The sequence below is a fragment of the Pseudomonas sp. PIC25 genome (assembly GCF_002286785.1).
In the GTDB taxonomy this organism is placed as follows: domain Bacteria; phylum Pseudomonadota; class Gammaproteobacteria; order Pseudomonadales; family Pseudomonadaceae; genus Pseudomonas_M.
This window is the reverse complement of record NZ_MUJY01000078.1, coordinates 1-47,456: the sequence shown is the minus strand read 5'-3', so window position 1 is coordinate 47,456 and position 47,456 is coordinate 1. Positions and strand designations below refer to the sequence as shown.

General features: G+C 65.2%; 45 protein-coding genes and 1 pseudogene. 21 read left to right on the top strand and 25 right to left on the bottom strand.

Going from position 1 to position 47,456, the window contains the following annotated elements; genetic code table 11:
* From rsxC to rsxA, 3 genes are all read right to left on the bottom strand, one after another.
* The coding region (gene rsxC, locus BZL41_RS09665; protein WP_095599095.1) for an electron transport complex subunit RsxC at positions 1–1,875 on the bottom strand (1,875 nt) is incomplete at its 3' end.
* On the bottom strand, positions 1,872–2,444 hold the full coding sequence (gene rsxB, locus BZL41_RS09660; protein ID WP_095599094.1) for an electron transport complex subunit RsxB: 573 nt from the start codon (positions 2,442–2,444) through the stop codon (positions 1,872–1,874). The genes rsxC and rsxB, both read right to left, overlap by 4 nt.
* Entirely contained in the window at positions 2,441–3,025 is a 585-nt protein-coding gene (rsxA, locus tag BZL41_RS09655) for an electron transport complex subunit RsxA (RefSeq protein ID WP_084338229.1), read from the bottom strand. The genes rsxB and rsxA overlap by 4 nt, the downstream gene beginning before the upstream one ends.
* 181 nt (positions 3,026–3,206) lie before the next feature.
* Between rsxA and BZL41_RS09650 the strand changes: the two genes are divergently transcribed.
* The 6 genes from BZL41_RS09650 to BZL41_RS09625 are packed head-to-tail and all read left to right on the top strand — an operon-like array spanning position 3,207 to position 9,387.
* Positions 3,207–3,674 carry a type IV pilin protein gene (locus tag BZL41_RS09650; protein ID WP_095599093.1) on the top strand — a complete coding sequence of 156 codons (468 nt, stop codon included), beginning with the start codon at positions 3,207–3,209 and terminating at the stop codon, positions 3,672–3,674.
* 5 nt (positions 3,675–3,679) lie between these two features.
* Complete coding sequence (gene pilV, locus BZL41_RS09645; RefSeq protein WP_095599092.1) at positions 3,680–4,231, top strand: type IV pilus modification protein PilV; 552 nt, start codon at positions 3,680–3,682, stop codon at positions 4,229–4,231.
* Positions 4,228–5,328: a PilW family protein gene (locus BZL41_RS09640; RefSeq protein ID WP_095599091.1), complete on the top strand. Its 1,101-nt coding sequence runs from the start codon at positions 4,228–4,230 to the stop codon at positions 5,326–5,328. Before pilV ends, BZL41_RS09640 begins: the two co-directional genes overlap by 4 nt.
* Positions 5,325–5,807, top strand: coding sequence for a PilX N-terminal domain-containing pilus assembly protein (locus tag BZL41_RS09635; protein ID WP_095599090.1), 483 nt, complete (start codon positions 5,325–5,327; stop codon positions 5,805–5,807). The genes BZL41_RS09640 and BZL41_RS09635 overlap by 4 nt, the downstream gene beginning before the upstream one ends.
* A 23-nt stretch (positions 5,808–5,830) precedes the next feature.
* Positions 5,831–8,863: a pilus assembly protein gene (locus tag BZL41_RS09630; RefSeq protein WP_095599097.1), complete on the top strand. Its 3,033-nt coding sequence runs from the start codon at positions 5,831–5,833 to the stop codon at positions 8,861–8,863.
* An 11-nt stretch (positions 8,864–8,874) separates the two neighbouring features.
* Positions 8,875–9,387, top strand: a complete 513-nt coding sequence (locus tag BZL41_RS09625; protein WP_095599089.1) for a GspH/FimT family pseudopilin — start codon at positions 8,875–8,877, stop codon at positions 9,385–9,387.
* A gap of 5 nt (positions 9,388–9,392) precedes the next feature.
* On the opposite strand, the gene BZL41_RS09620 is transcribed toward BZL41_RS09625, so the two are convergent.
* The 4 genes from BZL41_RS09620 to metG all read right to left on the bottom strand — a co-directional run bounded on the left by BZL41_RS09620 (position 9,393) and on the right by metG (position 13,441).
* Positions 9,393–9,791, bottom strand: coding sequence for a DUF350 domain-containing protein (locus BZL41_RS09620; RefSeq protein ID WP_095599088.1), 399 nt, complete (start codon positions 9,789–9,791; stop codon positions 9,393–9,395).
* A gap of 30 nt (positions 9,792–9,821) precedes the next feature.
* A complete protein-coding gene (locus BZL41_RS09615) occupies positions 9,822–10,940 on the bottom strand; it encodes a glutathionylspermidine synthase family protein (RefSeq protein WP_095599087.1) in 1,119 nt (372 codons plus the stop codon).
* Positions 10,940–11,260: a hypothetical protein gene (locus BZL41_RS09610; RefSeq protein ID WP_095599086.1), complete on the bottom strand. Its 321-nt coding sequence runs from the start codon at positions 11,258–11,260 to the stop codon at positions 10,940–10,942. Before BZL41_RS09610 ends, BZL41_RS09615 begins: the two co-directional genes overlap by 1 nt.
* Before the next feature lie 138 nt (positions 11,261–11,398).
* Positions 11,399–13,441, bottom strand: coding sequence for a methionine--tRNA ligase (metG, locus tag BZL41_RS09605; protein WP_095599096.1), 2,043 nt, complete (start codon positions 13,439–13,441; stop codon positions 11,399–11,401).
* A gap of 190 nt (positions 13,442–13,631) precedes the next feature.
* Between metG and apbC the strand changes: the two genes are divergently transcribed.
* The 6 genes from apbC (at position 13,632) to BZL41_RS09575 (ending at position 19,531) form a co-directional block, all read left to right on the top strand.
* On the top strand, positions 13,632–14,726 hold the full coding sequence (gene apbC / locus BZL41_RS09600; protein WP_095599085.1) for an iron-sulfur cluster carrier protein ApbC: 1,095 nt from the start codon (positions 13,632–13,634) through the stop codon (positions 14,724–14,726).
* Between the two features lie 370 nt (positions 14,727–15,096).
* Positions 15,097–16,089 carry an SDR family oxidoreductase gene (locus tag BZL41_RS09595; protein WP_095599084.1) on the top strand — a complete coding sequence of 331 codons (993 nt, stop codon included), beginning with the start codon at positions 15,097–15,099 and terminating at the stop codon, positions 16,087–16,089.
* A 106-nt stretch (positions 16,090–16,195) separates the two neighbouring features.
* Positions 16,196–16,762 (top strand): dCTP deaminase, encoded by a 567-nt coding sequence (gene dcd, locus BZL41_RS09590; RefSeq protein ID WP_084338211.1) that lies wholly within the window; start codon positions 16,196–16,198, stop codon positions 16,760–16,762.
* Between the two features lie 195 nt (positions 16,763–16,957).
* Positions 16,958–17,194, top strand: coding sequence for a hypothetical protein (locus BZL41_RS09585; RefSeq protein ID WP_095599083.1), 237 nt, complete (start codon positions 16,958–16,960; stop codon positions 17,192–17,194).
* Positions 17,195–17,355: 161 nt separating this feature from the next.
* Entirely contained in the window at positions 17,356–18,183 is an 828-nt protein-coding gene (locus tag BZL41_RS09580; RefSeq protein WP_095599082.1) for a transporter substrate-binding domain-containing protein, read from the top strand.
* A 211-nt stretch (positions 18,184–18,394) separates the two neighbouring features.
* A complete protein-coding gene (locus BZL41_RS09575) occupies positions 18,395–19,531 on the top strand; it encodes a sterol desaturase family protein (RefSeq protein WP_095599081.1) in 1,137 nt (378 codons plus the stop codon).
* A gap of 23 nt (positions 19,532–19,554) precedes the next feature.
* On the opposite strand, the gene BZL41_RS09570 is transcribed toward BZL41_RS09575, so the two are convergent.
* Positions 19,555–20,223 (bottom strand): phosphoribosyltransferase, encoded by a 669-nt coding sequence (locus tag BZL41_RS09570; RefSeq protein ID WP_095599080.1) that lies wholly within the window; start codon positions 20,221–20,223, stop codon positions 19,555–19,557.
* A 3-nt stretch (positions 20,224–20,226) separates the two neighbouring features.
* Positions 20,227–21,579: an erythromycin esterase family protein gene (locus BZL41_RS09565; protein WP_095599079.1), complete on the bottom strand. Its 1,353-nt coding sequence runs from the start codon at positions 21,577–21,579 to the stop codon at positions 20,227–20,229.
* A 194-nt stretch (positions 21,580–21,773) separates the two neighbouring features.
* Between BZL41_RS09565 and BZL41_RS09560 the strand changes: the two genes are divergently transcribed.
* Entirely contained in the window at positions 21,774–22,007 is a 234-nt protein-coding gene (locus BZL41_RS09560) for a hypothetical protein (RefSeq protein WP_095599078.1), read from the top strand.
* A 15-nt stretch (positions 22,008–22,022) separates the two neighbouring features.
* Here the strand turns inward: BZL41_RS09560 and pdeM are convergent, their stop codons facing one another.
* The 8 genes from pdeM to BZL41_RS09520 all read right to left on the bottom strand — a co-directional run bounded on the left by pdeM (position 22,023) and on the right by BZL41_RS09520 (position 32,099).
* The gene (pdeM, locus tag BZL41_RS09555) at positions 22,023–22,676 is read right to left on the bottom strand and encodes a ligase-associated DNA damage response endonuclease PdeM (RefSeq protein ID WP_095599077.1); all 654 of its coding nucleotides are present in this window, start codon (positions 22,674–22,676) and stop codon (positions 22,023–22,025) included.
* Complete coding sequence (locus tag BZL41_RS09550) at positions 22,673–25,264, bottom strand: ligase-associated DNA damage response DEXH box helicase (RefSeq protein WP_095599076.1); 2,592 nt, start codon at positions 25,262–25,264, stop codon at positions 22,673–22,675. Before BZL41_RS09550 ends, pdeM begins: the two co-directional genes overlap by 4 nt.
* The gene (locus tag BZL41_RS09545) at positions 25,261–26,955 is read right to left on the bottom strand and encodes an ATP-dependent DNA ligase (protein WP_095599075.1); all 1,695 of its coding nucleotides are present in this window, start codon (positions 26,953–26,955) and stop codon (positions 25,261–25,263) included. The genes BZL41_RS09550 and BZL41_RS09545 overlap by 4 nt, the downstream gene beginning before the upstream one ends.
* Complete coding sequence (locus BZL41_RS09540; RefSeq protein ID WP_095599074.1) at positions 26,952–27,989, bottom strand: ligase-associated DNA damage response exonuclease; 1,038 nt, start codon at positions 27,987–27,989, stop codon at positions 26,952–26,954. The genes BZL41_RS09545 and BZL41_RS09540 overlap by 4 nt, the downstream gene beginning before the upstream one ends.
* Positions 27,990–28,260: 271 nt before the next feature.
* Entirely contained in the window at positions 28,261–30,813 is a 2,553-nt protein-coding gene (locus BZL41_RS09535) for a penicillin acylase family protein (protein ID WP_095599073.1), read from the bottom strand.
* 120 nt (positions 30,814–30,933) lie between these two features.
* Complete coding sequence (locus BZL41_RS09530; RefSeq protein ID WP_095599072.1) at positions 30,934–31,398, bottom strand: DUF2489 domain-containing protein; 465 nt, start codon at positions 31,396–31,398, stop codon at positions 30,934–30,936.
* A gap of 7 nt (positions 31,399–31,405) precedes the next feature.
* Positions 31,406–31,594, bottom strand: coding sequence for an SEC-C metal-binding domain-containing protein (locus BZL41_RS09525; protein ID WP_084338186.1), 189 nt, complete (start codon positions 31,592–31,594; stop codon positions 31,406–31,408).
* Positions 31,595–31,601: 7 nt separating this feature from the next.
* Entirely contained in the window at positions 31,602–32,099 is a 498-nt protein-coding gene (locus BZL41_RS09520; protein WP_084338184.1) for an LEA type 2 family protein, read from the bottom strand.
* Positions 32,100–32,214: 115 nt separating this feature from the next.
* On the opposite strand from BZL41_RS09520, the gene BZL41_RS09515 reads away from it, so the two are divergent.
* Positions 32,215–32,760: a hypothetical protein gene (locus BZL41_RS09515; RefSeq protein WP_095599071.1), complete on the top strand. Its 546-nt coding sequence runs from the start codon at positions 32,215–32,217 to the stop codon at positions 32,758–32,760.
* Positions 32,761–32,796: 36 nt separating this feature from the next.
* On the opposite strand, the gene BZL41_RS09510 is transcribed toward BZL41_RS09515, so the two are convergent.
* The 3 genes from BZL41_RS09510 to BZL41_RS09500 form a co-directional block, all read right to left on the bottom strand.
* Positions 32,797–33,903 carry a hypothetical protein gene (locus BZL41_RS09510; RefSeq protein WP_371916509.1) on the bottom strand — a complete coding sequence of 369 codons (1,107 nt, stop codon included), beginning with the start codon at positions 33,901–33,903 and terminating at the stop codon, positions 32,797–32,799.
* A 67-nt stretch (positions 33,904–33,970) separates the two neighbouring features.
* On the bottom strand, positions 33,971–34,459 hold the full coding sequence (locus tag BZL41_RS09505; RefSeq protein WP_095599069.1) for a YchJ family protein: 489 nt from the start codon (positions 34,457–34,459) through the stop codon (positions 33,971–33,973).
* 2 nt (positions 34,460–34,461) lie between these two features.
* Positions 34,462–34,959, bottom strand: coding sequence for a DUF6231 family protein (locus BZL41_RS09500; protein ID WP_095599068.1), 498 nt, complete (start codon positions 34,957–34,959; stop codon positions 34,462–34,464).
* A 405-nt stretch (positions 34,960–35,364) separates the two neighbouring features.
* On the opposite strand from BZL41_RS09500, the pseudogene BZL41_RS29040 reads away from it, so the two are divergent.
* From BZL41_RS29040 to BZL41_RS09480, 4 genes and pseudogenes are all read left to right on the top strand, one after another.
* Positions 35,365–35,727, top strand: a pseudogene (locus tag BZL41_RS29040) (OmpA family protein); the annotation flags it as partial.
* A 178-nt stretch (positions 35,728–35,905) separates the two neighbouring features.
* Positions 35,906–36,643: an OmpA family protein gene (locus BZL41_RS09490; RefSeq protein WP_095599066.1), complete on the top strand. Its 738-nt coding sequence runs from the start codon at positions 35,906–35,908 to the stop codon at positions 36,641–36,643.
* Positions 36,644–36,761: 118 nt separating this feature from the next.
* Complete coding sequence (locus BZL41_RS09485; RefSeq protein WP_095599065.1) at positions 36,762–37,037, top strand: DUF1145 domain-containing protein; 276 nt, start codon at positions 36,762–36,764, stop codon at positions 37,035–37,037.
* Positions 37,030–37,794 carry a hypothetical protein gene (locus BZL41_RS09480; RefSeq protein ID WP_095599064.1) on the top strand — a complete coding sequence of 255 codons (765 nt, stop codon included), beginning with the start codon at positions 37,030–37,032 and terminating at the stop codon, positions 37,792–37,794. The genes BZL41_RS09485 and BZL41_RS09480 overlap by 8 nt, the downstream gene beginning before the upstream one ends.
* A 122-nt stretch (positions 37,795–37,916) precedes the next feature.
* Here BZL41_RS09480 and BZL41_RS09475 read toward each other — a convergent pair whose 3' ends face one another.
* A complete protein-coding gene (locus BZL41_RS09475; protein WP_095599063.1) occupies positions 37,917–38,381 on the bottom strand; it encodes a CopD family protein in 465 nt (154 codons plus the stop codon).
* A 90-nt stretch (positions 38,382–38,471) separates the two neighbouring features.
* Here BZL41_RS09475 and dinG point away from each other — a divergent pair, with 90 nt between their 5' ends.
* The 3 genes from dinG (at position 38,472) to BZL41_RS09460 (ending at position 44,529) form a co-directional block, all read left to right on the top strand.
* The gene (gene dinG / locus BZL41_RS09470; protein WP_095599062.1) at positions 38,472–40,616 is read left to right on the top strand and encodes an ATP-dependent DNA helicase DinG; all 2,145 of its coding nucleotides are present in this window, start codon (positions 38,472–38,474) and stop codon (positions 40,614–40,616) included.
* A gap of 76 nt (positions 40,617–40,692) precedes the next feature.
* Positions 40,693–43,077 carry a beta-agarase gene (locus BZL41_RS09465; protein ID WP_174706153.1) on the top strand — a complete coding sequence of 795 codons (2,385 nt, stop codon included), beginning with the start codon at positions 40,693–40,695 and terminating at the stop codon, positions 43,075–43,077.
* 306 nt (positions 43,078–43,383) lie between these two features.
* Positions 43,384–44,529, top strand: a complete 1,146-nt coding sequence (locus BZL41_RS09460; RefSeq protein WP_095599061.1) for a serine hydrolase domain-containing protein — start codon at positions 43,384–43,386, stop codon at positions 44,527–44,529.
* Between the two features lie 184 nt (positions 44,530–44,713).
* On the opposite strand, the gene BZL41_RS09455 is transcribed toward BZL41_RS09460, so the two are convergent.
* The 4 genes from BZL41_RS09455 to BZL41_RS28830 all read right to left on the bottom strand — a co-directional run.
* Positions 44,714–46,054: a type II toxin-antitoxin system HipA family toxin gene (locus BZL41_RS09455; RefSeq protein ID WP_095599060.1), complete on the bottom strand. Its 1,341-nt coding sequence runs from the start codon at positions 46,052–46,054 to the stop codon at positions 44,714–44,716.
* On the bottom strand, positions 46,044–46,385 hold the full coding sequence (locus BZL41_RS09450; RefSeq protein WP_095599059.1) for a helix-turn-helix domain-containing protein: 342 nt from the start codon (positions 46,383–46,385) through the stop codon (positions 46,044–46,046). The genes BZL41_RS09455 and BZL41_RS09450 overlap by 11 nt, the downstream gene beginning before the upstream one ends.
* Before the next feature lie 221 nt (positions 46,386–46,606).
* Complete coding sequence (locus BZL41_RS09445; protein WP_095599058.1) at positions 46,607–47,110, bottom strand: BRO family protein; 504 nt, start codon at positions 47,108–47,110, stop codon at positions 46,607–46,609.
* Positions 47,110–47,456 (bottom strand): hypothetical protein (locus tag BZL41_RS28830; protein ID WP_218224491.1); only part of this gene is annotated, 347 nt, incomplete at its 5' end. The genes BZL41_RS28830 and BZL41_RS09445, both read right to left, overlap by 1 nt.

Genomic DNA, 47,456 nt, shown 5'->3' with positions numbered 1-47,456 from the left:
GGCGAGTTGGCTGCGCAACTGCTCCAGCTCGGCCTGCTGCTCGGCGCTAGGTGCTTCGATCTTTTCGGCCTTGCGGATCTGCGCCTTGAGCATGGCGGCATCGATCTTGGCCTTCTTCAATGCGGCATCGTCGGCCGACTTGGCGGGCGAAGCCGCTGTGCTGGGTGGTGGTGCGGCGGCGAGGGCGGCATCCAGGGCCTTCTGCGCCGCTTCGGCGGCGGCGCGCAGTTCGGCGACTTGGGCTTGCAGCTCCGGCGTGTCGTGGGTGGCCAGTTGTTTTTCGGCCTTTTTCAGGGCGACCTGGGCCATGCTGGCCTCGATCTTCAGTTTCTTCTGTTCGTCGCTGAGCCCGCCGGCTTTCTGCGCCGGGACGCCCGTGGCCGGGGCTTCCTGGCTGGGCACCGAGGCGCTTTCCGCCTGCAGGGCTTTGGCCCGTGCGGCTTTTTCGGCGCGCGCCTTGCGCTCGGCTTCCTTCTGTTCTTCGGCGCGGCGCAAGCGCTCCTGGCGCAGCTCGAAGCGCTGCTTGGAGTGTTCGGCCTTCTGCTGCTTCTGCTCCAGCTCGCGAATCTCGCCCTTGGCGGCGCGGTAGTACTGCACCAGCGGGATGTTCGATGGGCACACGTAGGCACAGGCGCCGCACTCGATGCAGTCGAACAGGTTGTAGGCCTTGAGCTGCTCGTGATCCTGACCTAGGGCAAAGAAGTGCAATTGCTGGGGCAACAGGCTGGCTGGGCAGGCTTCGGCGCATTCGCCGCAGCGGATGCACGGCAGCGCCGGAGGCGGCGGCGGCAGTTCGGTAGCCGTGCTGGCGAGCAGACAGTTGCTGGTCTTCACCAGCGGTACGTCCATGGATGGCAGAGTGAAGCCCATCATCGGCCCACCCATGATCAGGCGGTTGAGCTTCGACGAATCGAGACCGGCGAACGCCAGCAGCTCGCCCACCGGTGTGCCGATCAGCGCTTCCACGTTCATCGGCCGCGCCAGAGCCTCGCCGGTCAGCGTGGTAATCCGCGAAATCAGTGGTCGGCCGAGCAGGACGGCGTCATGGATGGCGACGCAGGTGCCGACGTTCTGGCAGAGCATGCCGATGTCCGCCGGCAGGCCGCCTGAGGGAACTTCCTTGCCGGTGAGGATCTGGATCAGTTGCTTCTCGCCGCCGGACGGGTACTTGGTCGGGAACACCCGCACGCTGAACGGCCGCTCGCCGATGGCTGCACGCACCGCCGCGATGGCCTCCGGCTTGTTGTCTTCGATGCCGATCAGCACCTCGGCGGGCTGGATCAGGTGGGCGAGAATCTCGATGCCGGCGATCAGTTCGGCAGCCTTCTCGCGCATCAGCAGGTCATCGGCGGTGATGTAGGGTTCGCACTCGGTGCCGTTGATGATCAGCGTGTGGATTTTCTGCTGTGGCCGCGCCGTCAGTTTCACCGCGGTGGGGAAGCCGGCGCCGCCGAGGCCGGCGATGCCCGCCTGGCGGATGCGCTCGAGCAGGGCCGAGGGTTCCAGGCTGCGGTAGTCGGCGCAGGGGGCCAACTCGACCCATTCGTCGAGGCCGTCGCTGTCGATGACAATGGCGGCGGCGGGCATGCCGGATACGTGCGGGTAGGGCTGCGGACCGATGAAGCTGACCACCCCGGAGGTCGGGGCATGCATCGGGGCGCTGACGAAGCTGCTCGCCTCGGCGATCTTCTGGCCCTTGAGGACTCGCTCGCCCAGCGCGACGCAGGGTTCGGCGGGGCTGCCGATGTGCTGGCCGAGCGGCAGGATCAGGCGCTTGGGCAAAGGAGCCGGCTGGATCGGCGTGCGGTTGGAGAGGGTCTTGCGTTCCGCCGGATGGATGCCGCCGTGGATATCCCAGACTTTCAACGACGTCATGCGGCCTGCTCCCGGTCGCTGGCGATCAGTTGTCCCGGGGCCAGCGGCAGGTCCCATTTCCAGCTTTGCACGTTACTGCCCACCTCGATCATGTCGATGCAATCCACCGGGCAGGGCTCCACGCAGAGGTCGCAGCCGGTGCACTCGGAGACGATCACCGTGTGCATCTGCCGTGCCGCGCCGACGATGGCGTCCACCGGGCAGGCCTGAATGCACTTGGTGCAGCCGATACACTCGGCTTCGCGGATGTAGGCCACGCGCGGCGGGACTTCTTCGGCCGCGTCCAGCGGTTCCGGCTCGACATCGAGCAGGTCGGCCAGGGCCTGGATGGTGGCCTCGCCGCCCGGTGGGCACTTGTTGATCTTGTCGCCGTTGGCGATGGCCTCGGCGTAGGGCTTGCAACCCGGATAGCCGCACTGGCCGCACTGGGTCTGCGGCAGCAAGGCGTTGATCTGTTCGGCGATGGGGTCGCCCTCGACGCGGAAGCGCACCGCGGCGAACCCGAGGATCGCCCCGCACACCAGGCACAGTGCGAGCAGGGCGAGGATGGCGACGACGACCAGGCTCATAGCTTGATCAACCCCGTGAAGCCCATGAAGGCCAGCGACATCAGGCCGGCGGTGACCATGCCGATGGCCGCGCCCTGGAACGACTTGGGCACATCGGCGATGGCGATGCGCTCGCGCATGGCGGCGAACAGCACCAGTACCAGGGAAAAGCCCAGGCCGGCGGCGAAACCGTTGGCGGTGGCGGTGATGAAGGTGAATTCGGCCTTGTTGGCGTTCAGCAGCGCGACGCCGAGCACGATGCAGTTGGTGGTGATCAGCGGCAGGAAGATGCCGAGCACGCGGTAGAGCAAGGGACTGGTCTTGTTCACCACCATCTCGGTGAACTGAACGACTACGGCGATGACCAGGATGAAGCTGATGGTACGCAGGAACTCCAGGTCCAGCGGCTTGAGCACGTACTGCTGTACCAGGTAGCTGCACATGGCCGCCAGCGTCAGTACGAAGGTGGTCGCCAGCGACAGGCCGATGGCCGTCTCGATTTTCTTCGAAACGCCCATGAACGGGCAGAGTCCAAGGAACTGAACCAGCACGAAGTTGTTGACCAATATGGCGCTAACCATGATCAGGGCGAGTTCGGTCATGCGTGGAGCACCGTCGCGGCTGGAAAGGCCTGAAAAAAGGGGCGCCTATTATCGGGAACTGCTTGGGTCGCTGCAATTGGAACTATGCTGCGACTAAATGACGCGAAAAGATTGTCCTACAGTCTGACTAGCTAAATCTTAGTTTTAATGGCATTTTGATATTGCCTATACCAGTGATGGTATGCCCGACCTGTCGGCGGGCCTGACCAGCGTGGACGGTGACAACGGCGCAATCAGCCTCCCATGGAGAAAGAGTGTGGCGTATCAACGGACGCGCGGTTTTACCCTCATCGAACTGATGGTGGTGGTCGCCATCATCGGTATTCTGGCTTCCATCGCCTGGCCCAGCTATCGGCAATATGTCATTCGCGGTAACCGGGTCGCGGCCCAGGCGCAGATGATGGACATTGCCAATCGGGAGAAGCAGTTCCTTCTCGCCAACCGGGCCTATGCCGACAAGACTGCGCTCGAGGCCAGCGGTTATCGCCTGCCGTCCGAAGTCAGTCGTAATTACGAGTATGCGATTTCCGTCGGCACCGGCACGGTGCCCTCGTTCACCATCACCTTCACTGCCATCGGCAGCCAGGCCAGCGACGGCAATCTCACCCTGAACAGCGAAGGGGTGAAGACGCCCGCGGATAAGTGGTGACGCCCATGAACGGTCGGCAAACGGGCGTCAGCCTCGTCGAGGTGCTGGTCACCATGGTGATCCTGGCCATCGGCCTGCTCGGGGTGATGGGGTTGCAGACCCGCCTGCAGCAATCCGAGATGGAAGCCTACCAGCGTTCGCAGGCGTTGCTCCTGCTCGACGACATGGCCAACCGGCTCGCCGCCAATCGCAACGCGGCGGCCAGCTATGTAACCGGCAGCGCCAACCCCCTCGGTGCGGGCATGACCTGTCCCACCGCCACGGCCACCCAGCATCAACGCGATGCCAAGGAGTGGTGCGAAGCCTTGCAGGGGGCCGCGGAGAGCAGCGGGACCAGCCGGGTCGGCGCGATGATCGGCGGGCGCGGTTGCGTGGAATCGCTCGGTAGCGGCCAGTACCTGATCACGGTGGCCTGGCAGGGGATGGCGCCGCTGAGCGCTCCGGTAGCCGGCACCACCTGCGGACGGAACCTCTACGACGGCGGCACTGGCAGCCAATGCACCGATGACCGCTGCCGACGCGTGGTCACCACCCTTGTCCGGATCGCCCCGCTATGAGCCCGTCGAATCGAGTGCAGCGTGGTTTCGGCCTGATCGAGCTGATGGTGGCCATGACTATCGCCCTGATCCTGACCGCCGCGATTCTGACGCTGTACCTGGACATGAGCCGTACCAATACGGAAATGGCCAAGACCAACACGCAAATGGAAAACGGCCGGCTGGCGATCAAGGTGCTGCGTGACGACCTGATGCATGCCGGCTTTTGGAATGGCTATATCCCCGAGTTCGACGACTTGGTTGCGACCGGTATCCCGGGCGACTATCCGACGGCCATTCCTGCGCCCTGCGCCGACTACGCTTCCTGGGACACGGCGCATCGCACCAACCTGATCGGCGTGCCTGTGCAACTCTATGCCAGCGTGCCGTCCGGCTGCACCGCGCAGCTTCCCGACAAGGTACCCAACAGCGACGTGCTGGTGGTCCGACATGTGCAAACCTGCGTGGCGGGCGTGGGCAACTGCGAGGCGGATACCGCCGGCAAGCTCTACTGGCAGACCTCCGGCTGCGAAGGCGAAAGCCGCTACCGGCTCGATACCACGGGCTTTTCCCTGCACAAGCGCGATTGCTCGACGCTGGCGGAGAAGCGCCAGTACGTCAACCACATCTATTACCTGCGCACCTATGCGGTGACGCCGGGCGACGGCATCCCGACCTTGATGCGCTCTCGCTTCGACCTGCAAGGCGGGGTACTCGTCCAGCAGGCGGCGGAGCCGTTGATCGAAGGGGTCGAGGCCATGCGCTTCGAGTTCGGCGTCGACAACCTCAGCGATTCCGGCGCGGCGGTGAACTACGCGGCGGCAATCGCTTGGGCGGATACCGAGAACAAGGTCTCCGCCACCAACCGGGGCGACGGCGCCGCCGACACTACGTGCCGCTCGGCCACCCCGTGCAGCCTCGCCCAACTGGTGGACACGGTGGTGGTCAAGGTCTATCTGCTGGTGCGCAACCTGCAATCCACTCCGGGCTACAGCAGCACCAAGACCTACTCGTTGGCGGGGGAAACCTTCGGTGCGTTCACCGATGGTTTCCAGCGCCACGTCTATTCCAGCACCGTCCGCCTGGTAAACGTCTCCGGCAGGAGGGAAACCCCATGAACGCCAAGGCACCCCCCAAGCAGCAAGGGATGGCGCTGATCATTGCGCTGATCATGTTGCTGCTGCTGACCCTGATGGTGTCGTCCGCCTTCACCCAGAGCACCACCAACCTGGAGGTGGTGGGCAACCAGCAGTGGCGCAGCGAAGCGCTGTCGGCTGCCGACGTGGCGATCGAGCAGGTGGTGGGCTCGGCGTTCACTACGGCGCCGGTGGCGCAGGCCGTCAATGTTGACCTGAACCGGGACGACCGGACGGACTACGTCGTGCAGGTGTCCCGGCCGGAATGCGTCCGGGCCAGCCTGGCGAGTGCCACGGCACCGAGCAGCCTGACCCTGGTGGGTATGTCCAACTCCACCTGGAACACCATCTGGGAGATGGTCGCGACGGTGGACGATCCAGCCAGCGGGGCTTCGGTACGAGTGCGCTCCGGCGTTCGCGTCTTGCTCTCCGACGCCCAGAAAAATGCGGTATGCCCCTGAATGGGCTCGATGAGGTGCGTGTTATGAGGTCGTACATTCGCATGGTGCTATTGGCCATGGCAGCCGGGTTATCCGGATTGTCGCAGGCGGAGGACATCGACCTGTTCCTGGGCACTCCGCCCAACGCGACGGGCGCGCCCAACGTGCTGATCATCCTCGACAACACGGCGAACTGGAGCACCCCGTTCGACAACGAGATCGCCGCGCTCGTCTCGGTGGTGGACGCCTTGCCGGCCGACAAGTTTCGCCTGGGACTGATGCTCTTCACCGAGAGCGGCGGCGCGAACGCGGGTAACGACGGTGCCTACCTGCGGGCGGCGATCCGGCCGCTGACCGCTGCCAACAAAGTGCTGATGCAGAACCTCGTGCGCAGCCTGGACAAGAACGCCGACAAATCCAACGGCGGCAAGATCAGCAAGGCCATGGAAGAGGCCTACCTGTACTTTTCCGGTGGCACGCCGCATGCCGGCAACAACAAGGCGAAGACGGACTTCACCGGCAACCGGGGCATCAGTAGCGCTTCCGACGCCATCTATGCCCTGAGCGGAAACGCACTGTCCAGCAAGACGGCCACCACCTATAACAACCCTATCGTGTCTGGCTGCGCCAAGAACTACGTCATCTACATCAGCAACGGTGCCGCCCAGGACAACTCCAGCGATATCGAGCAGGCGACGGCGGCGCTGGAGCGGCTGGGTGGCTCGACGACCACCATTCCGATTTCGCCCAGCGGCTCGCAGGGTAACGTCGCTGACGAGTGGGCGCGCTTCATGAAGAAGAGCCCCGAGGCGATCACCACCTACACCATCGACATCAATAAGGTCACCTCCGGCCAGGGGCCCGGCTGGACGGCGCTGCTGCAGAGCGTCGCCCGGGTCAGCAGTGGCAAATACTTCGACGTGGCCAGCAGCGGCTCGCAGATCGCCGATGCGCTGGCGACGATTTTTTCCGAGATTCAGTCGACCAACAGTGCCTTCGCCTCGGTGAGCCTGCCAGTCAGCGTCAATACCCAGGGCACCTACCTCAACCAGGTGTTCGTCGGCATGTTCCGTCCGGACGAGGATTCCTTTCCGCGTTGGTTCGGCAACCTGAAGCAGTACAAGCTCGGGCTGGTCAGCGGAGACCTGAGACTGCTGGACGCCGACAACAATCGGGCGATCAATGCCGAACGCGGATTCATCGCCGAGTGTGCGCGCAGTTTCTGGACGCCTACTGCGACGGACAATTACTGGTCGTTCAGCCCCCGAGGCGAATGCCTGGCCGTGGCGGGTTCGGATGCCTCCAACTACCCGGACGGCAACATCGTCGAGAAAGGCGCCCAGGCCTACATGCTGCGCCGCGACAGCTCCCGCACGGTCCATACCTGTTCTCCCACCTTCGGTTCCTGCACTGCGTTGACCTCGTTCAACACTGCCAATACCGCGATTACCCAAAGCCTGTTGGGCGTTGGCAGCGCGACCGAGCGTGACAACCTGATCAACTGGTCGCGGGGACAGGACCTGAAAGACGAGAACGGCAGGGATGGCACCGCCGAGGTACGGCCATCGGTGCACGGCGATGTGGTGCACTCGCGGCCGGTGGCGATCAACTACGGCACCGACAGTTCGCCCCGGGTGGTGGTGTTCTATGGTGGAAACGACGGGGCCCTGCGCGCGGTGAATGGCAATCGTGCGGCGAACTTCGGCAACTACCTTGCCGGGCAGGAGCTCTGGTCGTTCATACCGCCGGAATTCTACGGCTCGCTCAAGCGGCTGTACGACAACACTGTCACCATCAGCTACCCCGGGCACACCACCGGGACGCCAACGCCTCAGGCGAAATCCTATGGCATGGACGGACCCGTCGCGGCCTACAAGGACGGCAATACCGCCTGGATCTACGCCACCATGCGCCGCGGTGGACGGGCGCTGTACGCGTTCAACGTGAGCAACCCCGATTCGCCTTCGCTCAAGTGGAAGAGGGGTTGCCCCTCCAACTTCCCAGCCTCCGGCACGGTCAGCGATACGGGCTGCTCCACCGGTTTCAGCGGAATCGGCCAGACCTGGTCCACACCGAAACTCTTCAAGGCCGCCGGTTATGGTGCGGGCACGGCGCCGATCCTGATGCTGGGCGGCGGCTACGACACCTGCGAGGATGCCGACCCCAACACCTGCACCAGCTCGACCAAGGGCAACAAGATCTACGTGATGGACGCCGATACCGGTGAGCTGCTCAGGACCTTCGACACCGAGCGCAGCGTGGTGGCGGACATGACCATCGTGCCCGGCAGCAATGGCCTGGCGCTCTATGCCTACACCGCCGATTTGGGCGGCAATGTCTATCGCATTACCATGGGGACGAACGCGCCGGCCAACTGGACCATCACCCGTATCGCCGCACTGGGTTGCGGTAGCGGGGCGAGCTGCACGGCCAACCGCAAGTTCATGTTCGCTCCGGATGTGGTGGCGGATACCTCGGGCTATATCCTGCTGCTTGGCTCGGGGGATCGCGAGAAGCCGGTGTCCAACTACACCAGCGCGACCAGCGTCACCAATTACTTCTTCATGCTGAAAGATCGTCCGGGCGATGCCAGTTGGCTCACCAGCGAGGCCACCAACTGCGGTGCCTCGCGCCTGTGCCTGAATTCCCTCCTGGCCATCAGCGGCAGTGCCACCCCGACGAACACCCAGTTGTCGCAGAAGAAGGGCTGGTACCTGGCGCTGAGCCCCACCGAGCAGGTGGTCACCTCGGCCATCACCGTGTTCGGCCAGGTGACCTTCAGCACCCACCAGCCCTCGGTACCTACCTCCGGGGTCTGTGCCAGCTTGGGCGAAGCGCGGGTCTACAACGTCAACTACCTCACCGCCGAAGGCGTGGATGGCCAGCGTTATCTGGATCTTGCTGGGGACGGGCTGCCGCCGTCGCCAGTGGCGGGCATGGTGACCCTGGACGATGGGACCACGCGGCCGTTCATCATCGGCGCCAATCCGGAATCGGCGCTGGAGGGTAGCCCCGACGTCAAGCAGCTCTCGGTCATACAGCCGACGGCGCGGGTCTACTGGAACGTCGAGGAATGAGGAAAAGCGCCATGGGCACGCACCAGCCTGCGATCCGAGTCGCGAATTGCCGGGGCTTCACCCTCGTCGAACTGCTGGTGGCAATGGCGGTGTTGGCCATCCTGGCGGGCATCGCCGTGCCGGCGTTCGACAGTTTCGTCCTGAGCAACCGCCTGCGCACCTACAGCAACAGCCTTGTCGTGAGTGCCCAACTGGCCAAGAGCGAAGCCATGAAGCGCAGAACCACCGTCACCCTGTGCAAATCCGCCAACGGCACCAGTTGCACCACCAGCGGCGGTTGGGAACAGGGCTGGATCGTCCTCGCCGGCACTACCGTCATCCGTCGCGAACAATCGGCTGCGTCCGGCTATCTGCTGTCCTCCACCACCAATAGCCTCACCTTCCAACCCAGCGGCTTCGGCTCCACTCAGGCAACCATCACCGTATGCCGCTCGTCGCCAACGGGAAGCCAGGAGCGCGTGGTCACCGTCTCGGCGACCGGCCGGACGACTGTCGCCAAGACGAGTGCGGGGAGTTGTTCGTGATCGAATCAGTACACCAGGCAGGCGGCGTTGACGATACCGACGCACAGGGCGCAGCCGCCCAGGAATATTCCGTGGGCGACCTTGCCTTCGACGATTCCCTGCTTCAGTTCCGGTATCAGGCGCGCACTGCCGAGGAAGACGAGCCCCTGCACCAGCATGGCGATGCCGCCCCAGACCAGCATGTCGCGCAGGCTGGCACTATGGGCGATGCTGCTGGCCAGTGGTAGCACGAAGCCCAGGGCGGTCCCCAGCAGAGCGCAGGCAGCGGCGGCGTTACCTTGGCGGATCAGTTCCAGTTCATGGTAGGGCGTCAGCCGGATGTAAAGGCCGATGAACAGGCAGAACAGCGCCAGTGCGCTGGACAGGTAGAGGAAAAAGTTCGGTAGGGTCTGAAGCAGGGTCATGGCGGCGTTCCTTGTCAACGCGATGTGCGGTCATTCGATAAAGAAGTGCGGGATGAAGCGGCTGCTGTCCCGAGTGATCAGGCTGGAGTCCTCACGGATACCGATCCCGGCGGCGGCATCGCCGACGACCCAACTGCCGATTACGGTGTGACTGTCGCCGAAACGCGGGAGCGGAGCGAAGGCCTGGTAGATGCTGGCTTCTTCCCGGTAGGGCCCGTCGCTCCGTTCGTCGATGCCTGGGGCAACAATCTGGATGTTGCTGCCTTCCCGTGAGTAGAGCGGCTTTCGCACATAGGCGCCGTACAGGTTATCGGTGAAGCTGGCGGGTAGCAGATTCGGATGCTCGGGGAACAACTGCCAGAGGATCGGCAGGATCGCCTTGCATGACAGCAGCAGCTTCCAGGCTGGCTCGAGGAAGCGGATCTCGCTGGCCGCGATATGCCGGCCGAACTCTTCCTCGATCAACCATTCCCACGGGTAAAGCTTGAAACAGTGCTCGATGGGATGATCGTTTTCATCGACGAAACGCTGCTGCAGGGCGCTGAAGCCGACTCGTTCGATGGGGAGGTAGCGTGTTGTCAGACCGGCCTGGTGCGCGGTATCCAGCAGGTAGAGCAGGTTGCCGGTATCCTCTTCATGGCCTTGCAAGGCGGTGAAGTACATCGGCTGGCGCGGTGCGATCTGCCGCCAGCGCGCGATCAGCTTTTCATGCAGCGAGTTGAACTGGTCGGCGTCCGGTTGGCAATCCTGTAGCCAATACCACTGGATTACGCTGGCTTCGAGCAGGCCGGTTGGTGTATCGGCGTTGTACTCCAGCAGCTTGGGCTCGCCGCTGCCGTTCCAGGAAAAATCGAAACGTCCGTACAGGCTTGGCTCCTTGCGGCGCCAGGAGCGTTGAACCAGTTGGATCGCGCTGGGCGAAAGGCCGAAGGGCGCGAAGTGCTCTTCTCGGATGATCCAGTCGATGGCCTCCAGGCAGCGCTGGTGGACGTCTTCGGTAACGGCTTCCAGATGTTCGATCTGCGCCAGTGTGAAGCGATAGGCCTTGGTTTCGTCCCAGTAGCGTCCATCGATGCTGTGGAAGGTGAAACCCAGGGACTCACACTGTTCGCGCCAGTGCGGCCGTGGTTGGCTGGGCAGGCATCGCATCAGCCGCCTCCGGAAAAGCGTGCGCCGGAACTGCCGAAGCCGCTGCGCTTGACCATCTCACGGAAGGCTACACGCTGCTGCTGCGGTGTAGTCGGCCGGCTTCCCTCTTCGTAAGTGGGGCCGCGGTAGAAGCCGCCACCAGAACCCCCCGCTGTACCAGAGCCGCTGCTCGCCTCGCAGTTGGCTGGATTCTGGTTCCAGTCGGCGAGGCAATCCTCTTGGCTGGCGTAATTGTCGCGGTAAACCGCGTTGTGGTGGAGCAGAGCCGTGAGCACGCCGCCTGTCAGCAACGTGTTGATGACCAGAGTGGATTTCTTCATGACGAAGTGTCGTCCTTGGCGTCGGTGTCCATGCGCGACGGAGCGCCAGCCGTTCAAATCAAGGCTCGGGCTCGAAGAGTCGCCCCGGCCCGCCTAGGCCGGGGAATCTACTGCAGGAGAAGGGCGTGTTTCGGTGTGTTACTTCACACGCTGCCCCGGCTTGGCGCCGCTGTCCGGGCTGAGCAGGTAGATTTCTTCGCCGCCGGGGCCGGCGGCGAGGACCATGCCTTCGGATACGCCGAACTTCATCTTGCGCGCGGCGAGGTTGGCGACGTAGAGGGTCAGGCGGCCCTCCAGCTTGCTCGGGTCGGGGTAGGCGCTCTTGATGCCGGAGAAGACGTTGCGTTTTTCGTCGCCGATGTCCAGCGACAGGCGCAGCAGCTTGTCGGCGCCCTCGACGAATTCGGCCTTCTCGATCAGAGCGATGCGCAGGTCGACTGCGGCGAAGGTGTCGAAGGTGATTTCAGCGGCCAGCGGGTCTTTCGCCAATTCGCCGTTCCCAGCGGGTTTGGCGGTGGCTTCGGTGGCGGCGAGGTCTTCTTTGGAGGCTTCGATCATGGCGTCGATTTTCGCGGGCTCGATACGGGTCATCAGGGGGGTGAAGGCATTCAGCTGGTGGTTGGCCAGCAGGATCGCATGGTCGTCCCAGCGCAGCGGGGCGACGTTGAGGAAGGCTTCCGCGGCCTCCGCCAGTTTCGGCAACACGGGCTTGAGGAAGATCACCAACTGGCGGAACAGGTTGACGCCAAGGGCGCAGATTTCCTGCACCTCGGCCTGCTTGCCGTCCTGCTTGGCCAGGGCCCAAGGCGCCTTGTCGGCGATCCAGGCGTTGGCGCGGTCGGCCAGGGCCATGATCTCGCGCATGGCGCGAGAGAAATCGCGGGCCTCATAGGCTTCGGCAATGCTCGGTGCTGCGGCGAGGAAAGCGTCGGTCAGCTCGGGTGCGACGTTGCCGCCCACCAGCACACCGGCGTTGCCTTTGTGAATGAACCCGGCGCAGCGGCTGGCGATGTTGACCACCTTGCCCACCAGGTCCGAGTTGACCTTCTGCACGAAGTCTTCGAGGTTGAGGTCGAGGTCGTCCACGCCGCGGCCGAGCTTGGCCGCGTAGTAATAGCGCAGGTACTCGGGATTCAGGTGGTCCAGGTAGGTGCGCGCCTTGATGAAAGTGCCGCGCGACTTGGACATCTTCTGCCCGTTGACGGTCAGGTAGCCGTGCACGTTCACGCCGGTCGGCTTGCGGTAGCCGGCGCCTTCGAGCATGGCCGGCCAGAACAGCGCGTGGAAGTTGACGATGTCCTTGCCGATGAAATGGTACAGCTCGGCGCTGGAGTCCTTACCCCAGAAGGCATCGAAGTCCAGATCAGGCGTGCGGTCGCAGAGGTTCTTGAAGCTGGCCATGTAGCCGATCGGCGCGTCCAGCCAGACGTAGAAGTATTTGCCCGGCTCGCCGGGAATCTCGAAGCCGAAGTAGGGGGCGTCGCGGCTGATGTCCCATTCCTGCAGGCCGCTGTCGAGCCATTCGGCGATCTTGTTCGCCACCGCGTCCTGCAGGGTGCCGCTGCGGGTCCAGCTTTTCAGCATGGCCTCGAAATCCGGCAGCTTGAAGAAGAAGTGCTGGGATTCCTTCAACACCGGCGTGGCGCCGGAGATCGCGGACTTGGGATTCTTCAGCTCGGTGGGGGCGTAGGTAGCGCCGCATTTCTCGCAGTTGTCGCCGTACTGGTCCTCGGCGCCACATTTCGGGCAGGTGCCCTTGATGAAGCGATCGGCGAGGAACATGCCCTTCTCGGGGTCGAAATACTGGGTCACGGCACGGGTGGCGATATGGCCGGCGTCGCGCAGCTTCAGGTAGATGGCGCTCGACAGCTCGCGGTTCTCATCCGAATGAGTGGAATGGTAGTTGTCGAAGCCAACCAGGAAGTCGGCGAAGTCGGCGGTGTGCTCGGCCTTGACGTTGGCGATCAGTTGCTCCGGGGTGATGCCTTCCTTTTCGGCGCGCAGCATGATCGCGGAGCCGTGGGCGTCATCGGCGCAGACATAGATGCACTGGTTGCCGCGCAGCTTCTGGAAGCGCACCCACATGTCGGTCTGGATGTATTCCAGCATGTGACCCAGGTGGATCGAACCGTTGGCGTAGGGCAGGGCGCTGGTGACGAGAATCTTGCGGGCTTCGGACATGGTGATCGGCTGCACTGGTAACACGAGGGAAGTCCGCAACTATAAAGGAAGCTGCAAGTATCAAGCTACCAGCGACAGGAAAGAGCAAAACCTGCAGGTCGGAACGCTTGAGCTCGCAGGGGGCGGCCACTCACCTTGTAGCTTTCGGGTAGGATAACCGCCTGTTTCGCTCAACCTTCCGGAGTCAGCCATGAGTTCTGTCACTCGCGAGGCGGTGGAAGCCGCACTGCGCCAGTACATCGACCCGCATCTCAACCAGGACCCCGTCAGCGCCGGCTGCCTGCGGGGGATCGATATCCAGGGCGACCGCGTTTCCGTGCGGCTGGAGCTGGGCTATGCCGCCGGTCTGTTCAAGAACGGCCTTGCCCAATTGCTGCAGATGGCCCTGGAAAACCTCGATGGCGTGAGCCGGGCCGATGTCCAGGTGGATTGCGTGATCGCCCCGCACAAGGCGCAGGCTCAGGTGCCGGCGTTGGCCAATGTGAAGAACGTGATCGCCGTGGCTTCCGGCAAGGGCGGCGTGGGCAAGTCCACCACCGCCGCCAACCTGGCCCTGGCCCTGGCCCGTGAAGGCGCCCGTGTCGGCGTGCTGGATGCGGATATCTATGGGCCCAGCCAGGGCATCATGTTCGGTATTCCGGAGGGCACCCGTCCGCAGGTGAAGGATCAGAAGTGGTTCGTACCCCTGGAGGCCCATGGCGTGCAGGTCATGTCCATGGCCTTCCTCACCGACGACAACACCCCCATGGTCTGGCGCGGGCCGATGGTTTCCGGCGCGCTGATCCAGCTGATCACCCAAACCGCCTGGGACAATCTCGATTACCTGGTAGTGGACATGCCGCCCGGCACCGGCGACATCCAGCTGACCCTGGCGCAAAAAGTGCCGGTGGCCGGCGCTGTGATCGTCACCACGCCGCAGGATTTGGCGCTGCTCGATGCCAAGAAGGGCGTGGAGATGTTCCGCAAGGTCAACATCCCGGTTCTCGGGGTGGTGGAGAACATGGCCATCCACATCTGCTCCAACTGCGGCCATGCCGAGCACCTGTTCGGCGAAGGCGGAGGCGAGAAGCTGGCCGCGCAATACGGCGTCGAACTGTTGGCGTCGCTGCCGCTGTCCATGGCAATCCGCATGCAGGCCGACGCCGGCAAGCCGACCGCCATTGCCGATCCGGAAAGCCAGATCGCCATGATCTACCAGGCCATGGCCCGTAGCGTCGGCGCGCGCATCGCCCAGAGCGAACAGGCGGCGCCTGCGATGCCGAACATCGTGATTTCCGACGACTGAGTCCTGCCCCTGACCCGTGCGGAGCGCCGTTGTCGCGGTGTTTCGCCGGGCCGTCCCGTGCTTTTCCTGGCGATCCCAGCCGGCCCTCACGAATGAATTTCCACCCGGAGAAAGCTCGTAGGGGTGAATTTATTCGCCCCGTGAAGGTGGTTGGGCGAACGAATTCGGCTTAACAACAGGCTCTGCTCACTGAAAGGCTTCGCCAGCAGAGCTGGCTTCCTACGAAGGCCGTCACGCTTCCGCCCCCTGGCTGCCTTGCGAACTCATCCCGAACGCTCTGGTCGGTATTTTTCAGAGCCCTTGCGTCGACCACGGGTGACCGGGGCGTTATCCATAGCTGAACGACCGCAGCGGAAACAGGAGCTGATGCATGGCCAATACCTCGACCGCCGTGATCTGCGGCGCCAGCGCGGGTGTCGGCCGCGCCGCCGCCCATGCCTTTGCCCGCGCCGGTTACCGCGTGGGGCTGATCGCCCGCAGCGAGAAGGGCCTGGCCGATACCGAGGAGGAACTGCGCAAGGCCGGTGCCGCGGCCTTGGCGATTGTCGCCGATGTGGCCGACGCCGAGGCGCTGGAGCGGGCCGCGGAGCGCTTCGAGGCGGAACTGGGGCCGATCGAGGTCTGGGTCAATTCGGCGATGGTCACCGTGTATGCCCCGGTCAGCCAGATGACTGCGGACGAGTATCGGCGGGTCACCGAGGTCACCTATCTGGGCTTCGTGTACGGCACGCTGGCAGCCTTGCGGCACATGCGTCCGCGCGACCGCGGCACCATCATCCAGGTCGGATCGGCGCTGTCTTACCGCGCGATTCCGCTGCAATCGGCCTACTGCGCCGCCAAGTTTGCCATCCGCGGGTTCACCGACGCGCTGCGCTGCGAGCTGATCCATGACAAGAGCCATGTCCGCCTCACCATGGTGCAATTGCCGGCGCACAACACGCCGCAATTCGACTGGGCGCGCAGCCGGATCGCCAAGCGGCCGCAGCCGGTTCCGCCCATCCATACGCCGGAAGTCGCCGCCCGCGCGATCCTGCGGGCGGCCGTCGATGCACCGCGGGAACTCTGGCTGGGCAAGGCCACCATCCAGGCGATCATCGGCAGCCAGCTGATTCCCGGCACCCTGGACCGGATGATGGCCACACAGGCCTACAACGGCCAGTTCAGCCAGGAAGACGCCGAGCCCGGACGCCCCGACAACCTGTTCGACCCGGTCGACGGACTTCACCGCACCGCCGGCCGCTTCGGCGACCAGGCGCTGGACAAGGCGCTGTGTCTGAGTTCGGAAACGGTGGGCAAGTTGATCGCTGCCGGCATTGCCGGTGTGGCGCTGGTGGTCGCGTTGATTCTGCTGGCGCTGGGGTGAGCCGGGGTTTGTCGCGCCGGTCGGCCGATCCCCTTTGAACCGCATCGCCGGCCCCGGTAAGATGCGCGCTTGCTTTTTACCCGCCAGCTGACTCAGGACGCCCGCCATGAGCATTAAATCGGACAAGTGGATTCGCCGCATGGCCCAGGAACACGGCATGATCGAGCCTTTCGTCGAGCGCCAGGTGCGCACCGAAGGCAACGAGCGGCTGATCTCCTACGGCGTGTCCAGCTACGGTTACGACGTGCGTTGCGCCGATGAATTCAAGGTCTTCACCAACATCAACTCGGCCACCGTGGACCCGAAGAACTTCGATGAGAAGAGCTTCGTCGACGTGAAGAGCGACGTCTGCATCATCCCGCCGAACTCCTTCGCCCTGGCGCGTACCGTCGAGTACTTCCGCATCCCGCGCAACGTCCTGACCATCTGCCTCGGCAAGAGCACCTATGCCCGTTGCGGCATCATCGTCAACGTCACACCGCTGGAGCCTGAGTGGGAAGGGCACGTGACCCTGGAGTTCTCCAACACCACCACGCTGCCGGCGAAGATCTACGCCAACGAGGGCGTGGCGCAGATGCTGTTCCTCGAATCCGACGAAGCCTGCGAAGTGTCGTACCGGGATCGGGGCGGTAAGTACCAAGGCCAGACCGGCGTTACCCTGCCGAAGACCTGAGAGCTGTTTTGCGCTGATGAGAGCCGGGCCGATGCCCGGCTCTTTCGTTTAGGGTCACAGTGCGACGGCCGACGATGCGACGGAATTCCTTGCCGTCCCCGGACTCTATCCTCTGACAGGCCGGCCGAGAGAGCGGGGCGTCATGGGACGATCCCCGGGGTGCCGGAGCCGGCCGCGTACCATTGGAGGTCTGCCATGATCAACGCGCCATGTATTTCTCCTGCCGAGCTGCCTTGGGGCGGTCTGCCGGTGGAGTTTCCCTTCGCCGGGATGACCCTGCCCGTCGAAGACTTCAGTGACTTTCTGTGGGCCGGCGGCATTCCCGGCCAGCCGGGCCCGGACACTCCCGAGCCGCCACCTCAGCAACCGCAGCCGGGAGAGCCGGGCGAGCCCACGGTTCCGGACCAGCCGCCGCCCGCCCCGGTGGCCTGAGTGTGACGGCTCGCGGGACCGTAAACAGGTTCTGAAGACAACGACTCCGCCCGGACACCCCGGGCGGCATTCACGAACGGAAGATGCAAGCCAGGTCTCAGGCAAGGCATCCTGTCGGGGTCGATAATGCTCCGGCAAACCCATTTCGGTAAGGACACGTCATGCATCCATTTCGCCTTTTCCGCGCCTCCGTCGCGCAGTTGACCGTCGCTTGTCTGTTTCTGGCCAGCCAGGCGCTGACCGCCGCCCAGGCCGAAACCAACCGCCTCGATCGCATCCTCGAAAGCGGCGTGTTGCGGGTCGGCACCACCGGCGACTACAAACCCTTCAGCTACAAGGACCCGAAGAGCGGCCAGTTCATTGGCCTCGATGTGGAAATGGGCGAGTCCCTGGCCAAGGCCCTGGGTGTGAAGCTGGAGCTGGTGCCCACCAGTTGGCCGACCCTGATGGCGGACCTGGCGGCGGACAAGTACGACGTCGCCATGAGCGGCGTCTCGGTCAGCCTGGAACGGCAGAAGGTGGCGTTCTTCTCCCAGCCCTACATGCGTGACGGCAAAACGCCGATCACCCTGTGCGGCAACAAGGACAAGTTCCAGACCCTGGAGCAGATCGACCGCGCCGGCGTGCGCGCCATCGTCAATCCGGGCGGTACCAATGAGAAATTCGCCCGCGCCAATCTGAAGCAGGCCGAAATCGTGATGCACCCGGACAACGTCACCATCTTCGAGCAGATCGTCCAGGGCAAGGCCGACCTGATGATGACCGATGCCGTCGAGACCCGTCTGCAATCGCGTCTGCACCCCGAACTCTGCGCCCTGCATCCGGACCAGCCGTTCGACTTCTCGGAAAAGGCCTACCTGATACCGAGGGACCTGGTCTTCAAGCAGTTCGTCGACCAATGGCTGCGCCAGGACATCGAAAGCGGTACGTTCGCCAAGCGTTTCGACCAGTGGCTGAACTACCCCTGGCAGGCGGCGAACAAGCCCTGACCGCTCGTTAGGTGCGACTGCAGCCCCGCTTCGCTAGCGAAGCGGGGGTTGCCGGACTCGTAGGGGCGAAGTCATTCGCCCGCAGTGCTGCTGCTCGATCCCGTGAGCGGCTTCTCACTCATGGGTATGACGCGGATAGATCGCGTGGCGCGTCGGTGCCGCGCGGCGTCAATAACAGGAATGGCTTTCCGCCATCGTCAAGGAGGAATCGATGCAAGCGCTCAAAGACTATTTTCAACGCCATGGCCACGCCGCCTTCCGCTGGGGCGACGGCCGTATTAGCGGTTACCTGTCCGCCGCGCTGGGGCTGCTCAGCCTGCTCGCGGTGCTGTGCTTCCTGTTCCCGCAATGGCTAACCACCGCCGAGCTGCGCCAGGTCTATACCGAGCAGTTCGCCCGCAGCGCCCTGTTGCTGGGGCTGGTGGTGTCCTTCTCCCTCGGCACCCTCAACATCCTGCGTAACCGCCGCAAGCGCCTGGGCTTCACCGGGCTGGTGGCATCGGGACTGGCGGTCCTGCTCGGCGGCACCAACATCCAGTTCGAGGAAATCGGCCAGACCCCGTATTCCCTGGGCCTGGACTGGTTCGTGCTGGCCCTGCTGGTCTCGGCGATCGTCTTCATCCCGCTGGAAAAGCTCTACGCCAAGGACCCCGAGCAGAACATCCTGCGTCCGCACTGGCGCACCGATCTGGTCTACTTCTTCGTCAGCCACATGCTGGTGCAGTTCATCCTGATCTTCGCCACCGCATCTTCCACGCTGCTGGTGGGTTGGGCGGTGTCCGGCGGGTTCCAGGCGCAGGTGCAGGCGCTGCCGTGGCTTGTCCAGTTCATCCTCGCCGTATTCGTGGCCGACCTCGGCCAGTACTGGCTGCACCGCCTGTATCACACCACTCCCTGGCTGTGGCGCTTCCATGCCGTGCACCACTCCAGCACGGCGATGGACTGGCTGGCCGGCTCGCGGATTCATTTCGTCGAAATCCTCCTGACCCGTACTGCCGTGCTGGTGCCGCTGCTGCTGATGGGCTTCTCGTCGCAGGCACTGAACGCCTACGTGATCCTGGTTGGCATCCAGGCCGTGCTGGCCCATGCCAACGTGCGCATCGACGGCGGCTGGCTGAACTACCTGCTGGTGCTGCCGCGCTACCACCACTGGCACCACGCCAAGGACCCGGCCTACGCGTACAAGAACTACGCCATCCACCTGCCGCTGGTGGACATGCTGTTCGGCACCTTCAAGCTGCCACCGAAGGAGTGGCCGAGCCGTTACGGCGTCTTGGGCAAGGCGCTGCCGGACGGCATCCTGCGCCAGCACCTGTACGCCTTCCAGCGCCCCGTCAAAAAGGCCTAGTGAGAAGGCCGCAGCCGGACCACTCAGTCGACCCGGCTGCGTGCCAGCAAGGCAATCACTTCGTCGTCGGTGGTCTGGGCGAAGTCGGCGTAATGGTGGCCGACGGCAATGAAAGGCTCCGGCATCGCCAGGCAGACCAGCTCGTCCACCTGACTGCGCAGGTCTTCGATCACGTCCCGCGGGCCCACCGGCACGGCGAGCACCAATTGGCTCGGCCCGGCCTTGGCCAGTCCCTTCAGGACAGCCCGCACCGTGCCGCCGGTGGCGATGCCGTCATCCACCACGATCACCACATGGCCGCCGACGTTCGGCGCGGGGCGGTCTCCGCAGTAAAGACGGCGGCGCCGCTCCAGTTCGACCAATTGGCGTTGCATCTCCGCTTCGAACCAGCCCTCCGGCGGATGCACCTGGCGCATCACTTCCTCGTTGAGCACCCACTGCGGGTCGGCGCCGTCGATCACCGCGCCCAGACCCAGCTCCTCATAGCCCGGCGCGCCGATCTTGCGTACCAGGACCAGATCCAGCGGCGCCTTCAGGATTCGGGCAATCTCATAGGCCACCGGCACGCCACCCCGCGGCAGGGCCAGCACCAAGGGGTGGTCGGCGGCATAGGGCGCCAACGCTTCGGCCAGCTCCAGACCGGCACTGTGCCGGTCGGGGAACAGATGCGGCGATCGGGCCGGGGCACGCATGACTCATTCTCCGAACGGATAGGTTTCCGGGGTGCCGGATTTCGGCTGACGCGGGCCAAGCGGCGTGACGGCGCGGGTCTCCTCGAACCACAGCCAGGCGTCGAATTGCTCGGCCAGCACCGCGTCGAAGTAGTGGCTGGCGCGTTCGCTCTCGGGACGATAGATGACCCCGATGGCCCGCTCCAGGCGCGGTGCGGCGAGGGCATTGCGCAGCTCGTGGCGGTCCGTCTCGCGCCAATCGGTAAGTGATGCCGGCACGCCGGCGAGAAGGAACGCCTGTTCCCAACTGTCGCTGCGCGAGGGGCGGACCTGCTTGATCTGCATCGGGTCGTCCCAGTTGCTGGCGGCCGCCACCAGGCCCCGGTCGGTGCCCATGCCGATCAGCACCGCGTCGCTGCCCCAGGCGGTGCGGCAGAGTTCGCCGATGTTGAATTCGCCGGACCAGCCCATGGCGGTCGCCGCGGCATTGCCGATGTGCGAGTTGTGTGCCCAGACCACGGCCTTGGCGCCGGTGCCCCGGTGCTCCATCAACGCCCGCAGGGTGTCGAACATGTGCCGGTCGCGCAGGTTCCAGGATTCCGTCGAGCCGCGGTACATGATGCGGTAGTACTGCTCGGCGGAGCGCACCACGCGGGCGTTCTGCGCCGCGTCGAAGAAACTTTCGCCATCCTCGCCGAGGTAGTTCAGGCGCTGTTCGAGCAGGGCGTTGAGTTGCTCCACCACCACGTCTTCGCACGGCTCCTTCTGCCCGTAGAGCACGTTGTGGCCGTAGTAGGCCGGCTCTTCCTGCCAGGGTGTCAGGCAGCCATAGCGGCGTCTTGCGGCCTTGGCGGCTTCGGGATCGACGCGGTCGAGGTAGCGCAGCACCGCGCTGATCGAGGCGCCCAGGCTGTAGACGTCGAGACCGCGGAATTCCACACGGTCGCCGGCAGCGCGGACCTGGTTGTACTCGCATAACCAAGCGCAGAACGCGCTGACCTCCTCGTTGCGCCACATCCAGGTGGGAAAGCGCTCGAAGGCGTCGTGGCGCCAGGTCGGCGGCTGCTGGCCGCGTACGTAGCGATCGATCTGCGCGGCGTCCGGCCAGTCTGCCTCGGCGGCGACGATGTTGAAGCCATGCCGCTCGATCAGCCGACGGGTGATGGCGGCGCGGGCGCGATAGAACTCGGAGGTGCCATGGCTGGCTTCGCCGATCAGCACCACCCGGGCGTCGCCGTAGCGGTCGAACAGGCCACCGAAGGCGGGGTCGTCCAGCGCCGGCAGCGGTTCGGCATAGCGTTGCAGCAGGGTGGCCAACTCGGCAGCGGGGCGTTTGGACGGGAGGGCGGAGCGGAGCTTCTCCGAAAGCGTGCCCATGGGATCTCCTCCTCTGCTGTCTTTTCATGGGGGCGTCATAGAAGCTGACCGGGGCTGAATGTCTGGTGTTCCAAAGCCGCGACGGATGGGCCGCCGGCGTGGCGCGAACTGCTCTGGTCCGGCGGGTCTAATGGGAACGCAGCGCGTCCGCGCGGCTGTGGCCTGGATAATCTGGACAGAGAGGTGGCAAGGGCATGGCGAAGTGGATCATCACCTTCAACAAAGACGGCAATACCGCCATGATCACGACGGAATCGGCCGAGAAGCCCGAGATGGAACAAGCGATCGAACTGGTCCGCGAAGAGGCGGCCAAGCGATACGAGCCGCTGGAACCCACCAACCAGGACGAGGGGTTGGAGGGCCCCGCGCAAGAGTTGCTGCAACGCTACGGCGTGACCATCACCGGCATTTCCGAAGCCAGCGATTGAACCCCCGGAGGCCGTCTAGACCGGCCAGATCTCCCCATCGGCAACCACGAATACCCGCCGCCCCGGTGCGGCGGGCAGTTCCATGCCGCCCGTGAAATCGCCGAACGCCGGCAACAGAAGTAGCCCGTCTTCGACGCTGAAGCACGGCAGGCGCAGGCTCTGCTGCCCCTTGCCGGCCAGGCGGAACGCCGGATGCAGATGACCGGCCAGCACCACGTGCCCTGCCTCGCGGATGGGTTCGTGGCGCAGGGCGAACGGTCCCAGGTACGAGGGTTCGCCGAGCACCTCGATGTTCAGCGCGGCGGGCGGGTCCCCGGCGCGGCGGTCATGATTGCCGCGCACCAGGATCATCGGCAGCGCGGCATGGTGCTCTCGCCATTCACCTAGGCGGGCGAGGGTAGCCGGGGCGTGGGATTCCGGTGCATGCAGGAAATCGCCGAGAAACACCAACCGGGAACAGGCGTGACGATCCAGCAAGGCATCCAGCCGGCGCAGATTGTTCGAGGTGGTGCCTTGGGGGACCGGCTGACCGAGGCGTCGATAGGCGGCCGCCTTGCCGAAATGAATGTCGGCGACCAGTAGGGTCCTATGCTCCGGCCAGTAGACCGCCTTCTCGCCAAGCAGCCAGAGTTCGGTGCCGGCGAGGGGGAGGACATGGTGGCTGCTCATCGGCCGGCCGTCTTCCGTTGCCGGGGCAGGCCCGTCTTGCGCTGGCGCGGCGCGCGAGGCCGGCGGGACAGGTCGTCGTCGCGCTCGAACGACGGTTGGCCGATCTCGGAGTTGCTCTCCGGCCCACCGGGGCCGGCTGCTTTCTCCAAGTCGCGGACCATGCGGGCGATGCGGTCGGCCAGTTTTTCCGTACTCATGCCTTCGCGGAATCGTTCGACCAGCAGGGGGAAGGCCAGCGGGGTGGGACGCTTGATCGGGCGGATGTCCAGGCGCCGTTCCTGCAAGCGGCGTAGCGCCTGCTCCAGGCGTGCCACGTCCAGCTCCTGGCGCAGCACTTCTTCCTCGGCCTGGGCGAGCAACAGGTTGTCCGGGTCGTACTGGCGGAACACGTCGAAGAACAGCCCGCTGGACGCCTGCAACTGGCGTGCGCTTTTCTGCGCGCCGGGATAGCCGGAAAACACCAGCCCGGCGATCCGCGCGATTTCCCGGAAGCGCCGGCGTGCCATCTCGCCGGCATTGAGGCTGGCCAGGACATCGGCGAGCAGGTGCTCGTGGCCGAGCAGGGCGGGCGTCAGCCAGCGTGCCCAGTCCACCTCGGTGGGCGACAGCAGCTCGAAGCCGTAATCGTTGACGGCAATGGAGAACGTGACCGGCTGGCGCTGCGCGACTCGCCAGGCGAGCAGATTGGCCAGGCCGAGATGAACGTGGCGGCCGGCAAACGGGTAGAGGAACAAATGCCAGCCCTCGCGGGACCTCAGTACCTCGGCGAGCAGGCTGGTTGCCGTGGGCAGCGCCGACCAGGCCTGCTGCACCTCCAGCAGTGGGCGTACCCGCTGCATCTCGACGCTGGCGAATTCGCCGCGTGCGGCGGCGCCGAGCTGTTCCACCAGTGCATCGGCCAGCTCGGTGGAAAGCGGCATGCGTCCGCCGTTCCAGCGCGGCACGGCGGGCTTGCGGCCGCTGGCCCGGCGGACGTAGACGGTCATGTTTTCCACCCGCACCAGCTCCAGCAGGCGGCCGGAGAACAGGAAGCAATCGCCGGGGCGGAGGCGGGCGATGAAGCCTTCCTCCACCGAACCGAGGGCGCCGCCGCTGCCACCCTGGCGCCAGAATTTCACGGTTAGGGCGGCATCGCTGACGATGGTGCCGATGCTCATTCGATGGCGCAGCGCCAGACGCCGGCTCGGCACGCGCCAGACGCCGTGCTCGTCCGGCTCGACGCGCCGGTAGTCGGGGTAGGCGGTAAGGGAATGGCCGCCATGGCGTACGAAAGCCAGGGCCCAGGCCCACTCGGCTTCTTCCAGATTGCGATAGGCCCAGGCGTGGCGGATTTCGGTGAACAGGGCATCGGGCCGGAAACCGCCACCCAGGGCCATGCTGACCAGGTGCTGGACCAGCACGTCCAGCGGCTTTTCCGGTGACAGCCGTGCCTCGACCCGCCGCGCCGCCACCGCGTCGTGAGCGGCGGCGGCCTCGGCCAGTTCCAGGCTGTGGGTCGGCACCAGGGTCACCCGCGACGGCCGCCCCGGTGCATGGCCGGAGCGTCCGGCACGCTGCATCAGTCGGGCCACGCCTTTCGGCGAGCCGATCTGCAGGACCCGCTCCACCGGCAGGAAGTCCACACCGAGATCGAGGCTGGAGGTGCAGACCACCGCCTTGAGCCGGCCGTCCTTCAGGCCACGCTCCACCCAGTCGCGCACTTCGCGGGACAGCGAACCGTGGTGCAGGGCGATCAGCCCGGCCCAGTCCGGGCGGGCTTCGAGCAGCGCCTGATACCACAGCTCGGCCTGGGAGCGGGTGTTGGTGAACACCAGCGAGGTGGCTGCCGTCTCCAGTTCCTCGATCACTTGGGGCAGCATGCGCAGGCCGAGATGGCCGGCCCAGGGAAAGCGTTCCAGCGTGGGCGGCAGCAGGGTATCGACCTGCAAGGTCTTGGGCGTCATTCCGTGGACCAGCCGCCCCTGGCCGGGGTGAAGCAATACCTCCAAGGCATTCGCCTGGTTGCCCAGGGTGGCGGAAAGGCCCCAGACGATCAGCGCGGGATTCCATTGGCGCAGGCGCGCCAGGGCCAATTGCAATTGCACGCCGCGCTTGTTGCCGAGCAGTTCGTGCCACTCGTCCACCACCAGCATGCGCAGTCCGGCGAAGGACTGGCGGGCATCGGCGCGGGTGAGCAGCAGGGTCAGGCTTTCCGGGGTGGTGACCAGCGCGCTCGGCAGGCGGCGACCCTGGCGGGCGCGCTCGGAGCTGCTGGTGTCGCCGGTACGCAGACCGATATCCCAAGCGATGTGCAGATCCTTCAATGGCGCTTCCAGGGCGCGTGTGGTGTCGGCGGCGAGGGCGCGCATCGGCGTGATCCAGAGGACGGTCAGCGGCGCGCTCTGTTTCGAGGCCGTGGCGCTGCCGCTCTCGGCGAATCGGTTCAACGCGGCGAACCAGACCGCGTAGGTCTTGCCGGCGCCAGTGCTGGCATGTAGCAGGCCGGACTTGCCCGCGGCCACCGCCTGCCAGACCTGTTCCTGAAAGGCGAACGGCGACCAGCCCTGGCGGGCGAACCAGGCGCCGGCGAGGTCTGGGGACGGGCTCATGGCAGCAGTGCCCGCAGGGTTTCCAGGGTGTCGGCTTCATCCACCGGCTTGTCGTGGCGCCAGCGCAGCATACGCGGGAAGCGCACGGCGATGCCGCTCTTATGGCGGTTGCTGGCGGCGATGCCTTCGAAGCCCAGCTCGAACACCAGGGTTGGGGTAACGCTGCGCACCGGGCCGAATTTCTCCACCGTGGTGCGGCGGACGATGGCGTCGACCTGGCGCATTTCCTCGTCGGTCAAGCCGGAATAGGCCTTGGCGAACGGCACCAGCTTGCGCTCGGGATCGCCGGGCGCGCCGTCCCAGACCGCGAAGGTGAAGTCGGTGTACAGGCTGGCGCGCCGGCCATGGCCTCGCTGGGCGTAGATCAGCACGGCATCCACCGAGTAGGGATCGATCTTCCATTTCCACCAGACGCCGACATCCTTGGTCCGGCCCACGCCGTAGCGGGAGTCGCGGGCCTTGAGCATCATCCCTTCGACCCCTCGCTCGCGGGAGGCTTCGCGCTGGCGGGCGAGGTCGTGCCAGTCGGCACCTTCCACCAGGGGCGAGAGCATCAGCACGGCCTGCTCCACCGCCGGCGCGTGCTCGTCGAGCAGGTCAGTCTGGATCGCCGCGTCCCCCGAACAGCGGGCGACCACCTGCTCCAGACAAGCGCGGCGCTCGCCCAGTGGCCGTTGCCGCCAATCCTCGCCCTGCCATTCCAGCAGGTCGTAGGCGAGCACCGCCGCGGGTGCCTGCTCCAGCACCTTCGCGGTCAGCGTCTTGCGCCCGATGCGCTGCTGCAACAGGGCGAAGGGCTGCACGCGGCCGTCTTTCCAGGCGACGATCTCGCCGTCGAGCACGCTGCCGTCCGGCAGGCAATCCACGAGCCGCCCCAACTCCGGGAAGCGCTCGCTGACCAGTTCCTCGCCACGCGACCAGACCCACAGGCGACCGTCGCGCTTTACCAGTTGCGCGCGGATACCGTCCCACTTCCATTCCACCAGCCAGTCGGACGGCGGGCCGAGCAGACCGGCGAAGCGCTCGATTTCGGCTTGCAGCGGATGGGCAAGAAAGAACGGATAGGGCTGGCCACCGCGCTGGGCGTGTTCGTCGTCCGATTCCGGGGCGATCAGCGCCTGGAAGCTGTCGGCGCTGGGACGGTGCGACAGATCGGTGTAGCCCACCAGGCGCTGGGCCACGCGCTTCGGGTCGATGTCGGCGACGGCGGCCAAAGCGCGGGTGACCAGGAGTTTCGACACACCGACGCGGAACGCCCCGGTGATCAGCTTGAGACAGAGCATCAGGCTCGGACGGTCCAGTTGCGCCCAGAGCGGCGGCAGGCGTTCGGCCAGCTCTTCCGGCGGCAGGCCGCGCAGGGGAAGCAGTTTTTCCTGCATCCACACGGCGAGGCCGTCGTCCGAGGCGTGGCTGGATTCAGGCAACAGCAGAGAGATGGTTTCCGCCAGGTCGCCGACCGCCTGGTAGCTTTCCTCGAACAGCCAGTCGGGGAGGCCGGCGGCACGGGTGGCGGTGTCGCGCAGCAGCCGGGTCGGCACCAGTTGGCGCGGTCGCCCGCCGGCGAGGAAATAGACCGCCCAGGCGGCATCTTCCGCCGGCGCCTCGCGGAAGTAGTCGCGCATCGCGGCCAGCTTGGCATTGCTCGAGGTGGTGGCGTCGAGGCGTGCGTAGAGTTCGGCGAAGGCCTTCATCCGGCGTCTCCCTCGGTGCTTTCCTGGCGGGCCACCAGGCCGGCTTCTTCCTCGTCGCCGTATTCGGTGTCGAACGCCTGGGCATCGAGCCCCTGTTCGCACAGGTAGCGCACCAGCACCGCCACCGAGCCATGGGTGACCATCACCCGCTCGGCGCCGGTCTGTTCGATGGCCCAGAGCAAGCCCGGCCAGTCGGCGTGATCGGAAAGCACGAAGCCGCGATCGACACCGCGTCGGCGCCGGGTGCCGCGCAACATCATCCAGCCGCTGGCGAAGGCGTCGGAATAATCGCCGAAGCGGCGCATCCAGGTACTGCCGCCGGCCGAAGGCGGGGCGAGGACGATGGCTTGGCGCAGGCGCGGATCGTTCTTCGCCAGGTCACCGGCATAAAGCGTATCGGGGAGATGCACGCCGGCCTCGCGGTAAACCCGGTTGAGCGGTTCCACCGCACCATGCACGACGATGGGGCCGATATCGGCATCGAGCCCGTGAAGGATGCGTTGTGCCTTGCCCAGGGCGTAACAGAACAGCACGCTGGTGCGCCCGAGGGTGGCGTTGGCACGCCACCAGTCGTTGATTTCGCGGAATACGGATGCCTGCGTCGGCCAGCGGTAGATCGGCAGGCCGAAAGTGGATTCGCTGATGAAACAATGGCAACGCACTGGCTCGAAGGGCGCGCAAGTGCCGTCCGGCTCCACCTTGTAGTCGCCCGAGGCGACCCACACCTCGCCCCGGTATTCCAGGCGCACCTGGGCCGAACCGAGGACATGCCCTGCAGGGTGGAAGCTCAGCGTCACGCCGTTGTGGTTGAGGCTTTCGCCATAGACCAGGGTTTGCAGCGGCAGGTCCGGGCCCAGGCGCGTCCGCAGAATGCCTTCGCTGGGCGCAGCGGCGAGATAGTGCCCCATGCCCCCGCGGGCATGATCGCCGTGGGCATGGGTGATGACGGCGCGCTCCACCGGCCGCCAGGGATCGATGTAGAAATCTCCGGGCGGGCAGTAGAGACCTTCGGGGCGGGCGATGACCAGATCCATAGTGATAGTGTCTTGTACGGAAATACGGCGAGCCTGCGCCTGTCTGACTTCCGACTCCCGGATCGGTAAATGGTTGTGTGGGCAGGGCGGCAGTGTGCACGGGATGTAGGGGCGTTGCCCTTGTAGGAGCGAGCTTGCTCGCGAAAACAGGCGGCGCAAAAGCTTCGCCAGCAGAGCTGGCTCCTACGGAGTCGAGGCCGGTGTAGGGGCGAATTTATTCGCCCGGCACGGGTGGGTTGGACGAATGAGTTCGCCCCTACGAATACGGCCCTCAGCGCCCCGCGGGCACCAGGATCAGGCGTTTGCTGCCGTACACCTTGTCCAGATTCTGCGGCTGGAAGGGGAAGCTCACGTAGCGTCCCTTGAGCCAGGCGTCGATGCCGTCGGCATAGTGCGGGCTGGCCGGGTTGCCGGACTGGCCGGAGCTGTTCACGCCCATCATCGGTTCGTTCTGGCCGAAATCGACGACGATGCGCATTGCCGGGATCAGCCAGGTGTCGAAATCCTGCCCCCAGTTATAGGCGGAGACGTTCAGTGTGCTGTGGTCGCCGCCGGCGGGATAGGGACCACGGTCGAGGTAACCTTTCAACGCGTTGATGCCGGCGCGTTGGCTGGCGCTCATGTATGGCGCCAGGCGGGTGGTCTCGGTGGCCCAGACGTAGCGGTGCAGCTTGCCCCACTGCCAGGCCTTGCGGTCCGTGCCCAGGTGGCTCTCGGTGAAGGTCACGGCGGCGGCCAGGCTGCGGGCGAGGATCGCCGGCTTGTCTTCCTGCTGCGGGGTGCGGATGTCGTCCCAGAACGGGCTGTCGAGACGCCCGAGCAGGTGGTCGGCCTGGGCCGAATAGGAGGTGTTGGCGGTCTGGATCAGCGCCCTCCAGGCCGGGTTGTCGTCCGGGCCAAGCTCGTCGAGGAAGATTTGCCGCGCGCTTTCATGGAGGAAGGCGCCATACAGGGCGTCGTCCGCCGAAGTCGGGCTGAGGCGGCCGTCGAATGCCAGCAGGCGGCTCAGGGCCTCGCGGGCCTTGTCCCGCTCGATGCCGGGCAAGGCATCGATAGCCTGCTTGAGCGGCTGGGCCATGCCGGGGTCTTCGAACACGGCTTTCAGCTTGGCGGCGAACGGCGTGGTCTGGTCGTACTGCATGGCGATCATGCTCTGCTGATCATGCTTGCCACGGCCAGCCAGCTCGGCGATGCGTTCCGCGCGTTCCGGGTAGTACCAGGAGTTGGACAGTTGCACGCCGTAGCCGGCGGGCGCGGTGCGGTGGTTGGCGGTGCCCAGCCAGCCTTGCGGCGGGTCCTGATCCATCGGATACAGCATCGGGTCGGCGAAGCCGTCCCAGCCGTAGCGGTCGTCCCAGCCGGGCGAGGGCAGCAGCCCTCGGCCTTCGCGGCGATTGGGGAAGCGCCCGGTGACCTGCCAGCCGATATGCCCGGCATCGGCAAACAGAATGTTCAGTGCCATGGCGCGCACTTCGCGGGTGGCGTCGAAGGCCTGTTCGACCGACTGGGCGCGGGACAGGTCGAAGAAGGCGTCGAGGCTGCGGTCGCCGTCCATGGACGCCTGTTTCAGCGCCAGGCCGTAGCCGCTGGCGAGCTGCAACGGTTGCAGCATGTGTTTGCGTTCGCCGAGTACGCTGTTCAGCAACGGGCCGTTACGGGTCTCGTAGAGGGTTTCGCGGATCGGTCGCTCACCCTTGATGAAGAAGGTTTCCTGTCGTTCGCGAGCCGGGAGCCACTGGCCGTTGGCCTGGTAGTAGAGCCGGTTGCCTTCGCGCTTGAGCTTTTCCAGGAACAGGTCCTGGTTGTCGCCCATGACCATGGTCATGCCCCAGGCCAGCTTGCCGTTGAACCCGGCCACCACCGCCGGCACCCCGGCGACGGATACCCCGGCGGCCTGGAACTTCGGCGAACGGATCTGCACGAAGTTCCACACCGAGGGCATCTGCAGCGGCAGGTGGGTGTCGTTGGCCAGCAGGCTCTTGCCGCTGCGGCTGTTCCGCGGGGCGATGGCCCAATTATTGGAAGCCGCGACCCCCAGCATGTTCAGCGCAGCCACCTGCGCCGCGGCGGAATCGACCTGGCGCAGGCCGGGAATCGTGGCGAACGCGTTACCGGTGAGGTTCAGACCCTTGAGTTTTTCCGCTTCGTCGAAGGGCAGGGGTTCGTCGGGGTAGATCGGCACCAGCCAGGCCAGCTTGTCGGCACCCACCTTCTGCGCCAGCACCAGGGCGGCGATCTCTTCCTGCAGGTTCACCGACAGGCCGAAATTCAGCAGGCAGAACACCAGTACCGAGTCTTCCGGTTTCCAGTAGGCCGGCCGATAGCCGGATTCGGCCAGATCCATCGGCAGCTTGTCGCGGTAGCGGAACAGGTAGGCGTTCACGCCACGGGCGTAAACCTCGAAAAACTGCTTGATGCGTGGCGAGGCGTTCTTGTAGAGCGTGTCGGCGCTTTGCTTGAGATTCACCGCGCGCATGAAGCGGTCGATATCCAGCACGCCGGGTCCGGCCATTTCCGCCAGCCGGCCTTCGGCCATCAGGCGCATGCCGACCATCTGGCTCAGGCGGTCTCCGGCGTGCACGTAGCCCAGGGCGAACAGCGCATCGTGGAAGGTATTGGTCTCGATCAGCGGCATGCCCAGCGCGTTGCGCCGGACCACCACGCTTTGCGCGAGGCCCTGGATACGCACGGTGCCCTGGTCCGGTGGCACGCTGTCGCGGTAGCGGCTGTCGAACAGCGACTGGCAGCCGGTGAGGCTGACCAGCCCGGAGATCAGCGCTCCCAGGGTCAGGCTGGTCAGCGGTCGGAACAGGCGCGATGGCATGCAGGGGCTCCTGGCACGTGGGCGGGGCGGGATGGCTCGGGATATGGGGCGCTAAGGTAGAGAGCGCCCGTGTGGCTGGCAAGAGGCCGGCGCTCTTCGGGTAGCCGGAGTGACGGCCTGCTAGTCGTCGTTGGCGGAGGGCGGCAGGGCTTCTTCCAGCAGCCAGCGCGCGCCGGCCCGGGCGGCGGCCTTGTGCTGCAGCTCCAGCTCTATGAAACGGGCCTCATGGTGGCGACGTTCGCTTCGCTCCAGCGCCTTCCAGGCGGCATGGGTGGGCACGTGGGCGGTGGCTTCGAACAACTGGTGGAAGACCTGGCAGCGGGGGTTGTTGCTCAGCGCGGTGTCGTAGTTGTCGATCAGCACCTTGATGCGGATCGCCCCTTCGATCAGCGGCAGCTGCTCGTCGAGCAGGCTGCCGGCCAGGATACGCAGGTCGCTGCCGAGGCGCTCCCGGCGCGCTCGCTCCGCCTCTCTGATCGCTCGCTGGCGGGCCCAGACGCGCCGCCAGAGGAACAGCGCATACAGCGCCAGCGGGAGGATGATCAGCAGGCCGGCGAGCAGCAGGCCCAGGGTCAGCGTGTCCATGCTGCGGTCAGGCGCCGTGGCACTTCTTGAATTTCTTCTGGCTGCCGCAGGGGCAGGGGTCGTTGCGGCCGACGTCCTTCAGCGGGTTGCGTGCCGGCTCCTGGTGGGCGTGGTTGCAATGCGGGCCGTGGACGTGGTGTTCATGGTCATGATCGTGGTTGCAGTCGGGACCATGGACATGGGGTTCTTGGTGCATGGGTGAATCACTCCGGAATGTAGTCGCCGGGAATTATCTCGCCATTCCGCGAAAGGTGCACGCTGCGGCCGAACATCAGGCCTGTCTTGACCTCGCCTTCGAGGCGATAGCGGATCGGCTGGTCGGGCTTCTCGAGCAGCTTGACGATGTACTTCATGTGCCGCCAGAGGTTGGTGCGCACCGGCACCTCGAACTCTTCGCGGCCATGGGCGGGCACGGTGAACCAGGTCCGTGCCTCGCCTTCGGCAAGCTTCACATCGTTGAGGTGGATGTCATAGACCAGCCCGCGCACCGGTAGGCTCATCCCATTGGGATTGGCGATGCGGAAACGCAGCAGGAACTCCTGCTTCATCAGTTTGGCACTGACAACATCGACTTTGATGAGTTGGACGTCCGGGTCCTTGAATCCACCGGTGAGCCAGGTGGAGCATCCTGCGAGGCCTGTCGCCAGACCGAACAACATCATTAGGCTGAGAATTCTTATCGTTTGCGCCTGATAAAACATTCGAAAACTCCGAAGGACGCCTCAGTGTAACAAGCAAGTGCTTGGCTGCAATCGGTTGAGAGCCGAAAAAAAACTGAGCCATACTGCGCGCCAATATGTACAGGAGTATGACCATATGAGCCGCTTTGAGATCGCTTTCTCGGGCCAACTGGTACCGGGTGCGCAACTGGAGCAGGTGAAGGCCAATCTGACCAAGCTGTTCCAGGCCGATGCCCAGCGCATAGCGTTGCTGTTTTCCGGTCGCCGGATAGTGATCAAGAGCAATCTTGATGCGGCTGGCGCGGAAAAATACCGGGCGACGCTGGAGCGTGCCGGAGCCATGGTGGAAGTCGCCGTGCTGGATGCGGAGGTCGAGGAGGTCGAGCTGGCGCCTCCGCCTGTCGCGGCAGAAGCCCCGAAAACCGCCGCACCGGGCAGCGAAGCCGGGCGGCTCAAGGTGGCGCCGCGGGACGAGTACATGGCGGCGTTCGCCGAGGTCGAAGCGCCGGACTTCGGCATCGCTCCGGTAGGCAGCGACCTGCAGGATGCCAAGCCGGCCCCGCAGGCGCCCAAGGTGGACCTCGAGCAATTCTCCCTGGCGCCGGTGGGCAGCGACATGGGGCAGGCGAAGGCGGCTCCGCCGGCCCCGGCGCCGGATGTCTCCCACCTCAAACTGGTCTGATCGAAAACGAGGCCCGCCTGTGCGGGCCCCGTGCCGTCAGGCGTCCGTCTCGCACTTGGCGGCGGCCTGTTCCGGTGTGAGATTGCGGATCGAGGTATAGAACAGCTCGCAGGTCTGCACCTTGTCCGTGACTTGCCACTTCTGGGTACAGGCATCCAGCGTCTTCTGCGGATCGGCGCCCGGGTTGCTGCCCATGCCGGCTTGCCAGCAGGCGGCGGTGATGTCCTGACCCATGACTTTCAATCCGGCCTGGTCGGCCTTCTCCTCGTTGTCGTCGTTGTTTTCCGGATCGGCCGCGTACCAGATGTAACTGGGGTGGTTACTGCCGAGCACCGCGACGGACTTGCCTTCCACCGGTTTGATCTGCCCCAGGCCGAGCACGTTCAGGCTGACGCCGTACTGCTGCTTGATCCAGTTGCGCACCGGGCTGCCGAACGCAACCATCGGCAGGGTCTGCTTGCCGCTGCCGGCGGTGAGCTGGGCGACCATGCTTTTCTGGTAATCCTGGAAGTAGTCGTAGACCTCTTCCAGGGTACTGCCGGCGCTGGCCGGTGCCGCGATGGGGGCGATATCGATGATCGTCTGATAGGCAGGCGTCTGCTCCGCCGGAATGCCATTGCGGCTGAGCAGGTCGGCCCAGCGGTCGGTGGTCTTGGATTCGAGGTAGTCCTGCGCCTGGGTCAGCGAGTAGTCAGGCGGGAAATGCAGCAGCTCGACGCTACGGCGATTCTCCAGGGCCATGCCCAGGGGCAGGAAAAAATACCAGCTGTACTGCCACTTGCCATCGCTGTTCAGGCGGCTGGCGCCCTGGTAAGCCATGTCGCCGGCTTCGAGCAGCGCCTGCAACGGCGTGCCGTAGCCGTCCGGCACGCCCTGGATGGTCAGGAAGAGGCGATCGTTGTCGCGGTTCACCGCCACTTTCGCGTCCGCATAACCGTCGCGTTGCACGCTCTGGGTCATGTAGTGCTCGACGGTCTGCTCCAGCGTCCAGTTGCGGTAGCAGATGACGTGGCAATTGTTGGGGTAGGCGAACAGGCGGGTGACACGTTCGGTGCTGCCCAGGTCGAGCTGGACGTCGGCCTGCAGCGTTGCGCTGAAGGCCATGGCCGCCAGGCCGGCAGCCATTCCCTTACGTACTGGCATATGTTGCTCCTTGTTTGGCGAGAGGCCCGGGATGGCCTCGCTCAAACACTCAAGCAACAACAGGCGATTAAAGAAAGCCGAAACAGCATTTTTTGAATTTTTGCCCACTGCCGCACGGGCAGGGATCGTTGCGGCCGGCCTTCAGCGGGGCGGTGGGGTCGATGAAGTACCAGCGGCCGGCGTTCTGGACGAAGGCCGAACGCTCGCGGTGGCTGTGCTCGCCCGTGCCGTCATGCCAGCGCGCGGTGAAGGTGACGAAAGCGTGCTCCGGCTGGCCGCCGAGCAATTCGGTACTCTCTACTTCCAGGCCGAGCCAGGTGCTTTGCGCGCTCCAGGCGGCGATCGCAGCACGGTCCAAGGCGGCCTGCTGGGCGGGCAGGGTGGTAGCCACCAGATAATCGACCAGGCCCAGCACATAGGCGCTGTAGCGCGAGCGCATGAGGCGCTCGGCGCTGGGGGCCGGCGTGCCCGCGTGGTAGCGCCCGCAGCAGTCGCTCAGAACGGCGCCGCTGCCGCAGGGGCAACTGGGGGAGGCGGGATCCAGGGTAGGGCTCATGGTTACCACCAGTACTTGCCGAAGTTTTCCGGGTTGGCCCAGAACTTGGCGTTCAGCCAGTCCGGCACCTGCTTGTAGTCGCGCAGGTCGTAGGTGAACAGTGTCAGGGTCTGTTCGCCGCGCTGGAAGCGTTCGCTGGCCTGCATGGCCAGGGCGAAGAAGTCGGTGTCTTGCCAGCCGCAGGCCTGCAGGTCGACCAGCACGGCCAGGCGGCTCGCATTGAGGTTGCGGATGCCGCCGAGCAATTCCAGTCCGGTGCGCTTGGGCAGGTGTTCGAGGCAATCCACCAGCAGGGCGAGGTCGAAGCGTTGAGCGGCCAGCGCATCCGGCAGGGGGCCGGCCTCGGCGTGTTCCACCCGGCTTTGCGGGTGCGCGGAGCGGAATGCCTCCAGCGCCGGCAACTGGCTGGCTCCGATCAGCAGGACGCGTTCCGGGGCGTAGCGGTCGAGCAGGCCGGCAAGTGCCTGTTGTGGAGTCAGGGAGGAGGTGGAGGCCGTCATTGAAAATCCTCGAGGTGGAAAATGAAGCCTAACGTGCTGCGACACACTGGCCTAGTGCTGGCGGAATTTAAAACCGGCGTCTTTACTCCCATGGAGTCGGTTTGGACCGATCCCAAAGAGGAGACTTCGTTTATGAGTATGACAAGGACCGCAGTACCCCTGCTTTTGGCGACCAGCGTCTTGACCGGCTGCGCCGGTCTGCAGAAGAGCGATTGGCCGACCTGTGCGGCCGTCGGTGGCGTGGGCGGCGCGGCGTTGGGGGCGATCGAGAGCAGCACCTGGGCGGCTGGCGGTGCGGCGGTGGGTGCCGGCATGGCGGCTGCCTATTGCTGGGTGCACGGCCAGGGCGAGGAAGAAACCGTCGCCGCCGTCGAGGAACAGCCCATGCCCGAACCCACGCCCATGCCGGAGGCTGCCGAGCCGGTGCGTGTCGAGCTGGACGTGAAGTTCGATTTCGACAAGTCGGTGGTCAAGCCTGAGAGCTATGATGACATCCGCAGCCTGGCCGACTTCATGAAGCAGTATCCGCAGACCTCCACCGTGGTCGAAGGTCATACCGACTCCATCGGTACCGACGCCTACAACCAGGGGTTGTCCGAACGCCGTGCCAACGCCGTGCGCGACGTGCTGGTCAACCAGTACGGCATCGAGGGCAGCCGTGTCGATACGGTCGGTTATGGCGAGTCGCGTCCGGTGGCGGATAACGCGACCGATGCAGGCCGTGCCATCAACCGTCGTGTGGAAGCGGAAGTCGAAGCCCGTCCCTGAGTCGTCGCTTAGCCGGCGGAACCAAGGTCAACCCGGCCGCCCCCCACGGGCGGCCGGAAGGGATCAGTCGGCTCGGCCGTAATCTCTCTTCCTGGGATGGTGGGCCGGTTGTCGGCGCCGCTTCGCTGGTCTTAACTCCTGGTACTGGCATTCCGCCAGTGACACAGGAGATCTCACCATGAGTACTGTCGCCAGGACAGTAGTCCCGATTCTTCTGGTCAGCAGTGTTCTCACCGGTTGCGTCACCACCACCAGTACGGGGGATGCGGCGCTCAACCAGGGGAACTGGCCTATCTGCAGTGCGATTGGCGGTCTGGCCGGCGGCGGCCTCGGCGCCATCGAAAGTTCAGCTTGGGCAGCCGGAGGTGCAGTGGCCGGTGCGGTCGTCGGCGGTCTGCTCTGCTATGCACAGGACGGAGACGAAGACGGGGATGGCGTCTTCGACCGGCGCGATCGATGTCCGGGTACGCCCGCGAATACGCCGGTGCACCACAACGGTTGTCCGATCAAGGAATACCCGGCTGCGCCCAAGTCCCCGGAACCCGAGCCGGCCCCTGCGCCACAAAGCGAGGTAATCGTGCTCAGCGATCTGGGCGAGGTGTTGTTCGCCTTCGATTCCGCCGAACTGACCGAAGCGGCGCGTGCCCGCTTGAGGGATGTGGGCGGACGTCTGCAAGGGGCGGACGTCATTGAGATCAAGGTGCAGGGACACACCGACAGCGTCGGCAGCGATGCCTACAACCAGGGGCTTTCGGAGCGCCGGGCACGGAGCGTGGCGGATTTCCTGGTTGCTCAGGGCGTTCCGGCGAGCAAGCTGAGCACGGAAGGTTTCGGCGAGAGCCGACCGGTTGCGGACAACGCCACCGACGCCGGACGGGCGCAGAACCGCCGTGTGGAAATTCACGTCACTCGCTAGCGATGAGAGGTTGGAGAGGCGGGGGCGTGAAGCCCCCGTGCTTTTTTCGGTTCGATGCTGGCCCGTTGCTGGCGAAGGGGTTATGGTGCGGCCAAACCAAAAAAAGCAGGGGGGAGGCATGACAGTGTTTTTAGGGCTGGGCAAGGTGGCTGCCTTGCTGTTCTGGCCGTTGGTGCTGGCCAATCTGATCGATCCGTTCGCCAATCCATTCGGTCTGCTGCTCAATGCGGCCGGCGCGGTGCTTTTCTTCATCCACCTGCTCGAGCTGGCCTGGTTCGGCGTGCGCCTGAAGGGCCGGCCGCGAATCGTTCTGGAATGCCTGCAAGTGCTGGTCTTCGGCGTCTTTCATCTTGGACTGCCCCGGCCCTCCGTCAAGGAGGCTCGCCATGCGTAACCTGTGCCTGCTCGCGCTCCTGTGTGCTCCGCTGGCCATGGCGGAATCCTTGGTCAAGGTAGCGCCAAATTCACTGTTGCGCTTGCCCACCCATGCCAGCACCTTGCAACTGGATCGGCTGGAGATCGCCGACCATGCTTCCCTCTTGCTGCCTGCCAACCTCAGCGAGTTGCGGGTAGGCGAACTGCGCATGGGGCGCGACGCGCATATTGGCATCGCCCCGAGCGAGACCGCCTTCCGCCTCGATGTGGCGCAGGGCGAGATCGCCGCCGGCAGCCATATCGGCGCCCGTGGCGCGCCGGGCTCCTACGACCGACTGGCCAGTGCCGGTCGGACACTCGCTCTGCGCCTGGAGCAGGTTCAGGTGGAATCCCTCTCCATCGATGCCCGCGGTGGGCGGGGAACGCCGGGCTATCGGGGGCTGGATGGCGCGAAAGGCCAGCCGGCGGGCTGCCTGTGGGGCGATGCCAACCGAGGTTACGACGGGCAAAACGGCGGGGATGGCCAGGACGGCGCGCCGGGCGGCAAGGTCCGTCTGGAAGTGCCGGCCGATTTCCCGGTGGAGCGTATCCAGGTCCGCCTGGAGGGCGGTGCGGGCGGCCCGGCGGGCGAGCCCGGCGACGGCGGCCCCGGTGGTGCGGCCAAGGGCTGCCTGCTCTACCGGGTAGACGGTGCGGCCAAGGGACGTCCGGGACAACCCGGCCAGCCGGGGGCCCAGGGGGCCGAGGGACAACTGGAAGTGGTGCGTTTCGAATAGTTGGCTTGAGGTTGCGGGCGTTTCGGTGGGAGCGAATTCATTCGCTCCCACAATTGACCGCTTTCCGTAGGAGCCAGCTTGCTGGCGAAGCTCCGTGCGACCTCATCCCCAAGGAATGACTTCTACAACCCCGGCCGCGCCGCCGCGATGGCCACCAGTACCAATCCCATCAGCAGATTGAAACCCACCAGTCGGCGAATCTTCCCCAGCGTCGCGCCGCCGGCGGGCCAGTCCTGCGCCTCGATGGCCTTGTTCAACTGCGGCAGTTGCAGCGCCTGCACCCGCAGGAACAGCGCCAGCATCGCGATATAAAGGCCGATCATCACATGCACATAGCGGGGCGCCTGCTCGAAACCGGCGAAGCGCAGGTGCAGCATGCCGAAGCCGGTGATCGGCAGGACCGCCACCGCCGCCCAGACCCAGACGAAGAAGCGCCGGAACACGTCCGCCCACAGCCGGAGTCTTTCCGGGGCTTGCAACACCGCGACGGCAGCCGGGCGCAGGACCATCCAGGCGAAGAACATGCCGCCGACCCAAACCAGGGCCGCCAGCACATGCAGGGCATAAACGAGGGCAAAAGGTGTCATTCGGCAATCTCCGGTGGCGGTGAACGAAACGCGCGCTATCATAGCCACCCATTCGAAATACTGAAAATTTATCCAGGCTTTCCGCTCCCCATGCTCAGTCCCGAACTCAAGGCCCAGATCCAGGGGGCCTACTCTCGTTTTCTCGAAGCCAAGGGGCTCAAGCCGCGTTACGGTCAACGGCTGATGATCGCCGAAGTGGCCAAGGTGCTCGGTGCAATCAAGCACAACGACGAAGGCCAGCGCGATGGCGAACCGGCGGTGGTAGCGGTGGAGGCGGGGACCGGTACCGGCAAGACCGTCGCCTACAGCCTGGCCACCATTCCCATTGCCAAGGCCGCCGGCAAGCGCCTGGTGATCGCCACCGCCACCGTGGCCCTGCAAGAACAGATCGTGCACAAGGACCTGCCGGACCTGATGCGCAACTCGGGCCTCAATTTCAGTTTTGCCCTGGCCAAGGGGCGCGGCCGCTACCTGTGCCTGTCCAAGCTGGACATGCTGTTGCAGGAAGGGCAGGCGCAGAACGCCACGGCCCAGTTGTTCGAAGAAGAAGGCTTCAAGCTCGACGTCGACGAGCGTAGCCAGAAACTCTTCACCCAGATGATCGAAAAGCTCGCCGGCAACCGCTGGGACGGCGACCGCGACGCCTGGCCGGAGGCCCTCGACGACGCCGACTGGGCGCGTCTGACCACCGACCACAGCCAGTGCACCAACCGTCATTGTCCGAATTTCCAGCAGTGCGCCTTCTATAAAGCCCGCGAAGGCATGACCAAGGTCGATGTGATTGTCACCAACCACGACATGGTCCTCGCCGACCTGGCGCTGGGCGGTGGCGCCGTGTTGCCCGATCCGCGCGAAACGCTCTACGTCTTCGACGAAGGCCACCACCTGCCGGACAAGGCCATCGGCCATTTCGCCCATTTCACCCGCCTGCGTTCCACGGCCGACTGGCTCGGCCAGGTGGAAAAGAACCTCACCAAGCTGCTCGCCCAGCACCCGCTGCCCGGCGAACTGGGACGGTTGATCGAAGGCGTACCGGAGCTGGCGCGCGAACTGCGCACGCAACAGCAATTTATGTTCAGTGCCTGCGAGCAGGTCGCCGATTTCCGCGCCGGCGAAGACATGGAAGGCCGCGAGCGGCCACGCCACCGTTTCGTTGGCGGCCTGGTGCCGGAACACCTGCGGGATATGGGCCTGGAGCTGAAAAAGGGTTTCGCCAAGCTCACCGACCTCTTCACCCGGCTCACCGAGCTGCTCAAGGAGGCCATGGACGGCGAGGCCAGCGTTGGTGTCGCCAGTCACCAGGCAGAGGAGTGGTATCCGCTGTTCGGCAGCCTGTTGTCCCGTGCCCAGGGTAACTGGGAGCTGTGGACCGCCTTCACCGTCGAAGACCCGGAAGACAGCCCGCCCATGGCCCGCTGGCTGACCCTGGCGGAGAGTGGCGCGGCCTATGACATCGAGGTCAACGCCAGCCCGATCCTCGCCGCCGAAACCCTGCGCCGCAACCTGTGGAACGTCGCCTACGGTGCCCTGGTGACCTCCGCCACCCTGACCGCGCTGAACAGTTTCGACCGCTACCGCATGCGTGCCGGCCTGCCCAAGGCGGCAGTCACCGCCGTGGTGCCCAGCCCGTTCCACCATGCCGATGCGGGGCTGCTCAAGGTGCCGGACCTGCGTGCCGACCCGCGCGATGCTGCCGCCCATACCGCCGCCATCGTCCGTGAACTGCCGGCCCTGGTGGATGGCCCCCGCGGTACCCTGGTGCTGTTCTCCTCGCGCAAGCAAATGCAGGACGTCTTCGATGGCCTCGACCGCGACTGGCGCAAACGTGTCCTCATCCAGGGCAACCTGTCCAAGCAGGAGACTCTGAACAAGCACAAGGCGCGCGTCGACGATGGCGAGCCCAGCGTGCTGTTCGGCCTCGCTAGCTTCGCCGAGGGCGTCGACCTGCCGGGAGCCTATTGCGAACACGTGGTAATCGCTAAGATTCCGTTCGCCGTGCCGGATGATCCCGTCGAAGCCGCGTTGTCGGAATGGATCGAGGCGCGCGGCGGCAACCCCTTCATGGAAATCGCCGTGCCGGATGCCTCGTTGCGCCTGGTCCAGGCGTGCGGGCGGCTGCTGCGCACCGAAAGCGACCGCGGCACCATCACCCTGCTGGATCGCCGGGTGGTGACCCAGCGCTATGGCAAGGCGATCCTCAACGCGTTGCCGCCGTTCCGCCGGGAAATCGCATAAATGGTACTCATCGACAGCATCATCCGGGTAAGGCGTGGTCTATTGACTGCTCGACAGTAGAGAGGCTGTTTTTTTCATGATGCGTCGTCCGTTGTACGCCGTGGTGGCACTGATGCTGGCCACTCCGCTATCCGCTGCGCCCGAGGCCCAGCAGAACCTCTTCAACTTCGCTCGTCCGACCGATGTGGCCAAGGTGGTCACACAGGGCAGCGCGCTGCCATCGCTTGAGCCGGAGTTCACTGACCGGGGCGAGGCATTGCGGCGCCTGGTCTTCCATGCCGGCGAAAGGCCGACCGTGCAGCTCACCCCCCAGCAGGGCGCCTGGGACTGGTCCCAGGCCGGCGTGCTCGGCCTGCGTATCCAGAACGCCCAGGACTGGGCCATCACCCTCGACCTGCGTATCGAAAGCAGCGACGGCAAGGTCCTGACCAGCCGTATCGCACTGCCGGCCGGCCCGGCGCAGACGCTGCTGGTCCCGCTGCACGCCACCACGCCGCGCGACCATGGCATGCGCGCCGGCCCGCCGATGCCCTTCGAGCATGAAGGGCAGCGCCTGCTGCTGGCCGAGTTCGTCGAAGGTGAGTTGAATCTGGCGCAGGTCAGCTCCATCAGTCTCTCGCTGGAGCATCCGGACGCGAACCAGAACATCCTGCTCGGCCGCATACTGGTCGAGCCCGGCGAGGATTCGGTGAAGGCCGCCTACACCGGCATCGTCGATGCCTACGGCCAGTACACCCGTGGCCGCTGGCCGGAAAAGGTCAATAGCGACGCCCAGCTCAAGCAGGCTGCGGTGAAGGAAAAGGACCAGCTCAAGGGCTGGCTGGACAAACGCCCCGAACAGGATCGCTTCGGTGGCTGGATGAAAGGCCCGTCCTTCGAGGCGCGAGGCTTCTTTCGCACCGAGAAGCATGACGGTCGCTGGTATCTGGTCACCCCCGAAGGTCATCCGTTCTATTCCCTCGGTGTGAACACCGTTACCGCCAACGGCAGCCAGACCTACGTCGAAGGGCGCGAAAGCATGTTCACTGCGTTGCCGAAAGAAGGCGAGCCGCTCGCAGCGCTCTACGGCCAGGGCGACAGTCGCAGCGACACCGGCGCCAACAAGGGCCGCGCTTACGCCCAGGGCCGCTGGTATGACTTCTACCGCGCCAACCTGCAACGCACCTACGGCGATCAGGTTTGCCCGCCGGATGCGCCTCAGAAACCCGCCAGTACCGCTCCGGAGGCTGCAGCACCTGCCACCGGGGAGCCTGCCGCTGGCTCTTCCACTCCCGCGCAACCCGCCGCGGCGGAAAAGCCCTGTGTGCCGGAAGCCGAGCGCTGGGTGAGCCAGACACTCGACCGCCTGCAGGGCTGGGGTTTCAACACCCTCGGCAACTGGAGCGACAATGCGCTCGGCGAGGCCAAGCGCATGCCTTATACGCTGCCGCTGTCGATCCAGGGCGACTACGCCACCATCAGCACCGGGCACGACTGGTGGGGCGGTATCCCCGATCCGTTCGACCCGCGCTTCGCCATGGCGGCCGAACGGGCCATTGCCATCGCCACCCGCGACCACCGCGAAGACCCCTGGCTGCTGGGCTACTTCGCCGACAACGAACTCGCCTGGGCGGGCGTCGGCACTGATCCCCAGGCCCGCTACGCGCTGGCCTACGGAACCCTGCGCCTGACCACCGACGTGCCGGCCAAGCGCGCCTTCCTCAAGCAACTGCGCGACAAATACCGCAACCAGCAGGGGCTGTCCGCGGCCTGGGGCATCGACCTGCCTGCCTGGGAACTGCTGGAGGACCCCGGTTTCGAAGCGCCGTTGCCGAGTCCGGAGCACCCAGCCATCGAGGAAGACTTCAAACGCTTCCAGAAGCTGTTCGCCGACACCTACTTCAAGACCATCTCCGACTCGCTCGACTGGCACGCCCCCAACCACCTGCTGCTTGGCGGCCGCTTCGCCGTCAGCACTCCCGAGGCGGTGGAGGCCTGTGCCCAGTATTGCGACGTGCTGAGTTTCAACTTCTATACCCGCGAGCCGCAGCATGGCTACGACTTCGACGCACTGCGTGCGCTGGACAAGCCGGTGCTCATCACCGAGTTCCACTTCGGCTCCCGCGATCGCGGCCCGTTCTGGGGTGGTGTTGCCGAGGTCTACAAGGAAGAAGAGCGTGGCCCGGCCTACGCCCACTTCCTGAAACAGGCCTTGGCCGACCCGCTGATCGTCGGTGCCCACTGGTTCCAGTACCTCGACCAGCCGGTGACCGGCCGCCTGCTCGACGGGGAGAACGGCCACCTTGGTCTGGTTGGCATTACCGACCGTCCGTTCCAGGGCTTCGTCGAGGCCGTGCGCAAGGCCAACCTCGACGTCCCCAAGACCCTCCTGGCCCCGCCGGCTCCGGTGGGCGAGAACAATCAGGGAGAAGCGAAGAAGACGACCGGAGAACAGGCCCCGCCTCAGCAGACGGTGCAATGACTCCCGGTATGACGCCTGCACGTAAACCCTCTCCCCGCTGGGGAGGGGGTTGGGGCGAGTGGGCGGTCTTTCGGCCCCCATACACATGCTCGGATTCACGCATGCTCACCCCGGATTGCGCTGACGCTTATTCGGGCTACAAGTTGCTCTTTCGGCCTGGCGATCCATACGCATGCTCGGCCTACATACCCCCAGGCAATTGAATAACCCTTCACCCGCTTCAACATCCCACCTCACGACTGGTTCACATTCCCGCGCCCGGCTGAAACAATGCGCGGCATTGCCGAACCATCCCAAGGAGCCCGCGTGCAGATTCAAGGCTATTTCGACCTGAAATTCGAAGCAGTGAAGGACGCCTTCGCCGCTCTCTTCGAAAATCCCCAGGAGCGCGGCGCGGCGCTCTGCATCCAGGTCGGCGGAGAAACCGTGGTGGATATCTGGGCCGGCGTCGCCGACAAGGACGGCACCGAGGCCTGGAACAGCGACACCATCCTCAATCTGTTCTCCTGCACCAAGACCTTCACCGCCGTCACCGCCCTGCAACTGGTCGGCGAGGGCAAGCTGGAGCTGGATGCCCCCGTCGCGCGTCTCTGGCCCGAGTTCGCTGTTGCCGGCAAAGAAAAGATCACCCTGCGCCAACTGCTTTGCCACCAGGCCGGCCTGCCTGCGCTGCATGAACTGCTCCCCGCCGAAGCCCTCTACGACTGGAATGCCATGATCCAGGCCCTGGCCGCCGAGCAGCCCTGGTGGACGCCCGGCGAAGGCCATGGCTATGCCCCGATTACCTACGGTTGGCTGGTGGGTGAACTGCTGCGCCGCGCCGACGGCCGTGGCCCCGGCGAATCCATCGTCGCCCGTACCGCAAAGCCCCTGGGCCTCGACTTCCATGTCGGGCTGGACGACGCTGAATTCCCCCGTGTCGCCCACATCGCCCGGGCCAAGGGCAACCTCGGCGACGCCGCCGCCCAGCGCCTGCTCAAGTGCATGATGACCGAGCCCACCTCCATGCCGACGCGGGCCTTTACCAACCCGCCGTCCATCATGACCAGCACCAACAAACCGGAATGGCGCCGCATGCAGCAACCCGCTGCCAACGGCCACGGCAACGCCCGCGCCCTGGCCGGATTCTATGCTGGCCTGCTGGATGGCAGCTTGCTCGAATCCGACCTGCTCAACGAACTCACCCGCGAACACTGCCGCGGCGAAGACAAAACCCTGCTCACCAGCACCCGCTTCGGCCTCGGCTGCATGCTCGACCAGCCGGACGTCGCCAACGCCACCTACGGCCTCGGCCCGAAAGCCTTCGGCCACCCCGGCGCCGGCGGCTCCAGCGGCTTCGCCGACCCCGAGCGCGACCTCGCCTTCGGCTTCGTCACCAACACCCTCGGCCCCTACGTCCTCATGGACCCTCGCGCCCAAAAGCTCGCCCGAGTTGTCGGCGAGTGCCTGTAACCTCTGATCGTTCCCACGCTCCGCGTGGGAACGCCTCCCGGGACGCTCCGCGTCCAAGGGCGAATGAATTCACCCCGACACAATCCACAACGGCTATCCCACTCTCCGCCCCCCGATCGTTCCCACGCTCCGCGTGGGAATGCCTCCCGGGACGCTCCGCGTCCCCCTGGTGCCCAAGCCAGGCTCAACGAATCCCCAACGCCTTGCCGCCAATATCCCGTGCATGCGGAAAGGCCGAGCCCACCGCATCGATATCGTCGCCGCTGACGCCGGCATCCTCGAAATGCGTGCGCCACTCGCGCACGACCCGCCAAATCCGCTCGATCCGGGCAACGGCCATGGAGGAGGGCAGGCCAAAACGCTCTGCCCAGGACAGCGCATTGGTCAGGGTGGCCTCGCGCCCATATTGGCCCACGCCCAAGTGCAGATAACGGCTGCTCGCAACGCTCGGCCGGGGCACCACGTCATACAGCGGGCTTAGCCGCCAAGCCAGCGCCACCCGCCGTTCCGGGCCCTGCGACCCCGGCCGGGGCAACTGCTCCGGCGTCTCCTGCAGGATGAAACCATGGTTGCGCAGGTGATCGTCGTCGTTGCTGACCAGAATGTTGAACACCATGCGCTCGAACAGCTCGGCAAGATCGTCGGCCAGATGCCCGGCATTCAAGAACCGCCGCATCCGGTCCGCCAGGGCCGCATAGCTGCTCTCGATGGAAGCCATTTCATGGATGTTCATCAGCGTCAGTGCCGTGATGTAGTGCCGCCGCCCCACGGCTTCCCCCTTGCCGGTGCGGTCGAAGCGCTCGATCAACATCGCGTGGCGCCCCGCACCGAGGTCTTCCAGGCGTGTTTTCGGCACGCTCAATCCGGCGGCGCGTGCCAACTCCAGCGTGGCCCGCTCCACGGCCGGTACGTTGAAGCCACGGTCCGTCACCGAAGAGAACTTCGCCAGCCAATGGCTGCCATCCGCATCCAGCAGCGTCGCCTTCGGTCGCATGCCGCCCATGCTCGAACCGGCCTCGAAAAACGCATGCAGATTGGCCGGAACGGGGGCGCCGGACTCGATGCGCTCCACCGCCTCCTGCAAATAATGCAGGCGGCGCACATCCACCGCCTGGGCGAGCCCCTTCGGCTCCTCGCCGTGCCCGGTGATATCCAGCGCGCCGACGCGGTTACCGCCTGCCTCCAGCAGGTACACCGACTCCGGCAACCCATTCGCCGGTGCCCGATGTCGCGCCTCGATCACTCGCCGGCCCCAGGCATCCGGCGCGGCATCCCGAATGCCGCCGAACAACGCCGCTCCTTCTGGGAACAATTCACGACCAGCAACCTCCTGCCCATGGAGAAAACCCAGCGCCACCGGGTCGATCTCGATTGCCCCGGCACGTTTCAGATAGCGCAAGCCATAGCCGAATCGAGCCGCGACCACCTGTGTGTCGGATTCGGTCAGCGCCAGCAACCCAGCCGGCACCGCCACGGTGGCGCCGGGCAGATAGGCATGCACCATCAGCTCGCGTTCAGAAGTCATAACGCTTCAGCTCCTTCTCGCCGAGCGGGCGCGACCGCTGGCGCTTGCCTTGGGCCTCCATCTGCACCACGGCCGTGTCCGGCTGACTGAGAAACGCCTGCAGCGAGACGCCTGGACGCAGTGCATCCAGGTAGCGAAGAATCTGCCCGACCGCCACCCCGGCATCGCCCCGTTCGATACGCACGATGGTGTTGCGACTGACATTCGCCCGAACCGCCGCCTCCGCCTGGGTGATCTTGCGGGCGATACGGCTATCCGCCAGCGCCTGGCCCAACCCGGCCAATTGACTGCTCAGATGATCGGGCATCGCCGAGGCTTGCTGTCGCTTCATGTTTGCACCTAAAAAAATACATTAACCGCTTAGTGATCGATTTTAGGTGCAAATTATCGAAAGGCAAACCAGCAAGCCTATGACCTGATCGTTCCGCGTCGCCAGCTCCGCTTCTGATCGTTCCCACGCTCCGCGTGGGAATGCCTCCAGGGACGCTCCGCGTCCGCCCCACACAGCCCCACAACGGCGGCCCGGACCACGCCAACCGAGCCGCCCACCGCTCAAGGCCGCCGCGACCACAACCCCAGCAACCGAGGCCGTCGCAGCTTCGCCCGCGGATACCCCGACTCCAGCAGAAACGGCATATCGCTGAACCGCACCCACAAACAATCCTGCCAGTGCAGCATCGCCACCTCCTGCCGCTCCCAACGTAACAGGCTGCGCCGAGGCTCCGGCTTCTCCGCCTCGCCGCGCAACGCCGGCACCACCTCGCCGGTGATCCACCGGCGCAGGCTGCGGTTCTCCGGGTGGCGGTAATAAATCAGCGCCGCATAAATGCCCGATTCACTGAGCATCAACGTCGGCTGTGGCTCGCCGGCCGCATACACCAGCGCGACCGTGCGCGTCTGGTCCGCATCCAGCCGGTGGACGATGCGGTCCTCCAGCTTGTGGCCGATCAACAGGGCAAGGTCGCGCGCGACGAACCAGGGCTGGTCATCGATCAGAGCGGCACGCAGAGGGCGGTTGTGGCGGAGGAAATGGGTAGGGGTGAAGACAGCATCCATCAGCAGTACTCCAAGTTCTGGTTAACCCATGCGCAACCCACCCGCAAAAACAGAAGCTTTCGCAGAGAGCAGCGCAACGTGTCGAGTACTTGCAGGCTGTCAAACCCGGTCACGGAATTGGCCGTGACGGGCGAGAGGATAGGGACGCAGGCCGAATTGCACAAGCCGGGTGCCTGACACGCTGTTGTGGAGGCATCGAATGGGGGTATCTTTCGAGACGGCTTGCCGAGTGTGGGGCTGGTTGTTTTTTGAACGATTTCTTCGGTAGAAAAATCGAGATCGGAATTGTTCTTTGAAAACAATTGGTTACGGCAAGTGTGTTCCCCGCGGGTGCGGGGATGAACCG

Bases quoted from the DNA above. Each gene is read 5' to 3' on its own strand.
- rsxB (WP_095599094.1), bottom strand. From the start codon at position 2,444: ATGAGCCTGGTCGTCGTCGCCATCCTCGCCCTGCTCGCACTGTGCCTG.
- rsxA (WP_084338229.1), bottom strand. From the start codon at position 3,025: ATGACCGAACTCGCCCTGATCATGGTTAGCGCCATATTGGTCAACAAC.
- BZL41_RS09650 (WP_095599093.1), top strand. From the start codon at position 3,207: ATGCCCGACCTGTCGGCGGGCCTGACCAGCGTGGACGGTGACAACGGC.
- pilV (WP_095599092.1), top strand. From the start codon at position 3,680: ATGAACGGTCGGCAAACGGGCGTCAGCCTCGTCGAGGTGCTGGTCACC.
- BZL41_RS09640 (WP_095599091.1), top strand. From the start codon at position 4,228: ATGAGCCCGTCGAATCGAGTGCAGCGTGGTTTCGGCCTGATCGAGCTG.
- BZL41_RS09635 (WP_095599090.1), top strand. From the start codon at position 5,325: ATGAACGCCAAGGCACCCCCCAAGCAGCAAGGGATGGCGCTGATCATT.
- BZL41_RS09630 (WP_095599097.1), top strand. From the start codon at position 5,831: ATGAGGTCGTACATTCGCATGGTGCTATTGGCCATGGCAGCCGGGTTA.
- BZL41_RS09625 (WP_095599089.1), top strand. From the start codon at position 8,875: ATGGGCACGCACCAGCCTGCGATCCGAGTCGCGAATTGCCGGGGCTTC.
- BZL41_RS09620 (WP_095599088.1), bottom strand. From the start codon at position 9,791: ATGACCCTGCTTCAGACCCTACCGAACTTTTTCCTCTACCTGTCCAGC.
- BZL41_RS09615 (WP_095599087.1), bottom strand. From the start codon at position 10,940: ATGCGATGCCTGCCCAGCCAACCACGGCCGCACTGGCGCGAACAGTGT.
- BZL41_RS09610 (WP_095599086.1), bottom strand. From the start codon at position 11,260: ATGAAGAAATCCACTCTGGTCATCAACACGTTGCTGACAGGCGGCGTG.
- metG (WP_095599096.1), bottom strand. From the start codon at position 13,441: ATGTCCGAAGCCCGCAAGATTCTCGTCACCAGCGCCCTGCCCTACGCC.
- apbC (WP_095599085.1), top strand. From the start codon at position 13,632: ATGAGTTCTGTCACTCGCGAGGCGGTGGAAGCCGCACTGCGCCAGTAC.
- BZL41_RS09595 (WP_095599084.1), top strand. From the start codon at position 15,097: ATGGCCAATACCTCGACCGCCGTGATCTGCGGCGCCAGCGCGGGTGTC.
- dcd (WP_084338211.1), top strand. From the start codon at position 16,196: ATGAGCATTAAATCGGACAAGTGGATTCGCCGCATGGCCCAGGAACAC.
- BZL41_RS09585 (WP_095599083.1), top strand. From the start codon at position 16,958: ATGATCAACGCGCCATGTATTTCTCCTGCCGAGCTGCCTTGGGGCGGT.
- BZL41_RS09580 (WP_095599082.1), top strand. From the start codon at position 17,356: ATGCATCCATTTCGCCTTTTCCGCGCCTCCGTCGCGCAGTTGACCGTC.
- BZL41_RS09575 (WP_095599081.1), top strand. From the start codon at position 18,395: ATGCAAGCGCTCAAAGACTATTTTCAACGCCATGGCCACGCCGCCTTC.
- BZL41_RS09570 (WP_095599080.1), bottom strand. From the start codon at position 20,223: ATGCGTGCCCCGGCCCGATCGCCGCATCTGTTCCCCGACCGGCACAGT.
- BZL41_RS09565 (WP_095599079.1), bottom strand. From the start codon at position 21,579: ATGGGCACGCTTTCGGAGAAGCTCCGCTCCGCCCTCCCGTCCAAACGC.
- BZL41_RS09560 (WP_095599078.1), top strand. From the start codon at position 21,774: ATGGCGAAGTGGATCATCACCTTCAACAAAGACGGCAATACCGCCATG.
- pdeM (WP_095599077.1), bottom strand. From the start codon at position 22,676: ATGAGCAGCCACCATGTCCTCCCCCTCGCCGGCACCGAACTCTGGCTG.
- BZL41_RS09550 (WP_095599076.1), bottom strand. From the start codon at position 25,264: ATGAGCCCGTCCCCAGACCTCGCCGGCGCCTGGTTCGCCCGCCAGGGC.
- BZL41_RS09545 (WP_095599075.1), bottom strand. From the start codon at position 26,955: ATGAAGGCCTTCGCCGAACTCTACGCACGCCTCGACGCCACCACCTCG.
- BZL41_RS09540 (WP_095599074.1), bottom strand. From the start codon at position 27,989: ATGGATCTGGTCATCGCCCGCCCCGAAGGTCTCTACTGCCCGCCCGGA.
- BZL41_RS09535 (WP_095599073.1), bottom strand. From the start codon at position 30,813: ATGCCATCGCGCCTGTTCCGACCGCTGACCAGCCTGACCCTGGGAGCG.
- BZL41_RS09530 (WP_095599072.1), bottom strand. From the start codon at position 31,398: ATGGACACGCTGACCCTGGGCCTGCTGCTCGCCGGCCTGCTGATCATC.
- BZL41_RS09525 (WP_084338186.1), bottom strand. From the start codon at position 31,594: ATGCACCAAGAACCCCATGTCCATGGTCCCGACTGCAACCACGATCAT.
- BZL41_RS09520 (WP_084338184.1), bottom strand. From the start codon at position 32,099: ATGTTTTATCAGGCGCAAACGATAAGAATTCTCAGCCTAATGATGTTG.
- BZL41_RS09515 (WP_095599071.1), top strand. From the start codon at position 32,215: ATGAGCCGCTTTGAGATCGCTTTCTCGGGCCAACTGGTACCGGGTGCG.
- BZL41_RS09510 (WP_371916509.1), bottom strand. From the start codon at position 33,903: ATGCCAGTACGTAAGGGAATGGCTGCCGGCCTGGCGGCCATGGCCTTC.
- BZL41_RS09505 (WP_095599069.1), bottom strand. From the start codon at position 34,459: ATGAGCCCTACCCTGGATCCCGCCTCCCCCAGTTGCCCCTGCGGCAGC.
- BZL41_RS09500 (WP_095599068.1), bottom strand. From the start codon at position 34,959: ATGACGGCCTCCACCTCCTCCCTGACTCCACAACAGGCACTTGCCGGC.
- BZL41_RS09490 (WP_095599066.1), top strand. From the start codon at position 35,906: ATGAGTACTGTCGCCAGGACAGTAGTCCCGATTCTTCTGGTCAGCAGT.
- BZL41_RS09485 (WP_095599065.1), top strand. From the start codon at position 36,762: ATGACAGTGTTTTTAGGGCTGGGCAAGGTGGCTGCCTTGCTGTTCTGG.
- BZL41_RS09480 (WP_095599064.1), top strand. From the start codon at position 37,030: ATGCGTAACCTGTGCCTGCTCGCGCTCCTGTGTGCTCCGCTGGCCATG.
- BZL41_RS09475 (WP_095599063.1), bottom strand. From the start codon at position 38,381: ATGACACCTTTTGCCCTCGTTTATGCCCTGCATGTGCTGGCGGCCCTG.
- dinG (WP_095599062.1), top strand. From the start codon at position 38,472: ATGCTCAGTCCCGAACTCAAGGCCCAGATCCAGGGGGCCTACTCTCGT.
- BZL41_RS09465 (WP_174706153.1), top strand. From the start codon at position 40,693: ATGATGCGTCGTCCGTTGTACGCCGTGGTGGCACTGATGCTGGCCACT.
- BZL41_RS09455 (WP_095599060.1), bottom strand. From the start codon at position 46,054: ATGACTTCTGAACGCGAGCTGATGGTGCATGCCTATCTGCCCGGCGCC.
- BZL41_RS09450 (WP_095599059.1), bottom strand. From the start codon at position 46,385: ATGAAGCGACAGCAAGCCTCGGCGATGCCCGATCATCTGAGCAGTCAA.
- BZL41_RS09445 (WP_095599058.1), bottom strand. From the start codon at position 47,110: ATGGATGCTGTCTTCACCCCTACCCATTTCCTCCGCCACAACCGCCCT.